At 62.0% G+C, this 57671-nt stretch carries 47 protein-coding genes (1 of these 47 cut by a window edge); 24 read left to right on the top strand and 23 right to left on the bottom strand.

The features are described 5' to 3' along the window. The first annotated feature begins 53 nt into the window (after positions 1-53). The 8 genes from ACMFWR_RS23745 (at position 54) to ACMFWR_RS23710 (ending at position 11695) form a co-directional block, all read left to right on the top strand. Positions 54-2792, top strand: coding sequence for a spermidine synthase (locus tag ACMFWR_RS23745; RefSeq protein ID WP_413197139.1), 2739 nt, complete (start codon positions 54-56; stop codon positions 2790-2792). 285 nt (positions 2793-3077) lie between these two features. Further along, a complete protein-coding gene (locus tag ACMFWR_RS23740) occupies positions 3078-3803 on the top strand; it encodes a dienelactone hydrolase family protein (protein WP_413197138.1) in 726 nt (241 codons plus the stop codon). A gap of 163 nt (positions 3804-3966) precedes the next feature. Continuing rightward, positions 3967-5445, top strand: coding sequence for an amidase (locus ACMFWR_RS23735; RefSeq protein WP_413197137.1), 1479 nt, complete (start codon positions 3967-3969; stop codon positions 5443-5445). 62 nt (positions 5446-5507) lie between these two features. Then, positions 5508-7046: an HD domain-containing phosphohydrolase gene (locus ACMFWR_RS23730; RefSeq protein WP_413197136.1), complete on the top strand. Its 1539-nt coding sequence runs from the start codon at positions 5508-5510 to the stop codon at positions 7044-7046. 214 nt (positions 7047-7260) lie between these two features. Further along, the gene (locus ACMFWR_RS23725) at positions 7261-8271 is read left to right on the top strand and encodes a DUF3348 domain-containing protein (RefSeq protein ID WP_413197135.1); all 1011 of its coding nucleotides are present in this window, start codon (positions 7261-7263) and stop codon (positions 8269-8271) included. A gap of 10 nt (positions 8272-8281) precedes the next feature. Continuing rightward, entirely contained in the window at positions 8282-10378 is a 2097-nt protein-coding gene (locus ACMFWR_RS23720) for a DUF802 domain-containing protein (protein ID WP_413197134.1), read from the top strand. After that, entirely contained in the window at positions 10375-11025 is a 651-nt protein-coding gene (locus tag ACMFWR_RS23715; protein WP_413197133.1) for an OmpA family protein, read from the top strand. The genes ACMFWR_RS23720 and ACMFWR_RS23715 overlap by 4 nt, the downstream gene beginning before the upstream one ends. Continuing rightward, a complete protein-coding gene (locus ACMFWR_RS23710) occupies positions 11018-11695 on the top strand; it encodes a DUF2894 domain-containing protein (protein ID WP_413197132.1) in 678 nt (225 codons plus the stop codon). Before ACMFWR_RS23715 ends, ACMFWR_RS23710 begins: the two co-directional genes overlap by 8 nt. Positions 11696-11745: 50 nt before the next feature. Here ACMFWR_RS23710 and ACMFWR_RS23705 read toward each other — a convergent pair whose 3' ends face one another. From ACMFWR_RS23705 to ACMFWR_RS23695, 3 genes are all read right to left on the bottom strand, one after another. Further along, the gene (locus ACMFWR_RS23705) at positions 11746-12030 is read right to left on the bottom strand and encodes a hypothetical protein (RefSeq protein ID WP_413197131.1); all 285 of its coding nucleotides are present in this window, start codon (positions 12028-12030) and stop codon (positions 11746-11748) included. A 235-nt stretch (positions 12031-12265) separates the two neighbouring features. Further along, complete coding sequence (locus ACMFWR_RS23700) at positions 12266-13036, bottom strand: SDR family oxidoreductase (protein ID WP_413197130.1); 771 nt, start codon at positions 13034-13036, stop codon at positions 12266-12268. A 185-nt stretch (positions 13037-13221) separates the two neighbouring features. Beyond that, positions 13222-14073 (bottom strand): alpha/beta fold hydrolase, encoded by an 852-nt coding sequence (locus tag ACMFWR_RS23695; protein WP_413197129.1) that lies wholly within the window; start codon positions 14071-14073, stop codon positions 13222-13224. A 254-nt stretch (positions 14074-14327) separates the two neighbouring features. On the opposite strand from ACMFWR_RS23695, the gene ACMFWR_RS23690 reads away from it, so the two are divergent. Beyond that, complete coding sequence (locus ACMFWR_RS23690) at positions 14328-14960, top strand: CGNR zinc finger domain-containing protein (protein WP_413197128.1); 633 nt, start codon at positions 14328-14330, stop codon at positions 14958-14960. Between the two features lie 110 nt (positions 14961-15070). On the opposite strand, the gene ACMFWR_RS23685 is transcribed toward ACMFWR_RS23690, so the two are convergent. The 3 genes from ACMFWR_RS23685 to ACMFWR_RS23675 all read right to left on the bottom strand — a co-directional run bounded on the left by ACMFWR_RS23685 (position 15071) and on the right by ACMFWR_RS23675 (position 17679). Beyond that, on the bottom strand, positions 15071-15496 hold the full coding sequence (locus ACMFWR_RS23685) for a VOC family protein (RefSeq protein WP_413197127.1): 426 nt from the start codon (positions 15494-15496) through the stop codon (positions 15071-15073). 123 nt (positions 15497-15619) lie between these two features. Next, positions 15620-17020, bottom strand: a complete 1401-nt coding sequence (locus tag ACMFWR_RS23680) for an ATP-binding protein (RefSeq protein WP_413197126.1) — start codon at positions 17018-17020, stop codon at positions 15620-15622. After that, positions 17017-17679, bottom strand: a complete 663-nt coding sequence (locus ACMFWR_RS23675) for a response regulator (protein WP_413197125.1) — start codon at positions 17677-17679, stop codon at positions 17017-17019. Before ACMFWR_RS23675 ends, ACMFWR_RS23680 begins: the two co-directional genes overlap by 4 nt. Before the next feature lie 145 nt (positions 17680-17824). Between ACMFWR_RS23675 and ACMFWR_RS23670 the strand changes: the two genes are divergently transcribed. Further along, a complete protein-coding gene (locus ACMFWR_RS23670) occupies positions 17825-18856 on the top strand; it encodes a cupin domain-containing protein (protein ID WP_413197124.1) in 1032 nt (343 codons plus the stop codon). A 34-nt stretch (positions 18857-18890) separates the two neighbouring features. Here ACMFWR_RS23670 and ACMFWR_RS23665 read toward each other — a convergent pair whose 3' ends face one another. Together ACMFWR_RS23665 and ACMFWR_RS23660 are read right to left on the bottom strand one after the other, a co-directional pair. Continuing rightward, positions 18891-19427: a carboxymuconolactone decarboxylase family protein gene (locus ACMFWR_RS23665; RefSeq protein ID WP_413197123.1), complete on the bottom strand. Its 537-nt coding sequence runs from the start codon at positions 19425-19427 to the stop codon at positions 18891-18893. Between the two features lie 212 nt (positions 19428-19639). Further along, complete coding sequence (locus ACMFWR_RS23660) at positions 19640-20167, bottom strand: hypothetical protein (protein WP_413197122.1); 528 nt, start codon at positions 20165-20167, stop codon at positions 19640-19642. A gap of 334 nt (positions 20168-20501) precedes the next feature. Between ACMFWR_RS23660 and ACMFWR_RS23655 the strand changes: the two genes are divergently transcribed. Continuing rightward, entirely contained in the window at positions 20502-20855 is a 354-nt protein-coding gene (locus tag ACMFWR_RS23655) for a hypothetical protein (protein ID WP_413197121.1), read from the top strand. On the opposite strand, the gene ACMFWR_RS23650 is transcribed toward ACMFWR_RS23655, so the two are convergent. The 5 genes from ACMFWR_RS23650 to ACMFWR_RS23630 form a co-directional block, all read right to left on the bottom strand. After that, complete coding sequence (locus ACMFWR_RS23650; RefSeq protein ID WP_413197120.1) at positions 20813-22363, bottom strand: GGDEF domain-containing protein; 1551 nt, start codon at positions 22361-22363, stop codon at positions 20813-20815. The genes ACMFWR_RS23655 and ACMFWR_RS23650 overlap by 43 nt on opposite strands. A gap of 169 nt (positions 22364-22532) precedes the next feature. After that, a complete protein-coding gene (locus ACMFWR_RS23645; protein ID WP_413197119.1) occupies positions 22533-23363 on the bottom strand; it encodes a MipA/OmpV family protein in 831 nt (276 codons plus the stop codon). A gap of 706 nt (positions 23364-24069) precedes the next feature. After that, entirely contained in the window at positions 24070-25590 is a 1521-nt protein-coding gene (locus tag ACMFWR_RS23640; RefSeq protein ID WP_413197118.1) for an esterase-like activity of phytase family protein, read from the bottom strand. Positions 25591-25761: 171 nt separating this feature from the next. Then, complete coding sequence (locus tag ACMFWR_RS23635; protein ID WP_413197117.1) at positions 25762-27219, bottom strand: cytochrome-c peroxidase; 1458 nt, start codon at positions 27217-27219, stop codon at positions 25762-25764. Positions 27220-27436: 217 nt separating this feature from the next. Further along, positions 27437-28804, bottom strand: coding sequence for a CoA transferase (locus ACMFWR_RS23630; RefSeq protein ID WP_413197333.1), 1368 nt, complete (start codon positions 28802-28804; stop codon positions 27437-27439). Between the two features lie 132 nt (positions 28805-28936). Between ACMFWR_RS23630 and ACMFWR_RS23625 the strand changes: the two genes are divergently transcribed. The 5 genes from ACMFWR_RS23625 (at position 28937) to ACMFWR_RS23605 (ending at position 34672) form a co-directional block, all read left to right on the top strand. Further along, positions 28937-29194, top strand: a complete 258-nt coding sequence (locus tag ACMFWR_RS23625; protein ID WP_413197116.1) for a hypothetical protein — start codon at positions 28937-28939, stop codon at positions 29192-29194. Positions 29195-29205: 11 nt separating this feature from the next. Then, positions 29206-30177, top strand: a complete 972-nt coding sequence (locus tag ACMFWR_RS23620; RefSeq protein ID WP_413197115.1) for a LysR family transcriptional regulator — start codon at positions 29206-29208, stop codon at positions 30175-30177. A gap of 44 nt (positions 30178-30221) precedes the next feature. Further along, positions 30222-31331 carry an FUSC family protein gene (locus tag ACMFWR_RS23615; protein ID WP_413197114.1) on the top strand — a complete coding sequence of 370 codons (1110 nt, stop codon included), beginning with the start codon at positions 30222-30224 and terminating at the stop codon, positions 31329-31331. Between the two features lie 275 nt (positions 31332-31606). Then, entirely contained in the window at positions 31607-33793 is a 2187-nt protein-coding gene (locus ACMFWR_RS23610; RefSeq protein ID WP_413197113.1) for a prolyl oligopeptidase family serine peptidase, read from the top strand. 174 nt (positions 33794-33967) lie between these two features. Beyond that, complete coding sequence (locus tag ACMFWR_RS23605; RefSeq protein WP_413197112.1) at positions 33968-34672, top strand: LysE family translocator; 705 nt, start codon at positions 33968-33970, stop codon at positions 34670-34672. A 3-nt stretch (positions 34673-34675) separates the two neighbouring features. Here ACMFWR_RS23605 and ACMFWR_RS23600 read toward each other — a convergent pair whose 3' ends face one another. The 6 genes from ACMFWR_RS23600 to ACMFWR_RS23575 form a co-directional block, all read right to left on the bottom strand. After that, positions 34676-36235 (bottom strand): methyl-accepting chemotaxis protein, encoded by a 1560-nt coding sequence (locus ACMFWR_RS23600; RefSeq protein WP_413197111.1) that lies wholly within the window; start codon positions 36233-36235, stop codon positions 34676-34678. Between the two features lie 132 nt (positions 36236-36367). Next, a complete protein-coding gene (locus ACMFWR_RS23595) occupies positions 36368-36673 on the bottom strand; it encodes an RNA-binding protein (protein WP_413197110.1) in 306 nt (101 codons plus the stop codon). Positions 36674-36812: 139 nt separating this feature from the next. Next, positions 36813-37592 carry an enoyl-ACP reductase FabI gene (gene fabI, locus ACMFWR_RS23590; protein ID WP_413197109.1) on the bottom strand — a complete coding sequence of 260 codons (780 nt, stop codon included), beginning with the start codon at positions 37590-37592 and terminating at the stop codon, positions 36813-36815. Between the two features lie 2 nt (positions 37593-37594). Next, complete coding sequence (locus ACMFWR_RS23585; RefSeq protein WP_413197108.1) at positions 37595-38773, bottom strand: acetate/propionate family kinase; 1179 nt, start codon at positions 38771-38773, stop codon at positions 37595-37597. Between the two features lie 98 nt (positions 38774-38871). Continuing rightward, on the bottom strand, positions 38872-39855 hold the full coding sequence (locus ACMFWR_RS23580; RefSeq protein ID WP_413197107.1) for a phosphate acetyltransferase: 984 nt from the start codon (positions 39853-39855) through the stop codon (positions 38872-38874). Next, positions 39830-42448 carry a DUF3141 domain-containing protein gene (locus ACMFWR_RS23575; protein ID WP_413197106.1) on the bottom strand — a complete coding sequence of 873 codons (2619 nt, stop codon included), beginning with the start codon at positions 42446-42448 and terminating at the stop codon, positions 39830-39832. The genes ACMFWR_RS23580 and ACMFWR_RS23575 overlap by 26 nt, the downstream gene beginning before the upstream one ends. Before the next feature lie 421 nt (positions 42449-42869). Here ACMFWR_RS23575 and ACMFWR_RS23570 point away from each other — a divergent pair, with 421 nt between their 5' ends. The 3 genes from ACMFWR_RS23570 (at position 42870) to ACMFWR_RS23560 (ending at position 46415) form a co-directional block, all read left to right on the top strand. Next, on the top strand, positions 42870-45128 hold the full coding sequence (locus tag ACMFWR_RS23570) for an NADP-dependent isocitrate dehydrogenase (protein WP_413197105.1): 2259 nt from the start codon (positions 42870-42872) through the stop codon (positions 45126-45128). Between the two features lie 158 nt (positions 45129-45286). Next, complete coding sequence (locus ACMFWR_RS23565) at positions 45287-45631, top strand: hypothetical protein (protein ID WP_413197104.1); 345 nt, start codon at positions 45287-45289, stop codon at positions 45629-45631. A 178-nt stretch (positions 45632-45809) separates the two neighbouring features. Continuing rightward, positions 45810-46415, top strand: coding sequence for a DJ-1/PfpI family protein (locus ACMFWR_RS23560; RefSeq protein ID WP_413197103.1), 606 nt, complete (start codon positions 45810-45812; stop codon positions 46413-46415). Position 46416: 1 nt separating this feature from the next. Here the strand turns inward: ACMFWR_RS23560 and ACMFWR_RS23555 are convergent, their stop codons facing one another. After that, a complete protein-coding gene (locus tag ACMFWR_RS23555) occupies positions 46417-47103 on the bottom strand; it encodes an O-methyltransferase (protein WP_413197102.1) in 687 nt (228 codons plus the stop codon). 127 nt (positions 47104-47230) lie between these two features. Between ACMFWR_RS23555 and ACMFWR_RS23550 the strand changes: the two genes are divergently transcribed. After that, positions 47231-47872: a TetR family transcriptional regulator gene (locus ACMFWR_RS23550; protein WP_413197101.1), complete on the top strand. Its 642-nt coding sequence runs from the start codon at positions 47231-47233 to the stop codon at positions 47870-47872. A gap of 225 nt (positions 47873-48097) precedes the next feature. On the opposite strand, the gene ACMFWR_RS23545 is transcribed toward ACMFWR_RS23550, so the two are convergent. Beyond that, positions 48098-49777, bottom strand: coding sequence for a purple acid phosphatase family protein (locus ACMFWR_RS23545; RefSeq protein WP_413197100.1), 1680 nt, complete (start codon positions 49775-49777; stop codon positions 48098-48100). 368 nt (positions 49778-50145) lie between these two features. On the opposite strand from ACMFWR_RS23545, the gene ACMFWR_RS23540 reads away from it, so the two are divergent. Then, positions 50146-50571, top strand: coding sequence for a hypothetical protein (locus ACMFWR_RS23540; RefSeq protein WP_413197099.1), 426 nt, complete (start codon positions 50146-50148; stop codon positions 50569-50571). A gap of 127 nt (positions 50572-50698) precedes the next feature. Here ACMFWR_RS23540 and ACMFWR_RS23535 read toward each other — a convergent pair whose 3' ends face one another. Next, on the bottom strand, positions 50699-51451 hold the full coding sequence (locus ACMFWR_RS23535) for an SDR family oxidoreductase (protein WP_413197098.1): 753 nt from the start codon (positions 51449-51451) through the stop codon (positions 50699-50701). A gap of 225 nt (positions 51452-51676) precedes the next feature. On the opposite strand from ACMFWR_RS23535, the gene ACMFWR_RS23530 reads away from it, so the two are divergent. Beyond that, positions 51677-52591 (top strand): LysR family transcriptional regulator, encoded by a 915-nt coding sequence (locus ACMFWR_RS23530; RefSeq protein ID WP_413197097.1) that lies wholly within the window; start codon positions 51677-51679, stop codon positions 52589-52591. A gap of 58 nt (positions 52592-52649) precedes the next feature. On the opposite strand, the gene fabV is transcribed toward ACMFWR_RS23530, so the two are convergent. Continuing rightward, positions 52650-53843 (bottom strand): enoyl-ACP reductase FabV, encoded by a 1194-nt coding sequence (fabV, locus tag ACMFWR_RS23525; RefSeq protein WP_413197096.1) that lies wholly within the window; start codon positions 53841-53843, stop codon positions 52650-52652. 200 nt (positions 53844-54043) lie between these two features. Between fabV and ACMFWR_RS23520 the strand changes: the two genes are divergently transcribed. Both ACMFWR_RS23520 and ACMFWR_RS23515 read left to right on the top strand, forming a co-directional pair. Then, complete coding sequence (locus tag ACMFWR_RS23520) at positions 54044-56947, top strand: ATP-binding protein (RefSeq protein WP_413197095.1); 2904 nt, start codon at positions 54044-54046, stop codon at positions 56945-56947. Positions 56948-57093: 146 nt separating this feature from the next. Then, on the top strand, positions 57094-57671 hold the 5' portion of the coding sequence (locus ACMFWR_RS23515; RefSeq protein ID WP_413197332.1) for an SDR family oxidoreductase. It continues 385 nt past the right edge of the window; only the first 578 of its 963 coding nucleotides appear in the window; its start codon is at positions 57094-57096; its stop codon lies off the right edge, out of view.

The following is a 57671-nucleotide window of genomic DNA, read 5'->3' as shown; positions in this document are numbered from 1 at the left end:
CAGGCCATGTGCGTGGTCGCTCCGCTACGCGCGACAACCTGCGGGCGCGATGGGTGCCCGCGATACTGCTATTTGTGTCGGGCGCGGCGTCGCTGATCTATCAGGTCATCTGGATCAAGCAGCTTTCGCTGGTCGTCGGCATCGATGTTCAGGCGATGACGGTCGGCGTGAGCGCGTTCTTTATCGGGCTCGCCGCGGGAAACACGCTATTCGGGCGTATCGCCGACCGGGTCGCGAGCAATGTGGCGCATCGATCGACGCATCCATCGCCTCATCAATTGACGCGACAATTGACGTGTGACCCCGACGCGGAGCCTCGCGCTGACGGCGTGCTTTCGCGCCTCTGGTTGCTCTACGGCATGCTTGAAGCGGGCATCGCCGTGATGGGTCCCGTCACAACCCATGCGTTGCCGCAATCCGCATGGCTCTTTGCCGTGCTCCAGCAACATGCTGCTGCGTTGGCGTGGTGCTTGCCGGTTGCGCTTGTTGGCATTCCCGCTTGTCTGATGGGCGGCACGCTTCCCGTGATGCTTCGGGTGACCTTGAGTTCGAGTGCGGGCACGCTCGCGAGCACGCAAGACGATAAACCGACGGAAGGCCTGGGCCGGCTTAGCGGGGTGTTGTATGCGGCGAATACGGCGGGCGCAACGATCGGCACGCTTGCTGCGGGCTTTGTATTGATCCATCAGTTCGGTGTGTCCGGCGCAGCCTGGTTTGCCGCGGCCCTCAACGTTGCGGCTGCCGCCGCCGCGTGCGGGGCTTCTCGCATCTTTCGATCACGACTCGTGCCGGGTGACCGCGTGTTGAGCGTGGGGCGGGTGAGTGTGCCTGTCGAGTTTCATGCTCCCTCCGAGCCCAACGCTCCCGCAGACCCGGACCATTCCGCCCACACGCCGAATGCCTCGCTGATCCGGGCCGCATGGCTCTATGCGATCGCCGGTGGCGTGGCGATGGGTTATGAGGTCGTATGGGCGCAAGCGATGGCGCCGTTGATCAGCACCCGCGCGTTTGCATTCACCGTCGTGCTGGCGACGTGTCTGGCCTCGATGGCGATCGGGAGCGCGCTCGCGCAGCGCTTTGTCGGACGGATTCACGATCCGTGGCGTGCGTTCGGGTTCCTGGTCGCCTTTGCCGGCTTGATCTCGATGCTCGGGCTCGCTGGCATAGGGCCTTTTTTAATGGACATTCAGGCAGGCGTCCGCGCGTGGGTCCTTGCGACGTGGGGCAGTATGTCGTTGGCAATGTGTGTCGGTTTTCTCGTGGTCGCGCTCTGGCTCGCTGCGGCACCCACGCTGCTGCTTGGCGCGGCGATGCCTTTCCTCACTGAGTCCGGGGCGAGCCATCGTCGCCCCGCCGGTGATGTGGGACTGCTGGTGGCGGCGAACACTGCGGGCGGCGTGGCCGGAACGTGCACGTCAGGCTTCGCACTGATCCCTGCGTTGGGTGTGGTGCGAACCCTCGGCTTGCTGGCATGCATGGCGGCGCTGACTGGCCTGGTGGCTGCATGGCAGGGGTGGCCAGCAGTACGGTCACAGGCGCGGTCAGAGGCATGGTCAGACACACGATCGCGGGGGCAATTCCAGGGCGCCAAACATCAATTTGCCGGCCTGTTCATCGGATTGGCTTTCGTCTTGACAGGTGCATTGGTCGTGACGACTCCTGCCGATCACCTGGCCCGTGTACTGATCGGCGTGCACGGTGGCACGCTGATCTCCTATGAAGAGAGTGCGGGCGGCTCGGTGGCCGTGGTCGAGCAGCGCAGCCAGACTCAAGATTTCCGGCGCCTGTATATCCAGGGCGTTTCGAATTCCGGCGACGCGCTGACGTCGCTGCGCTATATGCGTCTGCAAACGCTGCTGCCATTGATCGTTCACACGGGAGAGGCGCGGTCGGTGCTCGTGATCGGCGCGGGCACGGGCATTACCGCCGGGGCGACACTCGTCTGGCCCGGCCTCGAGCATCGCGTGGTGGCCGAGTTGCTGCCCGCCGTCATCCGCGGCATACCCGAGTTCCATGGCAACTTCGATATGGGGCACGACAAGCGTATCGAGGTGCGGTTGCGAGATGGTCGTCGTGAACTGCTAAGTCGTGAAGAGCAGTACGACCTGATCACGCTCGAGCCTCCGCCGCCTTCTGCCGCGGGGGTAGTCAATCTTTACTCGTCCGACTTCTACCGCATTGCGGCGTCGCGCCTGCGCGAACACGGCATCGTCGCTCAATGGTTACCGTTGTCGACACAGAACGAAGCCGACACACGCTCATTGATCGCGAGCTTTATTCAGACCTTTCCGTACGCGAGCCTCTGGACCACCGAGCTTCACGAAATGATGCTGATCGGCTCGAATGAGCCGATTGAGCTGGATTGGCCGACGATCGTCCATCGCATGTCGGATCCGCAGGTCGCGTCAGCGCTGCACGACGTCGGCGTCGCATCGCCCGAAGCGATGTTGGCAACATGGGTCACCGACCAGTCGGGGCTTGCCTACTACGTCGCCGATGCGTCACCTGTGACGGACGACGACCCGCGCATCGAATACGCGCCATGGGTGCGCCGGGATGCATTCGCGTCGACCCTCACTCATGTACTCGCACTGCGCGGCCCGCCACCGCTGTCGAACGCTTCGTCGACGCAGAGGCTGGCCGTGGATCGTGAGACAACCACGTTGCACACGTTTTACCGCGCCGCGCTCGACGCCTATCGCGGCGATCGCGACGCGTGGGCAGCCGATATGGACGAGGTCATGCAGGCGGACGGCACGAATCCGTACTACCGGTGGTTCAACGCCCGGTAATGATCTGCATTGGCCCGCGGCACACGTCGTTTCGCGGCCCAACCCACCTCGCGACGCAACCCACCTCGCGGCTCAACGCGACGCGAGGCTCAATCAGCCCCATAGCCCAGCCAGATGCGGCGCACGGGGGTTGCGTGCATATCGACAGCCAAGGTCATAGAATGCTCGGGCGGTAGTAGGCCGGACCTGGAAACCGTCACACAACACCCGCACCGATGCGACAGAATGGCGAAGTCGCACGGACGTGTTGCGCCTTCTTTTGTTCAAACGATTCTCGGAGTGTCCATGAAGAAAACGCAGGGAAGTATCGTGAGCTTCCGTCGCCCGGACGGCGGCGAATTGCAAGGCTACCTCGCTAAGCCGGAGAAGACGGCGGGTGCGCCCGCCGTGGTGGTCGTGCAGGAATGGTGGGGCTTGAATGACCAGATCCGTGGTGTGGCCGACCGTCTTGCCGAGGCCGGCTATTTCGCGCTCGTGCCCGACCTGTATCGCGGCAAGAGCACGGTCGAGGAAGAGGAAGCGAATCACCTGATGAGCGAACTCAACTTCGGCGACGCGGCCACGCAGGATATCCATGGCGCCGTGAAGTACCTGAAGCAGCAGTCGTCACGTGTCGCCGTGCTCGGGTATTGCATGGGCGGCGCGCTTGCCTTGCTGACAACCGCGAACGTGCCCGACGTGTCGGCCGCGGTCACGTTCTACGGCTTCCCGCCGCTCGAATACATTGATCCGAGTGCGATCAAGGTGCCGGTGCTCGGTCATTGGGCGACGCAGGACGCGTTCTTCCCGATCGAGACGGTCGAAACGCTCGAAAACAAACTGCGCGACGCGGGCGTGTCGGTCGAATTCCACCGTTACCTCGCTTACCACGGTTTCACGAACGAGACCGCAGTGGGCTATGGCCGCATCTCGCGTACGCAATACGATTCGAAGTGGGCGGAAATGGCATGGGATCGCACGTTCTCGTTCCTCGGCCGCACGATGTGGGACGCATTGCCCGGCAAGAAATAACCGGTTCCATGCTTCATTGACCTCGACGACCGATTCATGCACTGCATGAATGTGGCGCTTGCGTTTACAGTCACAAAGATGCAATGCCCGTACGTGATTGCGAATGCCTGACTGCACGCAAGCGCCGCGTAGCGCCGATTCACTTTGTCGAAGAGGTTTGAAGATGCCCCCCGAGCTCCCTCGCTCATCGCTGTCCGATCCGGCCGCGAACGATATCGTTTCGCTCGACGCGATTCCCCTGTCTGAAGCCATACGCAAGCGTGATGTGTCATGCCGCGAAGTCATGCAGGCGTATCTCGATCATATCGATCGGCAAAACCCGCGCTTCAATGCAATCGTCTCGCGCCGCGAACCCGAGGCGCTGCTGCTCGAAGCCGATGAGCGCGACCGGCAACTCGCGCAAGGCCAATGGCTGGGCTGGATGCACGGCATGCCTCAGGCGGTCAAGGACCTGTCGCAGTGTGCGGGTCTGCCCACGCGCAAGGGATCGTCGCTGACGAGCGTGCGTCCCGATACGGTCGACTCGATTTTCGTAAGCCGCGTGCGGGCAAGCGGCGCGGTGTTTATCGGCAAGACCAACACGCCCGAATTCGGTCTCGGTTCGCAGACCTACAACAGCGTTTTCGGCACGACGCTGAATGCTTACGACACGACCCGCAATGCGGGTGGCAGCAGCGGTGGCACGGCCGTCGCACTCGCTACGCGCATGTTGCCGGTCGCGGATGGCAGCGACATGATGGGGTCGCTGCGCAACCCCGCTGCGTACAACAACATCGTTGGCATGCGCCCGTCGCGAGGGCGCGTACCTTATGGACCGACGCCCGAGGTATTCGTCCAGCAACTGAGCACGGAAGGACCGATGGGGCGCAGCGTCGAGGATGTGGCGCGGCTCCTGTCGACTCAGGCCGGCTTTGATCCGCGATGCCCGTTGACGATTGCCGAGGACCCCTCGGTGTTTGCAGGCAGTCTTGAGCGTGATCTGAAGGGTGTGCGCGTGGGTTGGCTTGGCGACTATGGTGGTTACTTGCCGATGGAAGCCGATGTGATGCAGGTCTGCGAGGCGTCCCTCAAAGATTTCGCTGCGCTGGGGTGCGAGGTCGAAGCCTGCGTGCCCGATTTTTCGATGGATCGCGTCTGGAACAGCTGGCTCGTGCACAGGCACTGGCTCGTCGCAGGCTCGCTCGGCGAACTCTATGCCGACCCGCGCCGCAGGGCGCAGCTCAAGCCCGAAGCGCAATGGGAAGTCGAAGGCGGCCTCAAGCTGTCGGCTGCCGAGGTCTATCGCGCGTCGCTCGACCGAAGCGACTGGTACCGTGCGCTCTCGAAGCAGTTCGAGCGATACGAGTATTTGTTATTGCCGAGTGCACAGATGTTCCCGTTTGAGGCCAGCACGCACTGGCCGGATGAAGTGGCGGGCCGAAAGATGGACACCTACCATCGCTGGATGGAAATCGTGATCGGGCCGTCGCTCGCCGGTCTGCCGGCGATCAGTGTGCCCGTGGGCTTCAATGCGCAGGGCATGCCGATGGGCATGCAGATCATCGGCCGTGCGCAGGCCGATCTCGCGGTGTTGCAGCTCGCCTATGCACACGAGCAACTGACGCAGTGGGTCAAGCGCCGGCCACCTTCAGGCATGGGCTGAAACTCGCGGAGCCGGTATAGTAGGCGCCTCCTTGTGCGCGGCCCCTGGCGCGACGACCCGATATGCAGACTTCCGTTTCTGACGCAATCGCTTCACCGACTGTTCGCGTGTTCGACGCGGTCCGGGCGCTCGCCTTTATCGGCGATCTCAGCATGGGACAGCCGACTGACCACTCGCTGCGCACGGCGTGGCTGGCTGCGCAGATCGCGCAAGCCGCCGAGCTTGGCGAGGCCGCCTGTGTGGCTGTGCGCGAAGCGTCGCTCTTGCGGTGGTCAGGCTGCACGGCCAACGCCGCGGGGTTTGCCGATGCGCTCGGCGACGACGTGGCGAGCCGCGAGGCCATGCTCGCCGGTCGCCCGGGATGGGCCGACCCGCTCGAGGCGCAGGGCGGCGCGGAAACGATCATCACTCCGCTGGCCCAGATTCACTGCGAGGTGTCGGGTGAAGTCGCGCGGATGCTTGGGCTGACGATCGAAACGCAGACGACACTCCGTCACATCTTTGAGGCGTGGGACGGCAGCGGTTTTCCGGATCATCTGCCGGGCCCGGCTGTTCCCGAAACGGTGCTCGTCGTGGCGGTGGCGGGTGACCTCGAAATCCTCTCTCGCGTCTACGGTGTCGAGCAGGCGCTGATGCTGATCGCGCAACGAGCGGACAAGCGCTATCCGGCGCGCATCGTCGAACTCGCTGCGCGGCATGCGCAGCAATGGATGGCCGCGCTTGATGCACAGAGCGAGCACGACAACGATGCGACCCGTGCCGACTCATTGCGCACGCCAGCGATGGATCGGCAGACGACGATCGAGTTGATTGCCGACGTCATCGACCTGAAGTTGCCCTGGATGACCGGGTACTCACGTGCGGTCGCGAATACCGCGGCAGAATGCGCCGCGCATTGTTCGCTCGATGCACAAACGTGTCAGCGCATTTACAGTGCGGGGCTGATTCATGGCATCGGCCGTGCGGCTGTGTCGAACACGGTGTGGAATGTTCCCTCGCGGCTGTCGACGTCTGCGTGGGAGAAGGTGCGGCTCGTCCCGTACTGGACCGCGCGAGCCGGGGGCCAGACGGGCACGCTTGCCGAGGCCGCGACGCTTGCGTCGCACGCTTACGAGCGGGCCGACGGCTCTGGTTATTTCCGCGGCATGGCGGGCGCGGGTTTATCGCTCGAGGCGCGCATTCTCGGCGCGTCGGCGGCGTGGGTCGCTTTGCGGTCGGCGCGGCCCTGGCGTGAAGCCCTGAGTGACGACGAAGCGGCCGGCGTGTTGCGCGAAGAAGCGGCGAAAGGGCGATGGGATGCCGATGTCGTCGAGGCGCTGATTGCATCGGGCCCGGCGCCGAAGCGTGCGGTGCAGGCCAACACCCTGGTCAATGCGACGGGCCATGCCTTGGGCAATCCATCCGCCAATGCTCGTTTGTCCGCGCGTGAGATCGATGTACTGCGCGCGATTTCAAAGGGCGCGAGCAATAAGGAAGCCGCGCGCGAACTCGAACTGAGTCCGAGCACAGTCCGCACCCATGTGGAAAACGTCTTCCGCAAGCTCGAATGCTCGACGCGGGCGGCGGCGACGTTGAAGGCCGCTGCCATGGGTGTGCTGTAACGCGGCGTCGTCATTGGGCGGTGTCCGTCGCCTCTCCGAACCTCATCGCCGGCAGCCTGCGCCGGCCGATCTCCCGCTGCGACTGACCTCCAGATCCGTCCCCAAAGCCGATTGGAGTGGGTTGACCATCCATTTCTGCAAGGCTGCACGCTACCGCCGGCGGGACCGAACCCGGCGACGTGTACACTATCGGGTTTTTGCGTTTGATTTCATCGTGCAAGCGTCACAGCGCACCGTGTTCAGCGCGCCGGCGCTGGTCCGTTTATTGGCTCGCGTGTCGGCCGCCGAGGTCACCGAGTCCGGCCCGTCCCCGTTTGAGCGGCTCAGCGAATGGCTGAGATGGACCGATGCCATCGCCTTGTCGAATGTGCTCGACGCGGCGTTGCCTGCATCAACACCGGCATCCGCATCCGCGTTGCCATCCGCGTCCACATCGCGCGCGCCTGTCGCGGGCGATGCCGAGGCACGCCTGTGCGCCGAAGCGCGAACCGCGCTTGCACGAGCCATTTCCGAAGATAGTGTGTTCGTGTTTTCGAAGCAGAGTCCTCATTCGCATCCGAACCTGCCGCACTCGAACTTGCGTCAGGCACGCACAGGTTCGCTCGACCCGGCGGGTACTGCGGTGCGTCGATCGAGCGAAGGCAGTGCATCACGCGACGCTGCACCGGCCTCGAAAGGGGACGACACGTTCGATTACAGGGTGGTCCGTCAGCACTATCTTTCGATGCAGCAAATGATGGAAGCGCGCGTCGCCGATCTGCGCGACCGGCTGCGTCAACGGCTTGCAGCATGCTCCGTGCAGATGGCACGCCTCGCGGCGATCGACGAGATCATGGAGCGTGCGCTCGGCGAGCGGGAACACGCGCTGTTGGGCACCGTGCCGGGCTTGCTCGAAGCGCATTTCAAGCGCCTGCAAGCTGCTGGGCTTCAAGAAGCTGAGCCGCAAGAGGTTGAGCGCCAAGCAGCAGAGCCAAAAAGGGCCGAGTTGCAAGAGGCCGAGATTCAAGACACCAGGTTTCAAGACGCTGAGCCGCACAAGGCTCAGTTGAACAAGGCAGAGCGGCATGCGCCAGACGGCGCCGCTGACACGGTCAAAACCTCGAAGCCTGCGCGCGGCGCGTGGCTCGATGTGTTCCGCAAAGACATGCAAAGCGCTTTGCATGCCGAGCTCGCCATTCGTTTTCAACCGGTCGAGGCGCTACTCGTAGCGTTTCGCGTCCGCTGACTGGGGCACCATGTCCAGATTTCGTATTCACCTTATTGTGTTTGTGGCGGGCCTTGCCGCCCTGTGCTGGGTCGGCGCGAGCTACGCGACGACAAACCCGCTCGCGCTGGCCGTGAGCCTGCTGATTGGCGCGTGCTACTGCGCGGGCGCGGTCGAATTGCAACGCTATCAACGCGCGACAACCTCGCTCGCGCAGGCTGTCGATGGCCTGACCGTCACGCCGCCGGATCTCAGGTCCTGGCTCGATAGCTTGCATCCTTCGCTTCGCGGCGCCGTTCGCCTGCGCACCGAGGGCGAGCGCGCGGCGTTGCCCGGCCCCTTGCTGACTCCGTATCTCGTCGGTTTGCTCGTGTTGCTCGGCATGCTGGGTACGCTGCTCGGCATGGTCGCTGCCTTACGAGGCACCGGTCTCGCCCTCGATAGCGCGACCGACCTGCAGGCCGTGCGCGCGTCACTTGCGGCGCCGGTGAAGGGGTTGGGGTTTGCCTTCGGCACGTCGATCGCAGGCGTGGCGACGTCGGCCATGCTGGGTTTGTTGTCGGCGTTGTGCCGGCGTGACCGCGCGCTCGTGGCTCGCCGTCTCGACACGAAACTGGCGACAACGCTGCGTCCGTTTTCCCTCAGCTTCCAGCGCGAGCAGACGTTCAGCCTGCTTCAGCGACAAGCGGGCATGATGCCGGCGCTGATCGCGCAGCTGCAGGCCATGATGGAGACGATGGAGCAGCGCAACGTCGCGCTCAACGAACGCCATCTCGCGACCCAACGCGACTTCCAGGACAAGATCGAGACGTCCTATGCGCGACTGGCGCAATCGGTCGAGCAATCGCTGAAGGACAGCGTCGCGGAGAACGCGCGCGTCGTCGGCACAACGCTTGAACCGGTGCTGCAATCGACGATGGCGGGCCTCGCACACGAAGCGACCTCGCTGCGTGAGACTGTCGCGAGCGCCGTGCAACGTCAGATCGAAGCCTCGTCGTCAGATCTCGACGCCGTCACGCATCAATTGGCCGACACATGGAAACGTTCGCTCGACGCGCACCAGCACACGAGCGAGGCGTTGTCCGGTCGCCTCGGTCAATCGCTGGATCAGTTCTCTCAGGTGCTCGAGCAGCGCACATCAGGACTGCTGGACGGCGTGGCCGCACGAATCGAAACCATGACCGGCACCGTTTCGCAGACGTGGAACGAGGCATTGAGCCAGCAGGCGAGTGCGCACCAGGCCCTGGCAGATCGGAACGAACAGACGTTGACCCAGGCGGTCGCTGCGTTCGACACACGCTCGCAAGCACTGCTCGGCAGCGTGCGTGAGACACAGACGGCATGGCAGGCGGACTTCGCCGCGCGTGAAACTGAGCGCCTCGGCGAATGGCAGAAGGCACTCGGCGCCATCACAGGTGAACTCAAGTCGAGCTGGAATGAAACCGGCGAGCATACGACGCAGCGTCAACAGGCGATCTGCGACGCACTAGCACAGACCGCCCGCGACATGTCGGCACAGTCTCAAGCCCACGCACGCGAGACCATCGCCGAGATCGAACGCCTCGTGCAGACCGCGTCCGACGCGCCGCGCGCCGCCGCGGAAGTCGTCGCCGAACTTCGGCAAAAGCTGTCGGACAGCATGGTGCGCGACACCGCCATGCTTGACGAGCGCGCTCGCCTGTTGCAGACCGTCGACACGCTGCTCGACGCCGTCAACCACGCCGCATCCGAACAACGTCAGGCCGTCGATGCGCTCGTGTCGACATCGACCGATCTGCTCGATCGCGTGGGCAAGCAGTTCTCCGACACCATCGAAACCGAAGCACGCAAACTTGACGGTGCCGCAGCCGAAGTCACCGGCAGCGCAGTCGAAATGGCCAGCTTCGGCGAAGCATTCGGTGCCGCGATGCAGATGTACGGTGAATCGAACAACACGCTCGTCGCGCATCTCGAACGCATCGAGACCGCGCTCGACAAGTCGGCTGCACGCAGCGACGAGCAGCTTGCCTACTATGTCGCGCAGGCCCGGGAGGTCATCGATCTCTGCATGTTGTCGCAGAAGCAGATCATTGAAGACATGCAGGCGCTTGCAGGTGCGCAGGCATCGGCGGGAGCCACGCCGGCATGATGGAAGACATCGATGGCGGCATCGAGAACTCCACGCCGATCTGGGCCGCATTCGGCGACCTGATGTCGGTGTTGCTCGGGGCCTTCGTGCTGATTCTCGTCGCGGTAGTCGGCGTGCAGGTGCAGTTGTCGACCCGGCTCGAGCAGGAGGTCAAGCAACGGCAGCTCGAAACGCAGCGGCGCGAGGCACTCGAGCATGCGCTCGCGGGTCCGCTGGCTGCAGGTCGGGTCACGTTCGTCAACGGCAAAATCGGCATCAGCGGCAGCGTCCTGTTCGAGATCAATTCCGATCAGTTGCAGCCCGCGGGCCGCGACTTGCTCAAGACCCTCGCCAAGCCGCTCGCGGACTATCTGAAGTCGCGCGACGAGATCCTGATGGTCAGTGGTTTCTCTGACGATCAACAGGTGCGTTCGGGCAACCGGCGCTTTGCCGATAACTGGGAGTTGTCGGCGCAACGCGCATTGACGGTCACACGCGAATTGATTGATCAAGGGGTGCCCGCGTCGTCGGTCTTCGCCGCAGCGTTTGGTTCGGAGCAACCGGTCAGTTCGAATGCCGATGCCGAGGGCCGCGCAAAGAACCGTCGTGTCGAAATGTCGCCTGTGCCCCGGGCTCAGGCTTCGGCCTCCGGCGATCATCATGAGTGATTCGAGTGTGCGCGCCACGCTCGATGCCTGGCGCGAAAGCGGCGCCGATCAGCTCGATCCCGTGCGGTTTCGCGTGATCGATGCGCTTGATCGGCGCGCAGCGACGTACCAGGGCGCCTCTCGTGATGTGCTCGACCGGAAGCTCGCTGCATGGGTCGAGCGCTATCGGCAAGACCTCGAACATCATGCAGTCGAGTCCGCGCCCGCCGTCGATTCGGCACGCAGTGCGCTGTCCGATCTCATGGCGCATATCGCAACCCAGACACGATCCACTCCACAAGCGCCGTCGCCGTCGCGCACGAACACAGCGAGCGACATTCCGCGCTCAGCCATCACAACGAACGCCGTGCAGCCCGAAGTGGAAGTACTCGATTACTTCCGCGAGGTGTGGGAAAAGCTCAACTCGGAGAATCAGTGGCGTCAGTTTTCGACGCAAGTCCCCGAAAACGCGGGCCCGCTGAATACCGAGAAGCTGATGCTTCGTACGCTGTCGTTGATGCGCGACGTATCGCCCGAGTATGCGCGACAGTTTCTTGCGTATGTGAACGCACTGTCGTGGATGGATCGCGTCGCCGGCGATATCGTGCCGGTCAGAAAGGAAGCGCCGAAGCCCGCTGCGGCGCCCAGGCCGGCGGCGGCCCGCAAGAGTCCGCGGGCCAAGACGCGCTAGTCACGTCAAATCGCGCCGAGTCTGCCGGAAGCAGACTCATTCAGCTTCGCTCAGGACTTATCGGCGGCAAGACCGGCGCGCAACAGCGCATCGACCACGCCAGTCAGTCCTTCCGGGTCCGTTTCCGCGCGTTCCTTGAGCACCTTGACGAGCTCCGCATCAAGCTTGCAGGCAAACGGAACAAGGCCCTTGGCCTGATCCAGCTTGCGTTGCTCGCGGCGGTCCAGAGGCGCGGCAGTCGCTCCCTTGCCGAACCGGTCCGAATGCGATGCCTTCATCGCTTGCGTGAGTTTGAGCGCCTTGTTCTTCTCAAGGTCGGTTTTCTTCATCGGCATGGTGCAGGGTCCTGTCGTCGGCGCATCGAGCGCGTAAAGCGCGTATTGTACGCAACCGCATCCTCGACGACGGACTTTGCCTGCTGAACCCGATGACGACGTCGGTGGGGCCCCGCATGGCCCGAAAAAGGCGCTGACACATCGATTCCACCGATTTCATCGATCCGGCCCACGTCTTCGATCAAGCCAATATCTTCGCCAGGGCCGACGTCGTCGATCAGCCCAACCTTCTCGATCACACCGACTTCACTTCACCGCCGTCCATCCGCAGCGTCGATCCCGTCATCCATTTCGCGGCGGGCGATACCAGGAACGCCATGAGTTCCGCAATTTCCTCGGGCTGACCGTAACGCGAGATGCCAGCCTCCGCGGGGAAACGCGCCGTCGCTTCTTCAACGGTCATGTTATGAAGCGGCGCCCAGTGTTCGAGATATGACTGACGCCGCCCGGTCATGACCGGGCCCGGCAGAACGCTGTTCACCTGAACGCCATCGGCAATACCGCGATCGGAAAACGCCTTCGCCAGCGCGACGATCGCCGCGTTGATCGTGCCGACCGCTGCATAGGGCGCTTTCGGAAATAATGCTGAGTTACCCGACATCATCACGACGGAACCCGATGCCGCCTTCAGCGCCGGCCATGCCGCAACGGTCAGTCGACGTGCGCCATGAAGTTTCAGCGCGAGACCCTTGTCCCACTGTTCGTCTGTCATATCGAACAGATCGATTTGCGGCACCGCGCCTGCAATATTGAGCAGCGCATCAATGCGCCCGAACGCACCCAGCGCTTCGTCGACGACTTTTTGCGCGGCACCGGACTCGGCAAGGTCGAGATCGAGCACGATCGCTTTCGCACCAGCAGCCTTGACCTCTGCAGCTGTTTCATTGAGCTTCTCGCGGTTGCGTGCAACGAGCACCAAGGAGTCGAAATCTTGTGCGAGCCGCACGGCGGTCGACCGTCCGATACCCTGGCTTGCACCCGTCACAATCGCCACTTTGCTGGACATCTTGCTTCTCCTGTCTTAAGGATCGTTAAGCATGCCGGGCTGCGGGTCCGATCACGCGTCGCACCACGCGCAATATCCCGCAGCCGTTTTTGCTTCCATCACTCAATGCGCATACAAGTTTCGATTGCCATGTATGCGCGTGTGCAACATCAGCCTGGGTATTTCCACAGAAATTTGCCCAGAAATTAGCCCAGAAATTCCTTGATTGCCGTGGCGATCTCGGTCGCATGCGTCTCAAGTGCGAAGTGGCCCGTATCGAAGAACCGCACATCGGCATTCGGGATGTCGCGCTTGAACGCTTCCGCGCCCGGCGGCAGGAAGAACGGGTCGTTCTTGCCCCATACCGCGAGGAAGCGCGGCTTGTGCGTACGGAAGTACTCCTGGAACTTCGGGTAAAGCGCCACGTTGCTCCGGTAATCGCGGAACAGGTCGAGTTGAATGTCATCCGCGCCAGGCTGGCTCAGATAAAACTCGTCGAGCGTGTAACCGTCGGGAGACACGGCGCTCGTATCGGCCACGCCATGGGTGTACTGCCAGACCGTCGTGTCATGCGTGAGCATCGCGCGCAGCGCCTCACGATTCGCCGGCGATTCGTCTTGCCAGTAAGCGCGAATCGGATTCCAGCCGTCGCTCAGGCCTTCCTCGTAGGCATTGCCGTTCTGCGAAATGATTGCCGTGATCCGCTCCGGGTGTCGAACCGCGAGCCGGAAACCCGTCGGTGCGCCGTAGTCGAAAACGTAGACCGCGTAACGATCAAACCCAATTACTTCGGTGAATCGTTCGATCACGTTTGCGAGGTTGTCGAACGTGTACTCGAATTGATCATGACGCGGACGGTCCGACTGCCCGAAGCCCGGCAGGTCCGGCGCGACGATGTGATAGCGGTCTGCAAGCTGCGGAATCAGATCGCGAAACATATGGCCCGAGCTCGGGAAGCCGTGCAGCAACAGCAGCTTCGGCGCACCCGCACGGCCGGCTTCGCGATAGAACACCTTAAAACCGTCGACGTCGGTATGGCGGTAAGTCGTGGCGGACATGGTCATGCTCCTTGAGTGATGGGCGATGCGAAAGAGTCAGGAAAAACGACGCTGCTACACGCTATCGCGCTGCAACGGGAGGTTGCAGTGCGGCACTGCAGCAATTTCCTCCGCGGTGCCTTAGCGACTTCAGTCATCGTTATGTAACCGTTGTTACGTTGTTGAGAAGGTTACGAATTCAGCATGTAACTTGTCAAGTGGTTTTTTAGTGGTTACGATATCGACACTGAGATTTCGCATGTACGTGTGCTGCCATGGACTACCAACAGATGCCCGCCATCCTTGTGGCCGACGCGCCCGGGCTGGATTTTTTGAATTCGATTGCGACGCCGGTCGATCACGAGATCGACTGGATTAGCGATGGGCAAGGCTTGCTTCAGTGGTTGGCGCAGGCCGGGCTGGTGCCACAGCCGGCGCTCGAGGCGATGCGCTTGCATCATGAGGCCGCGGACTTTGACGCAGTGGCAGTCAAGGCGCGCGAGTTGCGCGAATGGTTTCGTCAGTTTGTGCGCAGCCGGAAGGGCCGGCCGCTGACCGCGGAGGATATTGGCGAGATCGATCCGGTGAACCGGCTGCTCGCGCTGGACCAGCGTTTCGAGGAAGTGGTGGCCCGAAACGGCGACGGCGGGGCGCCGTTCGAGTTGCGTTCAGGGCGGCGCTGGACAACGCCCGATACGCTGCTGATGCCGATTGCCGAGGCGCTCGCCCGGCTGGTCTGCGAAGAGGACTTCACGCACGTCAAGGCATGCGAAGGCTCGCGCTGCACGTTGATGTTCGCGGATCACACGCGAGGGCACGCGCGTCGCTGGTGCAGCATGGCGATGTGCGGCAACCGGGCGAAGGTCGCCGCACATCGCGCGCGGATCAAGCAGCGCGACAACGCGTGATCGGATGCGTGGGGGCCTGAAGTAGGCGTGCGCCCGCGCTGCGGATCCGTTTGTGGCTCGCTGCTGATACGCCACTCGTGGGTGAGTGGTGTACTGCGCGGGCGTCCGTGTCAGGCATCACTCGACGCGGCCGTCGGAAACTGGCTCATGTCCATAAAGACGGTTTCCCAGATATGACCGTCCGGGTCCTCGAAGCTGCGGCCGTACATAAAGCCCAGATCATGTTTCGCGTTCACATCGGCCTTGCCGCCGTACTCGCCGGCCGTGTCGGTCATCCGGTCGACTGAGGCGCGGTCGTCGCAGCTGAGCGCCAGCATGACTTCGCTTGCCTCATGCGCGTTGACCAGCGGCTTTTTCGTAAAGACGGCCCATTTTTCCGGCGTCATCAGCATCACGTAGATCGTGTCCGAAATGACCATGCACGCGGTCGTATCGTCGGAAAACTGCGGATTGAGCGTTGCGCCGATCGCTTGATAGAACGCCTTGGACTTCGAGAGATCGCGTACGGCGAGATTCACGTAAATCTGTTGGGCCACAGTGTGCTCCTGGCAGGTTGGGATGGATGTTGAGGTGCGGGCCGGCGTGCGGCCTCATCCGTACGACGAAGACATCCGCGTCGAATCGACATTGTTGACCAATTCGCGTCGAAAAAAGCGCGCTTATACGCTGGCGCTTGCCGCGACGAGGCCCGACACCCGGGCAGTCAGCCCGCGTCCACGCGGATTGTTTATCAGCGTCAGCGTTGACCGGTGACGAATCGCGACCTGCTGTGCGATAGCAAGGCCGAGTCCCGATCCCTGTTCCGATGTGTCGGTGCCGCGATAGAAGCGGTCGAACACGTGGCGCAATTCGTGTTCAGGAATGCCCGGTCCGTCGTCGACAACCTCGATCCAGATGCCGGACTCGTCGATGCCCAGCCGGATATCGATCTTGCCGCGCACCTGCGTATAGCGGATCGCGTTATCGAGCAGATTGCCGATCAGCAGGCGAAATGCGTCTTCGTTGCCGACGATTTTCCATGGCGCTCCGGCCGGCGTGACACTCGGCGTATCGATGCCCAGATCGATGTAACGTTCTTCGGCCAGGATCGAGGCATCCATCAGCACTCGCACGGCAAGTGCGTGCAGATCGAAGGGCGACATCTGCGTATTGGCCGCGGCGTCTTCGCGCGCGAGTGCGAGCAACTGTGCAACAAGGTGAATCGTTCGATTCAGGCGCGCCTCGAGCCTGCCGAGTGTCGGCACGTCGCCTGTGACCGTGCCCTCGCGCATCCCGACCTGAAGCTGGAGCTTGAGTGCGGTAAGCGGCGAGCGCAGTTCATGCGCGGCGTTCGCGACAAACGTGCGTTGCTGAGCGAGTGCGACGTCAAGCCGTTGCAACAGATCATTGAGCGCTTCGACAAGCGGGCGCAGTTCGACCGGAATACCCGACGACACGTCGATCGATTCGAGTGAATCCGCGGTCCGTGTGGCGAGTTGCTGCGTGAGGACCGTCACCGGGCGCAGCCCGCGGCTCACGACCAGCAGCACCAGACACATCGCGCCGGGCAACAGGATGGCAAGCGGCCACAGGGTGCGCGCGGCGAGACGCAATGCGAGCTGGTCGCGGACCTCGACAGGTTGTGCAACCTGAACAAAGCGGTCGGACTGCTCGAGTCCGAACACGCGCCAGTCGTGCTCATGAATCTCGATCGTCGAAAAGCCGGCAGATTGTTTCGGAAGGGGGCTATCCGGCGTCTCGGTCAGAATCGGCTTGCCATCCTTCGACCAGGTCTGGATGGTGATCCGGTCATCGCTGATGCCCTCGAACGCACCATCAGGGCGGGTGACGAGATCGGCGTCGGCGACGACGTGCGGCAACGACATCGCGACCGTGCGCAGTTCGTAGTCGAACAGTTCTGCCGCCTCGGAGTTGGCGGTCCGGAAGATGGCATAGCCGGCGATCGCGCACACGGCGATCACGCCGCACAGGAGCCAGCCCACAAGCCAGCGGCGGATCGAATGCATGCGCACCGGACCCGATGGCGCTCGCGAAACCCAACGACGCAGCAGCGTGCTCATTGCGGACGCGCGAGCCGATAGCCGACGCCGCGGATCGTGACGATCTGCTCCGCGCCGAGCTTGCGGCGCAAGCTGTGCACGTAGACCTCGATCGCGTTGCTGCCGATTTCCTGGCCCCATCCGTAGAGTTTGTCTTCAAGCTCCGACTTCGAAAACACGCGGGTCGGTTCTTCGATCAGGGCCTGCAGCAGCGCGAATTCGCGCGGCACGAGCGGCAGCATGGCGCCGTCGAGCTTGACCTCGTGCCGGGCCGGGTCGAGCGTCAGACGACCATGGACGTAGACAGGCATCGCCTGGCCTGTGCGCCGGCGCAGCAAGGCGCGTACGCGCGCCGCGAGTTCGTCGACGTCGAATGGTTTGACGAGGTAGTCGTCCGCGCCGGCATCGAGACCGCGAATGCGATCAGCCACGGCGTCGCGCGCCGTGACGATCAGCACGGGCGCGCGTCCGCCGCGGCGGCGGTACTGCTCGAGCACGGTGATGCCGTCCTTGTTCGGCAGGCCGAGATCGAGCAGCACGAGGTCGTAGACGTCGTTGGCGAGCGACAGCTCCGCGGCACGGCCGGTATTGGCCCAGTCGACGGTATACCCGGCATGGCGCAACGCCTGCTGGGTGTTTTCCGCGATCATCGCGTCGTCCTCGACGAGTAAGAGTCGCATCGGGTGAGCCTCCAGTTCGCGGTATTGTCCGCGCGCGCAACTTAAGGATCTCTTAAGTTGGTCCCGCTGTCTCCACCCGGTCATTCGCTCCATTGCCGTATGCTTCGCGCTGGACGCAGTTTTCAAACGGTCATAAGGACTCTTCATGCCTTCCCTCGATTGGCTGAGCCGCTTGCTCGTCATGATGCCAGTGAGCGGTCAGCTCGAAATCCGCTGTGCCTATGGCGCGCCGTGGCAGGTTGCCTACGAACGTTCGACGCCGGGCGAGATGCCGTATCACGTCGTGTTGTCCGGCAAGGCGGTGCTCGAGACTGAGGATAATCGCAAAAAGATTCATCTCGGAGCCGGCGATATCGTGTTGATGGCGCACGGATCGGCCCATGTGCTCCATGACGGCACGGGTGCGCGGCCTGCACGCGCGCGCGTGAGCGAGAGCCTGAATTTCGAACTCAGCGAGAATTCGGGCAAGGGCGAACGGCTCGACATGCTGTGTGGCCGCTTTGTGCTGTCGCCGCCGCACGACCGGCTCATGCGTGACTATTTCCCCAACACATTGGTGGTGCGAACGGCCGCGAAGCGCGGCTCGTCGTCTTCTGCATCGTCGACATCATCGGCATCTTCGTCTTCGGACGTATCCGCGTCGGCCGCGTCGCCGACGGATACACCGTACGCGACCGACACGACGACGCAGCTCACCATGCTTGTCGACATGATGCGACGGGAATCGATGGGAGCGCATCTGGGCGCCCATGCCATGCTCAACGCATTTTCCGCCGCGCTCTTTGCGCTGACCCTGCGCAAGGCAAGTGAATCGGAGACGGCGCCCATGGGGCTCCTTGCGGGGGCCGGTCACCCACGTCTTGCACCGGCCTTGACGGCGATGTTCAACGATCCAGCCCATCCGTGGACGTTGCCCGAGCTCGCGGTGCTCTGCCATATGTCGCGCGCGACGCTGGTGCGGCAATTCCAGGACCACGTGGGGCGCTCGGCGAGCGATCTGCTGACCGATATTCGAATGACGCTGGCGGCGAACGAACTGCGCAATCCGTCGGCGTCGACGGAAGCGGTTGCCGAGAAGGTGGGGTATCAGTCGCTGGCGGCGTTCCGACGCGCGTTTGCGCAGCGCGTCGGTGTTACGCCCGGTGAATGGCGCCGTGCCGGACGCGACGCGGCGTAGCCACGTCGCGCATCTGTGCGCGTGCCGATGACAGTTACTTGACCGGCGGGAAGTCGAGGTCGGTGTCGTTGATGCGATTGAACGTGTTCGTGAAGATCGTCAACGCGACGGCGAGGGAGATATCCACGAGCTGTGCTTCGGAGTAACCCACTGCGCGAATTGCCGCAAAGGCCTCGTTGCTGATCGTGCCGCTGGTCTGCTGGATCGTGCGAACAAACGCGATCAAGGCATCGCGCTTCGCATCGCCGGTCGGCTCGCCCTTGCGGATCTGACGCAGCGTTTCGGGCGAAAGGCCCGTCATCTTGCCGAGCACCGTGTGCGCGGCTTCGCAATAGTCACAGCCGGTCAGTGTGCTCACCAGCAGCTTCACGGTTTCGACGTCCTGCTTCGACAACGTGCTGGCAGCAAGCACGCCTTCGGCATTCAATACCGCCTTCAGCGATTCGGGCGCAAGCGCACCGATTGCGACGAACAGGTTCGGCACGCTGCCTGCGGCCTTCTTGATCTGCGCATAGACTTCTGCGGTGGCGCCGGTGGCTTGTGCAACGGGAGGGACGGTGATGCGGCTCATGGTGTGGCTCCTTGAGGTTCAAGTGGGTGAAGCGCGTTAAGGAGCCTCCACTTTATGTTTGCGCGATGAGTCTTATAAGTCTTTAAATTCTCCAAAATAGACTGATTAGTATCACATCGGTTTGTGCCCTGTAAGTCGCGTCCCACGGCACGCGACCTGCCGACCGACCCGGCGAAGGATGACCCATGACCTGAATGGCCGTGGTCTTTGCGCTAATGACTCGCAGGTTCGACCCGCTCGCGATGTACCGGGCCAAAAAACATGGCGAGGAACCGCTCACGCCCGACGATACGCGAGATTTCGGCCAGCACGCAGTAGTTCGCGATCAAGGTGAACAGCAGAATCTGAATCGCCCAGAAATGCGGCCAGTTCATTTCGAGCAGCAGCTTGTGATTCGCCGCGGCGAACGCGTGTGTCTCTTTCCAGTAGTCGTACAGATGCTCGAGGTAATGCACGACCAGTGCGACGAGCGTGTAGATCAGCGTCTTCCACGAGACGTTCCAGACGAGCGGCTTTTCGGGGAAGCGATTGATAAACGGAAGCATGTTCGCGAGCAAGACGGACTTGCCCAGTATCAGCGCGGCCAACGTGACGGACGCTGAGGTCGGCAGCGAGATCCCGGTATCGAGCGTCATCAACGACCGGATCAACGCAACGATATGCAGAATCACAAAGAAGAAAATGGTGGGTGGAAGCATCTCGAGAAACTCATGCTTGATCGTCGCCGTGAATTTGCTCATGGTCGCCTCCCGCGATGAATGACGCATGCCCGCACGGGACGCACTCGCCATGTGCCGGAGCGTGGCCGCACGCGTGCATCCCTGCACAACCAACATAGCATGTGCGCCAGTCAGCATGATGCGTGTGCGACGGCGTCGCGGTGACATTGCTTAGCGAACCAATGCCCTGCGCGTTAATCGTTCGACAACGAGGGGGCTTGTGCGCGGACAGTGAGCTGGGAAACAGTGGGGATTCGCAGATTCGTCGGTGACTGGCTGCGGGTGCACGCCGTCGAACTCGTCGTTGCAGGTGTTATCGAGGTATCAACGAGGTGTCAACGAAATGGGACGACACATGGATCCTCACATCGCGAACACATCGGGTGCACCATCGGATCCGTCCTTATCGGACGAGCGGAAAAGGGCGATCGTGTCGGGCGCACCGGACATTTCCAGCAAGGCGAACGATTCAGATACATCCAGCGAGGCGCAGCCGTCGCGTCGCAAGCGCCGGGTTGCCCTGCTCAGCCGCTTTCACATCGGTCTCGCTGTCGTCGGTACCTTGTCGGCTGTCGCGGGCATCGCGATTGCCATTGATGGCGGGTTTGAATTCAACCGGACCAAGGTCTTTGCGGGTATCGGCGTGATCGTCGTATCGACCGTCTTCTATATCGTCATGATCTTCGTGCCCGACGAAGACAAGGCGTGACCCTTCTTGTCGGACATGAACTCGATCTGACCGATCGACTCGATGCGATTGCGTCCATGCTCTTTGGCTCGATACAGCGCACGGTCCGCTGCATCGATCAGTTCGTGTGCTGTGCAAAGATCCGTCGAGTCGAACACGGCGATACCGATACTGACCGTGACGACGCGCGCGACCGGCGTGTCGTTGGCGATCGCGAGCCCGGCGACGGCGGTTTGCATGCCGAGTGCAATCGCATGCGCGTGTTCGATGTCCGTCGCCGGCAGCACCGCGGCAAATTCTTCGCCGCCATAACGAGCGAGCAGCGCGCTTCCCGTGGGGATCGCCGACTGCAGCGCATGTGCGATCAGCACGAGGCACCGATCGCCGGCGAGATGTCCATGCCGGTCGTTGAGGTGCTTGAAGAAGTCGATGTCGATGAGCAGCAACGCAAGGACGTGGCGATGGCGCGTTGCGCGTACCCACTCGACCATCAGCGTCTGATCGAAATAGCGGCGATTGGCGGTGCCAGTCAGCGCATCGGTGAGCGCCATGGTTTCGAGCCGGTCGCGCGCATCACGCAGTTCGCGCTGCGTGCGGAACAAGCGGCTCTGCAGTGTCGTCGTGCGCATCGCGTAGACCACGAGCGCGGTAAACACGCCAACGGTGCCCGCGGTGAAGTGTTCGCGCATCAGCGAGACGCTGAGCACGAGCAGCGCGACCGTGTAGAACACCGGGCTGCCGTTTTCGACAACGCGTGCCAATTGTTCTTTGGCGGGCGTCGTGCCGCCATCGTCATGCGCGGCCGTGACATTCGATGCGAAGCTTGCGAGCAGCAGGAAGGGCACGTCGACGACGATATCCATCACGGCGTGCCCGTCGTGGGACACCGCCCAGTCGTTGTACACATACGCGCTGAATCCGTAGACCCACAGGAATCCGCAGAGAATCTCGTAGAAGCGGCGGTCCTTGCCGCGCGGTTGCGCGATCAAACGTAACGTCGCGGCTCCCGCGAGCACGAGATTCTCGATGTTGTACGTGAGCACGAGTGTCGATTCCGGTACCGGCGCCAACGCCGTGCCGGAAAACGGATACACCGAGAAAATGGCGATATACGTGAGATACCCGGTCATCACGGCCTGGATGCCGTCCATCCAGACAAACATCGGAATGCGGTGCTCGGCCGCCACTGAGGATGCAGCAAGCAGCAGCGGCACGCCGTAGAGGAAGTACAGAAAGTCGGAAAACCACGCGACGCTGGGCGGGAGTTGTTGATACATCTCTTCCCACGCGCTCAGCACCATGCCGCAGGTCCAGAGCAACAGGCCCAGGGCCAGCAGCATCCACGGTGCACGCGAGCCCGGTGTTTCGGTGCGCGCGCGCATGGTGCACGTAGCGCACGCAAGCGCAGGGGCGAGTACGAGAAAGACGTAACTCAACGGCGTCGCCGCGTGCGGAAACGCTGACACGCAGACCGCGTGCGCGGCGATCGTCACAATCGCCACGAGCGTAACAAGAGTGAGTTTCGGCATACGACCCACGATTCGATCCTGACGACCAGTCGGCTTAATGAATGCCATCGAATGACGACAGGTATTCAAATGCTTGTTTGCACAAACGCGGTGCATACCCAGTCTTACGGCGGTATGCGCGAAAACTTGAATACCCGTCGTGGGGTGCGGGCGTGATACCCGCTATGCGCTAGAACGAATAATTGATCGAGACGTCGGTCACGCCATTGGTCTTCGATTGCGTGATCGGGCTCTCGGCCGCGCTGCCGAGCATGCGCTTGAGCGCGCCGTCGGCGGTGACGAACCAGTTTTTGGTAATAAACCAGATGAACGTCACGCCGAAACCCGCGGACACGATGCCGGCATGGGCGTCGTACCGGCGGTATTGGGAGTTGGCGGCCTGATCCGCGTTAACCCCGAACCAGCTTTGCATATAGTTCGAATCCGCAAAACTCACTGAGGGACCGGCGAACCAATAAAAGCGCTCGGAGCTGGCGGGCATCGGCATATACGCGCCGATATCCGCGATGTAGCCGTTGGCTCCGCCGAAGCTGCGCGTGACCGCGGCACGGAACACCAGCGGGAAATCCTTGGACACGACATATTCCGCGGCGACCTTCATTTCCGGCGCTGGATTGATATTGCCGAGGCCAGCGAGATTGGGCGGGTCGTCGTGAGCACGGCGCCCGAGATCGTAGACCGCCGCGATGCTCACGCGCCAGTTCTGGCCCTGGAATACGTTGACGCCGAGCCCTTCGCCGGTCGAGAAAAACGCGAGGTCCTTGTAACGGATGTCGAGACTCGGGCCAACGAGCGTGTGATACACGTCGGCGCCTGTGTAGCGCGGCTCGAACGTCGCGCCGATCCCGACACGAATCTGCCAGTCGGCTTCGCTGCCGCGATACATTTTTTCAAGGGGAATACCGGCGGAGTACTGCCATTCACCGAGCGGAGAGGGCGTTTGCGCGTGCGCAGTGCTCAGGCCAAATGCGGCCAGGACGCAGGCAAGCGTGATCGGCACGCGACCAGAACCGTGCAGCGTGGACTTGCGGTGAAGGCGAGACGGTGACACTGATAATCCCCCGTTTCGATCACGACACAGGCCCGGAGTGCGGGTCAGCGATGCAACCCCCGGACCGCTCGCGATCGCGATTGGACAAGCAAGTAACGCCGATTGCTCAAATCCACCCACGCGCGAGCCTTATCGATGGGCCCGCTGAAACGGCAGTGCGTGACAACGATGCCCTGAACCACCCGACTCATAGTGCGCAAGCAATTGGATTGTCTACGATCGACGCTATCTGCGCTGACCGCCAGTCGTTTGTTTCCGGTCGGTGATGTGTGCGGATCGCCGATACCGGTCGTTTGTCGACTTGCGAATTGTCAGGTTCGTTAGCAATCCCCGTTCCCGGGCAGCTGCTTGCTACGTCATCGGCAGCGCGGCAAATAAAAATCCGCGCGCGCGTTCAGTCAGGGTGTACGCCCGAATCGGGCGGGTGATCCGTTCGCCATACCACCGTCGTGACGTCATCATTACTGAATTTGCGGCGACGTGCACACGACGGGGTGCGCGAACACAGTGTGGGAGCGCGGAGTTCCGTGGGCCAGTGCGGGTGTCCGAAACGACACTGGCGCCCGAAGAGGGCGCCAGTGTCAGGCAACGATAAAGCTCAGCGGTTAATCAGACCCGGGCCGGGTATAGCCTTGGCGTAGCCGCGTAGCCGTACTCAGTCGTTGCGGCCGTGGTCGTGATCATGTCCGTGGTCGCCGTCATGGCCGTTGTCATGATCGTCGTCATCCCAGCCGCGGCCGCACACCGCATTGCCGTGGTCGTCATGCTCGCGGCCGTCGTTCGCGCGCAGTTGCTGCGGAACGAAGCCCGGCAGATCCGAAGCGTCGAATGCAAACACAAAGAACTGGTTCGGATTGGCCGTGCCGCTCGGATGGTGCGTGTCGGTGATCGTGCCCAGGAAGTCGTTATCGTTCGCGATAAACAGCGTGTGCTTCTTCTTGCCGTCGATCTTGACGTCATAACCGAACGCCAGGCTCTCGAGCTTCGCCGGGATATTGTCGGTCGTGAAGCCGTGCGCGGTCAGCACCGCGACGATGTCGAGGAACAGCGTCTTCTGCACTGCGTACGGTGCGAGCCCGGCCTGGCCGACTGCCTGACTCACGTCCTGCGCGTTCGCGAGGTCGATATGGAACACCTTCTTGAACGACGCCGTCGAGTCGTCGCCAAGGCCGTTGCCGTCGCGCTCGTCCACAAGCAGTTCGTGATCGTTGACGGCGGTGATTTCGCTGATCGTCGGGTACTTCGGCTTCGCCGTCGTGCCGATGTTCGTCAGCGGGTAGGCGAACTGCTGCGTCTTGCCGGTGCGCAGGTCCACACGCAGGATGCGCGTATAGCCGCCGTTCGTGCCGCCGTCCTGAAGCAGCGGGCTTTGCATGCCGCCGTACAGCGTCTTGCCATCCGGCGTGATCGCGAGGCCTTCCATGCCCTTGTTCGCGACGCGTCCCGACGTGTTCTGTGCAATTTCCGTATTGCCGACGGGGCTCAGCAGCGAGACGGCAAACGAATCGGGCACCTTGATCACCTGAATGCGGCGACCCGTGTCACGGTCGAAGCGATAGATATAGGGGCCGTACTCGTCCGAGATGTAGACGCTGTCGCCATCGTTCGCGACGCGAATGCTTTCCGGATCGAGACGCGCGTCAAGCGGGTTCGTCGAGAGCTTGGCCGGGTCGAAATTGTCCGAGCGGCCCGTGAAATAGTGCGTGTGGTTCTTACGGTTCAGCGCAGGCTCGCCGCTCGGCACGCCAAACGCGGCGCCCGAACCGTAGACGAGCGGGTCGGACGTGTGGAGCAGCGTCGTGGCGCGCAGTTCCGGCGTCAGCGTAAAGGGCAGTGCAGCGTGCTTGGGGGCCGTGCTCAGGTGCAGACGCAGCGTCTGGAATCGATTGATATAGGAGGCCGTATCGTCGATTGCCGAATTGAACGGCACGGCGTTCGGGCCGCGGTCCGGGACCGCGAGGAAGGTTTCGCAGCCGGCGTAAGTCATGCCGGAACCGATGCCGCCGAACAGATTGCCTGCGACGCCGTTTTCGAGCGTGCCGGCGGTTTCGCGCGAGCGATCAGCGATGGTGCCGCTGAGTTGTCCCGTGGCGATCAGGTCGACACCGGCGTGTGCGGATGAAGCAAGGACGAGCATTGCGATGGCGCTCAGGCCAACGCGACGAAATTGCAGCATGGTCAATCTCCTGTGCTTGTTCAGACTTATGGACCGGCTCTGCGCATCTGCCTCTGTTTCAACTTTGGCATCTGCTTTCAATTGCCCGGCAATCGTCTGTCATTGGTATTTCATGCACATGACAGATTGCTTTCCAGTCCTGATGTGGCACAGCGCACAGACTTTCCGATGCTAGTTCGCTTCGACCTTGTACCCGTCGTTGAGCGTTTTCAAGAACGCGATGATGTCGTCGATCTCCGCGTCGGTCATCGCAGGCTTCTCGCCGAACTTGCGATCGAACGGCGCATCGGCGACATCGATATTGGCTTGATATTGCGCGGGCAGATCGTCGTATTTCTCGACCTTGCCGTTCGCATCGCGCGGATAGATCTTTTCGGGCGACGTATTGCGCAGGTTGTAGAAGTCCATGACCTGCCTGAGCGTGTGATACACGCCGTTGTGGAAATAGACCCCGCGGTCGGCCGTGTTGCGCAGCGTCGGCGTCAGGAACATGCCGCAAAACTGCGTCTGCTTGGCGACGTCCGTGCGGAACGGTCCGCACACGCCCATATCGAAGAACTTCGGATCCTTGTTCTGCGCGAGATGCGCATTGCGCGGCACGCCGAGCGCTTCGTATTGCGTATCGGTGAAGACCGGCGGTAAACCGTCAGGCGTGACCTGGCTCAAATGGCAGCCTGCGCAATTCGCCTTGTCGGGATCGTTGAACAGTTTCATGCCGTGGAGTTCGGCCTGCGTCATCCGCGCGCGGCCTTCGAGCCAGTAGTCGTACTTGCTCGTGAACGCATGAAACGACGGGTCTTCGATCTGATACCGGCTTACGGCCGACATGGCCTCGGCGATCAGCAGCTTGGGCCGGTCGAACACGTTGTCGCCAAAGAGCTGTTTGAACGTGTCGGCGTATTTCGAATGAGCGAGCTTGTTCGCGACGTCTTCCTCGCTCGTATTGGCCATTTCGACGGGGCTCAGCATCGGGCCGAAGGCCTGCGCCTGGAGCGTGTCCGCGCGACCGTCCCAGAACAATCCGCCTTGCGGCACGATATTGGGTGCGGCGGTCGCCGAACCGGCTGTCTTCTGCTGGCGCGGCACGCCCTGCGCGGCCGCGGCTTCCTGGTCGAGGTTAGGTGCGGCGTCGTTGTCGTTGAGATCCGGGCCGATGCTGAACGCGGTCTGCCGATACAGATAGGTCAGCGAGGGCGGCGGCCGATAGCCCTCGTCCTTCATGTGCGGCCCGCCGAGCTGGACCGACAGGTTATTCGGGGGACCATACGAATGCGCCGGGCTGTGGCACGTGGCGCACGATTGCTGACCGGACGCGGAGAGCGATGTGTCGAAGAACACTTGCTTGCCGAGTTCGGCCAGCGCGCTAAGCGGCGCGACCGGTGGCCGATCGAAGTGGACCGGGCGGGGATTCGCGCCCGTGAGGTCTTCGACGAGCAGGCCGATGCTGATGGGCATCCGCTCCGGGTATCGCAATGCGTACGCGGCGAGCACCAGCAGCACGAACAGGATGCCCGCTGCACCCCAGACGAGCATCTGTCGCAACGCGCGACGCCGGCGCTCGGGGTCGAGATCGTTATCGTTCTTGGTCGGGCGATGCGGAGGCAGAGCAGCGTTCGGTGAGAGGCTCATGTTCGCGGTCGAATTGTTGGCATGCCGTGAACGCGAATTGCAGCAGCGAAGTGTGAACGTTCCGAGTCAATGATTTACCAGAAGCTTTCAAAATTGGCATTCCTTAGCGTGCTATCCGTTGCACGGGATAGCACGATCGAGGTCCGGCGCGGCAGAGCACGGAAATCGCCTGATTTTCTGGCGTCAGGCATTGTGTAAGGAAATGTAAATGGCACGTCTAGCGCCACTCCGGCGCGTCGGAGCCGAGCTTGCGCGCCGGAAGCGGCCAATGCATCGGCGTGGCGTCGATTGACACCGCGGGCCGCAATCGCAGGGCAGGCCCCCAGGAGGTGTGCTCGACGTCGGGATCTAAGTCGGTGGCGTCGGCCGACCGAATCACCGCGTGATCCGTGTTGGCCGATGCGGATCCGTCGAGGCTGGCTTGTGCGCCGTTGGCCGCCGCATCGAAGTTCGGCGGGTAGTCGACAAGCAGACGCGCGGTCCGCGCGAGTGACGCGCGCGCGGTCGTCGGCCGGCCCGCGGTAAGACGCTCGGTCAGGCCGCGGATGGCTGCCGCCGCCATCAGATATCCGGTCGCATGATCGATCGCCTGCAACGGAAGCGGCACGGGTTTGTCGACGCGCGTCGCCCGCATGCCCGCATCGGCAATGCCGGTACTCATCTGGATCAGGCTGTCGAAGCCGCGGCGTGCATGCCATGGCCCGCTCCATCCATACGCGTCGAGCGAGACATCCACGATCGACGGATTCAATTCACGGCGGCGCGCTTCGCCGAAGCCGAGGCGTTCGAGCGCATCGGGCCGGTACCCGTGAACGAACACGTCGGCGCTACGGAGCAACTGCTCGAGCCTGCCGAGACCGTCGGCCGACTTGAGGTCGAGTCGTGCACAGCGCTTGCCGAGCACGACGTCAGGGATCGTGCTGGCCTCGTCCCAGCCGGGCGGATCGATGCGCAGCACATCGGCGCCAAAGCCGGCGAGAAAGCGGGTGGCGACCGGCCCCGCGAGAATCCGCGTGAGATCGAGCACGCGCACGCCCGCAAGCGGCCGCGCGCGGGTTGCATGGGGCAGAAGCACGGGGTCGACGTGCGGGCGATGCTCGCGCGCGAGTACGGGCTCAAGCGCGACCGCTTCACCTTGAGGGTGCGCATGCCACTGCTCGATCGAACGCATCGCGGCCGCACAGCCTCCGCGTGCGACGACCGCCGCTTCGAGTTCGTTCGCTTTCCACTGCGCCACTGCGTGTGCAACGGCATCGCGCTCGGCGGTCACACCCAGCACGGCGAGGGCGGCCGCGCGGTGATGTGGGGCATTCGTATGCAGGCGTATCCACCCGTCAGCCGCCCGATAGTCGCCTGCGACCGTGTCCCACAGCGGCGGCACGGACCAGCCTTGTGCCTGCAACGAGACGCCGAACCAGAGCGAGGCAAGCCTGCGGTCGACTTCAACGGCCGGCACTCGCCCCGTCTCGACTGAGACCAGTTCGGCAATGGCCAGACTGGCCGCCCCCATCGCTGCGACAGCAAAGTCTGTTACCGGAAAGACTGAAGGAAGTGCGCCTTCTCCGGTTACAGATAAGCGATTCATATGCGAAGCGTCACCGCCGGTCGCGCGCCAGAACGCATCGAGGTAATGTTCAAAAGGGGCTTCGTTGCCCTTGGAAGCCTGTACGGGCTTGCCTTGGAGCAGGGTTTCGTCGTGCGGCATGATCGACCTCGGATGACTTGGGGCGACCACAAGAATAGGCTCACGACCTGGCGTGTCAATGTTGATTCTTTGAATCAATATGTCATCGATGCGATCGGAGCGTATCGTATCGACAAAACGGTGTCCTCTGGAGCTCACAAGAACATGAACGAATACGAACTCAGCGGCATGGTCTTCGCCATCGCAGGAGGCTCTGGAAGCGCATGGGTGTCGCGGTCGTTTGCTCAGGCCCTGACCGGGGCGACGATCCCGGCCGAACGGCGCGTCTGAGCGAGGCGGACATGGACACTCTGCACAATATGCGGATCTTCGCGCGCGTCGTCGAAGCGGGCGGTTTCACGGCTGCGGCGATCCAGATGGACGTGACGACCGCACATGCGTCGCGCGCGATCTCCGAGCTTGAAGCGCATCTGCGCACGCGCTTGCTGAACCGAACGACGCGTCGTATTGCACTGACCGACGCGGGCGAACGCTACCTTGCACGCTGCATCCAGATCCTCAATGACGTCGATTCCGCAGAGTCGGAAGCGAGTGATGCGCACGCGACACCGACCGGACGCCTGCGCGTGCATTCGATGGCGGGTTTCGGCATTCACTACGTCGTGCCGATGATCGAGCGATATCAGGCGCGCTATCCCTCCGTGCAGGTCGATCTGACGCTGGCGCAGCGCATCCCGGATCTGCTCGAAGAGGGCTTCGACGTATCGATCGTGGCATCGATTGCGCTCGAGGACTCGGGCTTTGTCGCTCAGCGTCTCGGCAGTCTCTACAGCATTGCGTGCGCAGCGCCTTCGTACCTGAAGAAACACGGCTTGCCGCAGCGGCTGAGCGATCTCGAGCATCACACCTGTCTGCAGATCGTGACGCCGGTCTGGCCACCCGATCGCTGGGTCTTTACCGATGGCGACAAGATCGAAGAGACCGTGCATCTCGGTGCGTCGCGATTCACGGTCAACGTCGCCGAGGCGATGGCCAATGCGATCCGCGCCGGCATGGGGATCGGCGTGCTGCCGATTTCATCGGCGTTGCCGTTTCTGCAGACGGGCGAGATCGTGCGCCTGTTCGCGCCATACCGGTCGCAGGAGCTGACTGTCCACGCGCTCTATGCGTCCAAACAGTATCTCGACGCGAAGATCCGCACCTGGATCGATTTTCTCAAGGACACCTTGCCTGATGTGTTCGCCGAAACCGAGGCGGCCCTTGCGGCGGCCTCGGCGAAGAGCGACTACGGCAACTCGCATCCGGGCGCGTGACCAACGGGGGCCGCATGTTCGCAGCGAGGGCAGTCGATTCACTGATGCGTATCCGTGTGGCGATCGGCGCAGCGATTGCCGCGCTCGATCGCGCACAGTTCGCACATACGTTCTGGATGGCCGCCGGCATTGCGTGTTCGGTGTGGATCGCCGACCTGTCGGGGCTCGACGGTCCGTATTGGGCGGGTATCACCGCGATGGTCGTTGCCTTGCCCGATCGCCGGAGCATGCTGCTCAAATGCGGCCATCGACTCGCAGGGACGTACGTTGGCGCAGCGATCGGGCTTGCGCTGGTGAAGCTCGTCGGGGGCTCGCTGGTTCTGTTTTGCGCTGCCACGTTCGTGGTCGTGTTCGTCGGCTTGTGGATGACGCAGGTCGCGTCGTGGCCCTATGCGTGGCGCATCGGCTCGATCACGAGCGCGATGGTGCTGACAGGCGGCGCCGTTGCGCCCGAGCACGCGCACGTGATTGCGGTGTTTCGTCCGGCCGAAGTGACGATTGGCGTCGTCACGATGGCCTTGTTTCAGCTGGCTGCCGTGTCGGTGCTGGGCGCTCCGACGGTGGCCGCGGCAGCAGCACCTGCCGCTTCAGCAGGATCTGCAGCATCGGGATCGCCCGCGACGATCACGAACATCGAGCGATTTCGCAATGCGTGCTCGCCCGCGTTTGCTGCGTGCGTGACGTTCCTGCTGTGCCGGGTGTTCGAGTTACCGGGCGGGGCGCAAAGTGTGATCTCCGTGTGTGCACTTGCGCTGACCGGGCCCCTCGAGAAGGTCGAGCGCAAGGCCGCACAGCGTTTGCTCGGCGCGGCTCTCGGCGCCGTGGCTGGCCTCGCGGTCGCACTGGGCCTCGGATTCGAACATGCGGGCGTGGCCGCAACGGTCACGTATTGGGCGGTCATGGTCGCGGTTGCGTGGTGCCTTTCCGTGCTCAATCGCGGGCCGGCCGATTGCGCTTATCTCGGCTTGCAGGCCGAGATTACGTTTCTCGTCGTCTGTGCGCAGACATCGAAGCCTTCAGCAAGCTTTGAATCAGGTTTCACGCGGCTTGAAGGCGTGTTGATCGGCGTCGCGGTGTTCTATGCGATTGAGGCGTTGCTCAACATCATCGTCGCACGGCTGCACAAATCGCCGACGGCCGGTGGACGCGTGTGATCGACCCACGTGATCGGGCCTGAGATCGCTCCATCAGATCGATCCATGCGACCGACCCATGCAATCACCCCATGCAATCACCCCATGCAATGACCTTTGCAATCGACCAATCCGATTGACCAATCTTTGTGTCGATTCAATAATCCGGGATCGCCTGACCGGCGAAGCCGAATGATCGCGCAATACGGTGAGGCGATCACGAAACCCGCATAAATCCAGTACGGAATATGCATTTTGTAGCGCCTCACAACAGCCTCACGACAATAAGCGATCCCATGAAACAGACTAAGGCGGTGCTGGCCGTCGCGCTTGCGACGACACTCCTGTGCGCAGCTCAAACGACATGGTCGGCGGAGGGGCCGCCTGTCGCTCCGGTCCGTCCCGTGACCGATACGTATTTCGGCGTCAAGGTCGTCGATAACTATCGCTACATGGAGAACCTGACGGATCCGGGCGTGCAGACCTGGATGAAGGGGCAGGCTTCGTATTCGCGCAAGGTGCTCGATGCCATACCGGGCCGCGCTGCGCTCGCGCAGCGCATCCAGGCACTCTCGAGCAGCGACGATCGCCGCTTTGAATTCGCGCGTCGCGGTGATCGTGTGTTTTACGAAGTTCTGACTTCAGGCGCCAACCTGCCGAAGCTCGCGTATCGCGACGGCCTTCAAGGCGAGGAACATATCCTTGTCGACCCGGCCAAGCTGGCCAAGGACAGCGCACACCACTTCGCTCTCGACTGGTTCTCGCCGTCGTGGGACGGGCGCTATGTCGCCTATGGCGTGTCGGAAGGCGGTTCCGAAAAGAGCGTGCTGCATGTGGTCGATCTGAAGACCGGGAGCGAACTGGCCGAGTCGATCGACCGCGCGAGCGACAGCATCGTGTCGTGGCGCAAGGACAATCAGTCGTTCTTCTATCTGCGCTACCCGAAGACGGGGCCCGATACGCCGCCGAGTCAGACCGAATACAACGCGGTGACGCTGCTCCACGTGCTGGGGCAACACACGGATGGTGAAGGCGACGAAGCCGTCTTTGGTCGCGGCGTGTCGGCCAATCTCGATGTGCCTGAAGGCCAGGGCACGTATGTGCTGTTGTCGCCCGACTCGCCGTATGCGATCGCGGTGGCGAACCGCAATATGGATGAGTCGCCGAACAGCTTCTACGTCGTGCCGGTCGATCAGATACACGGCGCCTCGACGCCGTGGCAGAAGCTGGCCGATCCCGAAGACGGCATCACGGACGTGCAGGCACATGGCGATCGACTCTACATTCAGTCGGAGAAGGGCGCGTCGCGATTCAAGGTCGTTGCCACGTCGGCCGTGCATCCGGATCTTGCGCATGCCAATGTCATCGTGCCCGAAGGCAAGAACGTGATCGATACGTTCTCGATCGCGAGCGATGCACTTTATGTGAGCGAGCGCGCAGGTGCACGCTTCGAATTGCACCGTGTGTCGTTCGACGGCAAGACCGATACGAATGTCGAATTGCCGTTTGACGGTGCGATTTCGCACGTGACAACGGATCGGCAACTGCCGGGCGCACTGTTCGGTCTGCAAAGCTGGGTCAAGTCGCCGCGTGAAATCGCATTCGACCCGGCGAGTGGCAAGGCCGTCGATACGGGGATGAATCCGCCGGCGAAGACCGAGTCGAGCGATATCGAATCGCATGAGGAATTTGCGACGAGCTATGACGGCACACTCGTTCCGGTGTCGATCATCGCTAAGAAGGGCATCAAGCGCGACGGCTCGCACCCGACGATCGTGTTCGGCTACGGTAGCTATGGCTTGTCGATGGATGCGTTCTATCGTCCGGCGTGGCAAGCGTGGATCGATCAGGGCGGTATCGTCGCCGTGTCGCATATGCGCGGCGGCGGTGAATACGGCGATGCGTGGCATCGTGCGGGTCAGAAGCTTACGAAGACCAATACGATTCTCGACTTCATGGCGTCGGCGCAATACCTGATCGACGAGCACTACACGCAGTCGAAATTGCTCGCAGCCAATAGCGCGAGCGCGGGCGGCATCGTAATGGGCGGGGCCATCACCTTGAATCCGGGCCTGTTCCGTGTGGTGCTCGACGATGTCGGCATGTCGGATACGCTGCGCGCGGAAACGGAACCCAACGGTCCGCCGAACGTGCCGGAGTTCGGCTCGACGTCGACCGAGGATGGTTTTCATGGCCTCTATGCGATGAGCGGGTATGACCACGTGCACGATGCCACGCCGTATCCGGCCATCATGTTCACGACCGGCGCGAACGACCCGCGTGTGGCGCCCTGGCACATGATGAAGATGGCCGCGCGCGTGCAAGCCGCGTCGGACAGCGGACGTCCGGTGCTGCTGCGTATCGATTACGACGCAGGGCACGGCATGGGTTCGAGCGTCTCGCAACGCTCGAATCAGCTCGCGGACGAGTGGGCGTTTGCGCTCTGGCAGATGGGTGAGCCGGCGTTCCAGCCGAAACACTAGGCGCCAGGGTCCCGGATCTCGGCCATTGGCCGGGGTCCAGGCATTGCGCGGCAGCGTCGCCAAGAAACTTCAAATTCCCTGTTGACGGTTGTGCTCCGTTCGTGGATTCATTGCGAACGGAGCACGTGTGCCGACATGTCGTCGCACCGTCATACCGGGATTGGAGCGGCTGCCATGGTGGAATTCTCGACGTTGGGTACGTTTGTTGTCGTCGTGCTGGGGTTGTTTCTGATTCCCGGCCCGGCCGTGTTGCTCGTGTTAACGCGTACCGTTCAGGGCGGTCGAAAGACCGGGATCATGACGGGACTGGGGGTGGCGACCGGCGATTTCGTCCACACGATGTGCGCGGCGATCGGCCTGTCCGCGGTGCTGATGACCTCCGCGTTCGCCTTCTCGATTGTCAAATACGTCGGCGCGGCCTATCTCGTGTATCTCGGCGTTCGGGCGATTCTCGAGAAGCCGGCCAAGCCTGCAACGACGTCATCGCCGGCAACGTCTGCCATGTCGGGCACCCCGGCATCGGCCGAAGTCTTGTCGCAAGGCGTGGCACTCAATGGCAAGCCGGCGGGTGTGTCGCCGCTCAAAGCCTACCTGCAGGCGATTCCCGCCGAAGTCCTCAATCCGAAGACCGCGCTCTTCTTCCTGGCCTTCTTGCCGCAGTTCGTGCGGCCGGAGCAGGGCTCGACGCTCTCGCAGTTTCTGACGCTGGGTCTGGTGTTCGTCGCGATGAGCGCCGCTTATACGACGTTGCTTGTGCTGTCGATCCGCCCGCTAGGACGCATCGTCAAGCGGCTGTCGTGGCTCAGCCGCTGGCAAGGCAAGATCATCGGAACGATCTTTATTTCACTCGGACTCAAGGTCGCGGCTCAACACCGCTGATTGTCAGGCGGCGACCCGGAACACGGAAACGGCTTCGCTCAATCGCGTGGCCTGCTCTTCAAGCGAATGAGTAGCTGCAGCCGCCTGTTCAACGAGCGCCGCGTTTTGCTGGGTCACCGCATCCATCTGCTGAACGCTGTGACCGACTTGCTCGATGCCGCTGCGTTGCTGTGCGCTTGCGGCAGCGATCTCGCCCATGATGTCGGTGACCTGTTTGACCGCGCGTACGATCTCGGACATCGTTTCGCCGGCCCTCTGCGCGCCTGAGCTACCCGCGTCCACATTCGTTGCCGCACCGTCGATCAGCGCCTTGATTTCCTTCGCGGCCGTCGCGCTGCGTTGCGCGAGCGTGCGCACTTCCGAAGCAACGACCGCGAAGCCGCGGCCGCTTTCACCGGCGCGTGCAGCTTCGACTGCCGCGTTCAGCGCAAGAATATTCGTCTGAAAGGCGATGCCTTCGATGACCGCGATGATGTCGACCATTTGCGACGAGCTTGTCGCGATCTGCTTCATCGTGGCGACGACGGCGCTCACCGCATCGCCACCGCGTCCCGCCGTTTCCGAGGCTTCCACGGCGAGGCGGCTCGCCAGCACGGCGTTATCCGTATTGTGTTTGACCGCTGCGGTGAGCTCTTCCATGCTCGAGGCCGTGGTTTGCAGCGATGCGGCTTGCTCTTCGGTGCGTGACGACAAATCCGTGTGACCGCCGGCGAGTTCGTGAACGCCCGTTTCGATCGAGTTCGTCCCCGAACGCACGACGGCAACGATATCCGCAAGGCTCGTACGCATCGCACGAATCGCGTTGAACAGGTCGCCGATTTCGTTGGTCGATTCGTAAGCGATCCGGCTTGTCAGATCACCGCGTGCAACCAGCGTGAGTTCCGAAATCGCGTTGTCGAGCGGCTGCACGACCGCGCTGCTGACGATGCGGTACGACACGCCGACAATCACGATCGCGATGACCAGCGCGCCGACCACCACGCCGAGGAGCATCGAATATTGCGTGCTGCGTTGCGCTTCGATGTCGGCCTTATCCTTGTTCATCGCCTTGAAGAACGCTTCAGCCGCCTTGCCGAAGGCCTGGCTGGTGTCGGTCATCTGATGCTCGTTCGTGTCGGCATAGCGTTGTGCGTCGCCGGCCTTCATGGCATCGAACAGTGCCGTCAGTGCGTCGCTGTGGGCATGGAATGTCGATGCGACGTCTTCGCCGGCATGCTTGCCGAAGCCATCGCGCTTCGGTACTGCATCAAAGTCAGCAAATGATTTTTGGGCTTGAGCGTAAAAACCTTGAGCCGACGCGTAGGCGGCATCGCGATCCTTCGCTTTGCCGTCGTTGCCCATTGCGATATAGGCACGCGCGAGCGCGCTGCGTGCCTTCAGGTTGTTGATATAGACATCCTTGAGGTAGACGACCGACTGGTTGTCAACCTGAAGCTGGCTGGCGAGATCGTTGTTCGAACGCAGCGACACGATGCCAAGCAGTCCGACAATCAGCGTCACCAGGGCAGACAAGCCCAGCACCGCCGCGATACCCACGCGGACGGGGAAATTCCTCACCTTCATGTTTGTCCTCAGATACTCGGTCTACAGCCCGCAGGGAGCGCGCATGGCTCCCGATCTGACGAGATATCGGCACAAACTGTCATGAACTTGAAAAAACTTCTGGATTTTTCTGATTGCTTTTTCAGAAATTCTTCAAACCGGTGCGGGCCCACGTCGCTCCGCTTCCCTGCGTTCATCGGCCTCATTACTTTCATCCGTGAAGCTCAACACCTGCACATTCAGACTGTGTTCCATCCAGAACATGCCATTGAGCCGCTGCTGCATGATTTCGAGTGTCAGCAGGCTGGCGTCCTTGATCTCGACGAGTGCGGCAGGGTGCGGCTCGCCTTCGTCAAGAATATGGACGCTTTCTGTGGGCGCGCCCGTATATTTTTGAATGAGTTCCGAAATGGATTGCTTTGTGACGCCGTGTGTCAGATTGCCGATCCAGAGTTTCATGATGTTTGATTCCCTGTGTAGTGACACCGGTCGCAACCACGCGCGGCGATGTCGGGTGAGCTGAATACCGGACGCTCAGGCGTCTTCGAGTGTGATGATGATCCCTTGCGTATTTGACTCGTTCGTGATGCGCCAGCAATTACTCGTTCATGATGCTCAGGCCGCCGTCGACATAGATGGTATTGCCGGTCATGCGCCGCGCGTAGGGCGTGGCGAGGTAAGCGCACGCAAATCCGACATCCATGATGTCGACCATCTCGCCAATCGGTGCACGCGCGGCGGCTTCGTTCAGCAACAGGTCGAAATCCTTGAGCCCCGATGCAGCACGCGTCTTGAGCGGCCCTGGTGAAATCGGATGTACGCGGATGCCTTTCGGGCCGAGTTCGTGAGCGAGATACCGGCACGTCGCTTCGAGCGCAGCCTTGACCGGGCCCATCAGATCGTAGTTCGGCACGACGCGCGTCGCGCCGAGATAGCTCATCGCAAACATCGACCCGCCTTCGTCCATCAAGGGCGCCGCGAGGCGCGCCATGCGAATGAACGAATGACATGAGATGTCCATCGCCATCGAAAACCCTGCCGCCGAGCTGTTGAGCAATCCACCCTGCAGATCTTCCTTGGGGGCGAACGCGATGGAGTGGATCACCGTATCGAGCCGTCCCCAGTGGGACCGAACCACGTCGAACACCGCCTCGAGTTCGCCGGGCTTTGACACATCCAACGGTACGAGTATCGGTGCGTCGAGCGCCTGCGCGAGCGGTTCGACGTAGGCCTTGGCCTTATCGTTGAGATACGTGATGGCGAGTTCCGCGCCAAGCTCGCGAAACGCGCATGCGCATCCGTAGGCGATCGAATGCTCGTTGGCAATGCCGACGATCAGGGCCTTGCGTCCCGCGAGCGGGGGCGTTGGCGTATCCATATTCAGCGCTCCAGTCGATCCAGGGTGTGCTGCGCAATCATCAACTCTTCATTGGTCGGGATCACCCACACGTCGATGCTGCTATCGGGGCCGCTGATCCGCGGTCCATTGCTCCGGTTGGCGTCGGCGTCGATGCGTACCCCGAGCCACCGTGACAGCTCGCACACACGTGCGCGCACAGGCGGCGCATTTTCTCCAATGCCCGCGGTAAATACGATCGCGTCGAGACCGCCGAGTGCGGCGGCCAGCGACCCCAGCTCTCGCGATATCCGATAGCAAAACAATTCGACGGCCTCCCTCGCGGAAGCCGCGTCGCTGTCGAGCAAAGTCCGCATATCGCTCGCAATGCCAGATACGCCAAGCAACCCCGAGCGCTTATAGAGCAGATCGGCAATCGCGCGGCTGTCCATCTTCGCTTCATCGAGCATCCACAGCACGACGCCCGGATCGAGACTGCCAGAACGTGTGCCCATCGGAATGCCTTCGACGGCGGTGAACCCCATGGTGCTCGCGACGCTCTTGCCGTTCAACATCGCCGTCATGCTCGCGCCGTTACCCAGATGCAGCGCTACCGTTCTGCCCGTTGCTGCTTTGTGGTCGTAGTCGGGCAATACGCGTGCAATGTATTCGTAGGAGAGGCCATGGAAGCCATAGCGCCGCACGCCTTGCTGTGTGATGTCGGGCGGCAGCGCGTATTGCGTGACGACCGGAAGCTGCGAGCTGTGGAATGCCGTATCGAAACAGGCGATCTGCGGCAGATCGGCGTTTTGCGCCGCGATGGCCTTGATCGCCGCGATATTGTGCGGCTGATGCAACGGCGCCAGCGGAATCAGTGCTTCGAGTTGTTCGATGACATGCGCATCGACACGTACGGGTGCGACATACGCCTCACCACCGTGCACGATCCGATGTCCGACGGCGAGCAGCGTTGATCCCTCACCGTGGCTGCGCAGCCAGTCGAGCAGAAATGCGATGGCCTTGTCGTGACCGAGCTTTTCGCCGGAGGGCCAATGCTTGTCGGCAATGACTTCGCCGTTGTGACGCTTGACGACGAAATGCGGGTTCTCGTAGATCTCTTCGAGCTTGCCGCTCGCGATCGGTTCGAGCTTGTGCGAGGCCACTGAAAAGGCCGAAAACTTGATGCTCGACGAACCAGCGTTGATGACAAGTATGGCGTCCATGTGTGCATATCGCGCTTATCGGAAGTTGGCGTTGTGCGATCGGGTTCGGTTTTCCGGTTGTTTGCGACGCACCATCGTATCGGGCTCACTCGATCGCTTCAGATCGGCGCAGGCTGAGCGACTGCCTCGGTGGCCATTGCCGGTTTGACGATGGCGGCTGAAGGTGTGCGTTTTGCCAGTGCGACCAACGCTGCCACTGCGCAAGAAGCGAGCCGCGTGATGATCGAGTCGGCGCGACTCGTCAAAATGATCGGCACGCGTGCGCCGAGCACGATGCCCGCAGCATCGGCACCCGCGAGAAACGACAGGCTTTTGGCAAGCACGTTACCTGCCTCGAGATCGGGCACGACGAGCACGTTCGCACGGCCTGCGACGTCGGAAACAATGTGTTTGATTCGCGCGGCGTCTTCGCTGATCGCGTTGTCGAGCGCGAGGGGGCCATCCAGCGTGGCACCGACGATCTGACCGCGATCGGCCATCTTGCAGAGCGCTGCCGCGTCGAGCGTTGATGGCACCTTGGCGTTGATGGTCTCCATCGCCGACAGGATGGCGACACGCACGGAAGGAAAATCGAGCGCATGGGCGAGATCGATCGCGTTTTGCACGATGTCGCGCTTGTCGTCGAGTGTCGGCGCGATATTGATCGCCGCGTCGGTGATGATCAACGCCTCGGCGCGCCCGGGCACATCCATGATGAAGCAGTGGCTGATACGTCGCTCGGTGCGCAGGCCGGCTTCGCGTGCGACGACCTCGCCCATCAGCTCGTCGGTGTGCAGCGAGCCTTTCATCAGGGCCTCGGCCTTGCCTTCGTGCACGAGGCGCACGGCAAGTGCTGCGGCTGCATGACTGTGCGGGGCGTCGACGATCGGCAAGTCTCCGAGCTCGATGCCCCCGTCTTGCGCGGCCTTGAGGATCTTGTCACGCGGCCCGACGAGGATCGGCTCGATCAACTTCAGTTTGGCCGCTTCGACCGCGGCCTCGAGAGACTCGTAGTCACACGGGTGCGCGACGGCGACCGGCGTAGCAGGGAGCGTCGCGGCATAGGCCACGAGCCGTTCATATTTTTCGCGTGCGTGCGCCATGGTCCGGTCGCCTTCGTTGAGAGGATGTGGCTCGGGATGATTGCGTCTCGGACGCCTCGCCCTTCGATCCGGCCTTGCCGGCCGACTCGAAGAACTCGAGCACGCGTGCGAGGTCGGCTCGTTCCTGATCATCCGGTTCGAGTGTGGTCCCGAGCCGGTCAATATCGCGAGCCATCGTGCGTATGTCCTTGTGCACGGCGTTCGCGAGCAGGCTCGGCAACGCAGTGATCGCGGCCTCCGAATCGAAGCGGAGTAACGCGGCCTGCTCGCGCACCATCGATTTGTACGCGAGGATGCCGTGGTCCGAAACGTTGCCTAGTAACTCGCGCGCCAGATTGAAGCGCCGCTCGTCGGCCTCGCCATGCGCGCGACGGATGTAGAGGATCGCGCGCACGCTGGCTTCGGCAAGCCCGCCCTTCGTCATGCCGGCCCGCAAGGCCTCGTGAATCGCGTCATGCGCCTCATGAGTCCGATGCGCGGCGTCGGGCGAGTCATGCAGTCCGGGAATGCCATCGGCGCCCGCACTCGCATCGGCGAAATAACCCACGCCTGCCAGTGCTTGCAGCCATGGCTGGCTATATATCGACTCGAACGCGGCTTCGAAGCCGGCATCGCGCACATCGCGGTAATAGTCGAACGTGCTGGCGATCGCGTCCGACACGATCGTCTGCATCGCGAGAAACGGGTTGCCAGGTTCGGCAGGCATACGCCGTTCACGCACGGCACTGGCCTGCAGCGCGACGCTGCGCGCGAGGGGATTCAGATCCGACCACGACTCGAACGGAAGTCTGAGCGGATGCAGCACGCTCGAGACCTGCGCAAACCACGGCGAAGCTGCGGAGCGGACCCATGGCTGTACGAACGCCTGATACAGACCCAGATTGCGCTCGGACACAAAGGCCGCCGTGGCGAAGCGCTTGTCGCTCTCGGCATCGTGGGCCACGATCGCGCGGACGTCGTCGAGATGACGCCGCGAAATCGACAGCACGTGATCGCCTTCGACGAGTTCGACATGCGACGTCGATTCGGTTTTCGCGCCCATATGCGCTTCGTACAACCCCGCCGGCAACAGGTCGATCAGATCGATATTGCTGACGAATTCGCGATGTTCCTTGCGTCCCGTGCTGCTCGACACAAAGATGCCGAGGTGGCCGATGTTCTCGTGTGTCGCGTAGACGATCGTGCGGTCGTGATCGAAGATCGCGTCGTCGTCTTCATAGAGGTCGGTGATCCATCCGAGCGCCTGCGGCGGGGGCGTGATGTTGTCGCCATACGAGCAGAACACGACGATCGGAGAGCGGATATCGCGCAGGTCCAGGCGCGTGCCATCGGATAGAACGATCTGGTTTCGCGTCAGCTTGTTGCCGACGAACAGATTGTCGGCAATGTATTGCATCTCGACGGCGTTCAGGTAGACGTGGCCGCCCCAATATTTTTCGAAGCCCAGATACCGGGGTGCTTCGGTGTCGATGTCCGCGTAAAGGTTGTACTGCTTCTCCCAGAGCGTGTTCGCGGGGTTCAGGTTCTCGAAGTTCTGAACGAGCCATGCGCCATCGAAACGACCATTGCCCAGGTCGCCGGTCAGTGCCGTCATCCATGTGCCGCCGAGCAGACCACCGGTATAGCGCATCGGATTCTTGCCGCGCCAGCCTGCCCAGTACGACAGCGGGGCGCCCGCAATGATGATCGGCCCGAAGAGGTCCGGGCGCATCGCGGCGGTCATCATGACTTGCCAGCCGGCCTGGCAATTGCCGATCACGGCGGGTCGGGCCGGACTGTCGGGATGCAGCTCGATGACCTTTTCCATAAAGGTCGCCTCGGCACGCATGACATCTTCGACCGTCTGGCCCGGCACGGGGTCGGGAAGAAAGCCGACGAAATAGCATGGGTGCCCGGCGCGCAGCGCGGCGCCGATTTCACTATCGCGCTTGAAGCCGCCGATACCGGGTCCGTGGCCGGCGCGCGGATCGAACACGACGAAAGGACGCTTGCGGCCCGGGTCGTTTTCAAGCGGGGGATCGGGCATCAGGTCGGTCGGCGCAACGATGCGCACCAGCCCGTAGTTGACGGGCCGAGGCAGCGTGCGGCCGTCCAGGACCAGTTCCGCGTTGAAATCGAGCACATTCGGCGCGCGTTCAGCGAGGTGCGTGCGGTACTGATTGCCGCGCTCGCGCATCACGTCGGCGTACAACACGGCGCGCTGCCATGTGTCGATGCCATAGGCCACGGCTGCCGACCACGGCGTTTGCACCCAGGTGGCCGGCGAGGGCGTCGCGGGCTCGCCGTCTGCTTCCGCGAAGGAGACCGGAAACCAGGGCTGCAACGTGGTTTGCAGCGTCGCGCGGAGTGTCGGAGCGAGGCTCGGCGAAAGCGCGGCCCCAAGAGTCGATCGCAGCGACTCTTGCAACGGGGCAGCGAACGCCGCGGCGAGCGTCGACTGCAACGGGAAATCGAAGAAGGGTGCAAGCGGGAAGGCGGGCAACATCGACGCGGGCGGCGAGTCGACGGCCGCGGGCGAATCGATCGATTCAATATGACCCGGCGTCAGCGTCGTGGTGGTGTCGACATCGCCGGATTGGGCAGAGGCGTTCATAGGCGGGTACGCTCCATGAAGTTTTTGCTGCGTTGCGACATATTCGAGACTAAGTGTACGAGCGCGATGTGTCAGGCGCAAATTCAAAACTCGCAGACGATTTGAGCGATATCAAACAAATCCGGAATAATCCGCGTCGTGTTTCGCTCTCGATTTGCGAAACATCGATTCGTGGTTAAAAATCGTGATCTTGTGTGCAAAAAACTGCGTTCTGTTGTGAGTTTCGCCAAATAGGGCGCGAGCGCGGTTCGAGCGTCGATGTCAAAAATCCGGAATCGAGGCTTCAACACGCCGATGCGGCGGGGGAATCGGGCGTCTGCCGCCCGTTCCCGCGCCGAATAAGGCAAAATTGCGGTTTCGTACTGCAGCTTCAGATGCCGCAGTCGATTTCCCCTTGCGTTTTCCGATCTTGAGAGAAGCAATGAGCACCCAGCAGCCGACGATCATCTACACCCTTACGGACGAAGCACCGCTTCTGGCGACCCGCTCGTTCCTGCCCATCATCCAGGCGTTCATGGCGCCCGCGGGAATCAGCGTCGAGACGAGCGACATCTCGGTGTCCGGCCGGATCCTGGGTGAATTCCCCGAATTCCTGACCGAAGAACAGCGCGTGCCGGACAATCTGGCCGTGCTCGGCGATCTCACGCAAAGCCCCGACGCGAACATCATCAAGCTGCCGAACATCAGCGCTTCGGTGCCGCAGCTCGTGGCCGCGATCAAGGAACTGCAAGGCAAGGGCTACAAGATCCCCGACTATCCGGAAGATCCGAAGTCGGACGAAGAAAAGGCGATTCGCCAGCGTTACTCGAAGTGCCTGGGTTCGGCAGTGAACCCGGTGCTGCGTGAAGGCAATTCGGATCGCCGCGCGCCGGCAGCCGTCAAGAACTACGCGAAGAAGCACCCGCACAGCATGGGCGAGTGGAGCATGGCTTCGCGCACGCACGTCGCGCATATGAAGCATGGCGACTTCTATCACGGCGAAAAGTCGATGACGCTCGACCACGCACGTGACGTCAAGATGGAACTCGTGACGACGAGCGGCGAGACGGTTGTGCTGAAGCCGAAGGTCGCGCTGCAAGCCGGCGAAATCATCGACAGCATGTTCATGAGCAAGAAGGCGCTGTGCGACTTCTACGAAGAGCAAATGGAAGACGCGCGCAAGACGGGCGTCATGCTGTCGCTGCACGTCAAGGCAACGATGATGAAGGTCTCGCACCCGATCGTGTTCGGTCACGCGGTCAAGATCTTCTACAAGGACGCATTTGCGAAGCACAGCAAGACGTTCGACGAACTTGGCGTGAACGTGAACAACGGTCTGGTCGATCTGTACTCGAAGATCGACACGCTGCCGAGCTCGAAGAAAGAGGAAATCATTCGCGACCTGCACGCATGCCACGAGCATCGCCCGGAACTCGCGATGGTCGATTCGGCCAAGGGTATTTCGAACCTGCACGCACCGAACGACGTGATCGTCGACGCATCGATGCCGGCCATGATCCGTATCGGCGGCAAGATGTGGGGTGCCGATGGTCGTCCGAAGGACACGAAGTGCCTGATTCCGGAAAGCACGTTCGCGCGGATTTACCAGGAAATCATCAACTTCTGCAAGACCAACGGCGCTTTCGATCCGCGCACGATGGGCACGGTGCCGAACGTTGGCCTGATGGCGCAAAAGGCTGAAGAGTACGGTTCGCACGACAAGACGTTCGAAATCAAGCAAGACGGCGAAGCACGCATCGTCGACCTGAAGACGGGCGAAGTGCTGCTGACGCAGAACGTCGAGCAAGGCGATATCTGGCGTATGTGCCAGGTCAAGGACGCACCGATTCAGGACTGGGTCAAGCTCGCGGTTACGCGTGCACGTAACTCGGGCATGCCGGCCGTGTTCTGGCTCGACCCGTATCGTCCGCACGAAGCCGAGCTGATCAAGAAGGTCGAAAAGTACCTGAAGGATCACGACACCAAGGGCCTCGACATCCAGATCATGTCGCAAGTGCGTGCAATGCGTTACTCGCTCGAGCGCGTGATTCGCGGCCTCGACACGATCTCGGTCACGGGCAACATCCTGCGCGACTACCTGACCGACCTGTTCCCGATCATGGAACTCGGCACGAGCGCGAAGATGTTGTCGATCGTTCCGCTGATGGCCGGTGGTGGCATGTATGAAACGGGTGCGGGCGGTTCGGCTCCGAAGCACGTCAAGCAGCTCGTCGAAGAGAATCACCTGCGTTGGGACTCGCTCGGCGAATTCCTGGCGCTGGCTGTGTCGCTTGAAGACCTCGGTCTGAAGTCGAACAACGCGAAGGCCAAGGTGCTGTCGAAGACGCTCGACGCGGCAACCGGCAAGCTGCTCGAGAACAACAAGAACCCGTCGCCGAAGGTTGGTGAGCTCGACAACCGCGGCAGCCAGTTCTATCTCGCCCTGTACTGGGCGCAGGAACTTGCAGCGCAGACGGATGATGCTGAACTCGCGAAGATCGCAACGCCGCTGGCGAAGCAGCTGTCGGATAACGAGAAGACCATTCTCGGCGAACTCGGCGACGTGCAAGGCAAGTCGGTCGATATCGGCGGTTACTACAAGCCGGACTTCGACAAGCTCGACCAGATCATGCGTCCGAGCAAAACGTTCAACGCAGCCATCGCCAGCGTGACGGCGAACGCGAACGCAGTCAGCGCGTAAGCATAGGTTGAGCGTTCGAGCCGCTTAGGCGGCTTGTGACAGACAAACGCGGTACGTGGTGCTCCGGCATCGCGTACCGCGTTTTTGTTTGCGTGAGCGAAACGTGCAAGTCACCGTGCGGGCATACTTTTATGTTCACGCCTCGTCATTGAGATGGGGTGAACAAATTGATCATTATCGTCATCGCAGAAGTCGAGGACGCTCACGACGACATCGAAACGGAAGAATTCGTGCAGGCGGACATGGCAGAAACTTCGACCCCGATTGATTTGTGGTCTGAAGAGGAAGTGATTTCAGCGTACGAGAAGCTCAAAGCTGATCCGGCACGGGCGATTTCTGGTCGCGAACTCGACTGCCGCATGGCGGCCCGGCGAGAAGCCCGGAGAACGGCCGACCGTATCTTGAGCGAGAAGCGAGATGGGTCAGAGAGGCAAAGGTTTATTGAGGTGCTGATGGCAATCCCGGACGTAGGTGAAGGTTCGGACTTTGAACGCATCCAGTAGCGCGTCGCCCGGGCTTATTTCCACAACTCACTTGTTTCCCTAGGGGTGTGCGCTGCCATCGTCTAAGCTTCATCGGAACTCGGCGATTTATGTGCGCGACAAGTCGTACAACGTCGCGTTTCACCGGGGCCATTCGAGCATTCCGGCCTCGGAATTCGATCTTTCTCAGGAGAACACGATGGCAGGCAAAAGGATTTTGTTTCTGACCGGCGACTTCGCGGAAGACTACGAGACGATGGTGCCGTTCCAGGCACTACAAATGGTCGGGCACACGGTCGATGCGGTATGCCCGAACAAGAAGAAAGGCGAGCGGATCAAGACGGCGATCCATGACTTCGAAGGCGATCAGACGTATACAGAAAAGCCTGGTCATCAGTTCGCACTCAACGCGAGCTTCGATGAAGTGAATCCCGCGCACTACGATGCGCTGGCGATTGCCGGCGGTCGCGCACCTGAATACCTGCGTTTGAACCCGAAGGTCATCGAAGTGGTCCGGCATTTCGCTTCGGCGGACAAGCCGATTGCCGCGATTTGCCATGCCGCCCAACTCCTCGCAGCAGCGGATGTGATTCGCGGCAAACGCATTTCTGCCTATCCGGCGTGTGCGCCTGAAGTGAAGCTCGCTGGCGGTCAGTACGCGGATATTGCCGTCGATGACGCGGTCACCGACGGCAACTTCGTGACCGCCCCCGCATGGCCCGCGCATCCGAAGTGGCTCGCTCAATTTCTGACCGTGCTCGGCACCGAGATTTCGCACGGTGCCGCCGTAGCCAGTGCCCACTGACTTAATGCGCAGCCGCGTACGGGCCGAGCTTGATCGAGAACTCGACATCGCTCGCGAACGGCACCGATAGGTAACGGCCGGACGTACGGACATAGTCGAGATACTCGGGGCACCAGTCGGCGTTGTCAGCAATGACGGCGCCGCCTGCACGCAGCTTCGGTTCAAGCAGGCGCAGTACTTCGGGGTAGAGCGCCTTGGCGCCGTCGAGCAGCACGAGATCGATCGTATCGGGCAGCGCGCTCGCCAATGTGACGAGCGCGTCGCCTTCACGGAACTCGACGAGATCGACAAGGCCAGCTGCCGTGAGATTGCGCTGGGCGGCAGCCACTTTTGACGGTTCGAATTCGGTCGTGATCAAACGTCCGCCACCGTTATCGCGCAGCGCGGCCGCAATATGCACGGTCGAGACGCCGAACGACGTGCCGAACTCGACGACCGTCCGTGCGTTCGACGATCGGGCCAACATATACAGCAGATGGGCAGTGTCCTTCGACACGGCGAGGTGGAAGTCTTTCGCCCGTCCATAGAACGTCTTGAAGTTCGTGCTCTTCGCGTCCTGCATGAAGGCATCGCGCTCTTCCTTCGACAAGGCGGACAGCTGTTGGCGCAGCAGTGCATCCGTCGCATCGGCGTCGGCAAACAAGGTAGCAAGCACGGTCGAAACAGGTTGCTGAGTCAGGGTGTTCATCTTTCGTATCCAGAGAATCGAGCGCCGGAATCTTCGTCGCTCGGGAATCAATTAGCCGGTGTGTGCGCACATCGATAGAATACGAATAGTTCGTCACATTTTCTATTCGCATTCGGATTCCGCTTCGATGAAAAGCCCGCAAAGCCCCGTGGTATCAGCGCGCAAGGCGCCCAAACAGGAACGCTCGGCACGCCTCGTTTCTGACGTTCTTGAAGCCGCTGTTCGCGTTTTAATCAAGGAAGGTGCGCGACGATTCACTGCCGCCCGTGTTGCGGAGGCGGCCGGCGTCAGCGTTGGCTCGCTCTATCAGTACTTTCCGAATAAAGAAGCGATCCTGTTTCGTCTGCAGACCGACGAATGGGATCGCACGCGAGCGATGCTTGAAGCCATCCTCGGCGATGCCTCGCGGCACCCGATGGAGCGGGTGCGCTCGATGGTCGAAGCGTTCTTCCGCACTGAATACGACGAAGCCGCACTACGCAAGGCACTCGACGACGCCGCACCGCTTTATCGGACTTCGCCCGAAGCGCTCGAACGCAAAGCCGCGACCATGACGTTCGCGTTGTCGTTCATTCAGGAAGCCCTGCCGGGCGTCAGTGACGCTGATCAGGCGCTCGCTGCGCGCATGCTGCTGACGACGATGTCGACGCTTGGCGAATCCGTATCAGAGCGAGCGCAGTCGATCGATGAGGTCGATGCATGGGGCAGGGAAGTTGCCGAGATGCTCTGTGCGTATCTTGAACGTATTGCGCAACGGAATGGGCAATAGCGATTGCGGCAATTGATCGGTGCAAAAAAACTGAATGAGCGCATCGATGCGGATCGGCGCATGGCCGGTTCGCCGACTGAACCCAATCCATGCGTGTGAAGTGTTCGATCCTCTTTCTTAGTGCGTAAAAAAACCGCCCGGCCATTCAGCGGCCGGGCGGTCGGTTACATCTTCAGCAGTCGTCGCATCAAACTATCCATCTACCGACGACCAGCCGCGCAATACTTATCCATGCCGGCGCTTTTCAAGCGTGACGGTTTCGAACAACACGTATTCCGGGTTCGGCGTCGTATCCGCGCCCGGTGCGTGGTAGTAGTTCATCGTGATCTTCGTCGTGCCGCCGCCATGACCCGGATCGACGTCGAACACCGCAATGCCGTAGCCCGTGCCCGTGTCGCGCTGTGCCGACCAGATCGCGTCTTCGAGCGCGTCTGCGCCGTTGCGAACAAAGGTGCCCGGTGTTGCGCCCGGGATCGGACGGTTCGGCTTCGTGAAGACCTTCGCCTGTGGCAGGCCATCACCCGCATCCACGCCATAGACATCAAGCGGCGCACTCGTGCCGCCACCGCCGAGGATCAGATGGATCGTGCCGTGGCTCGTGTCGTACGTGTTGTTTGACGGATGTGACGTCGTGACCGGACGCGGTTGCAGCGTGTCGACCGGTTGTCCCGTCGTGGCATCGACGCCTGCGTGGTGATTGCAACCACGCACCGGATAGCTGCGTTCGTAGTCGTGGTCGTGACCGCAGACAACGAGGTCGACGCCGTAGCGATCGAACAGCGGCAGCCACGCTTCGCGAATGCCCTTGTCTGAGCCGTTACCCGTCTTCGACGACGTCAACGCGTCCTGGTGCATCTGCACGATGATCCAGTCGATGCCGTCGTCGTCTTGCGCGCGACGCAGCGTATGCTCGAGCCAGCGCGTTTGCTCGCCATTGCTATAGCCACGTACGTAGAGCGACGTACCCGGCTCGATCGGACCGTTGCCCGTCGAAGCCGCCGGCACGAAGGCCGCCGGGCCGGCGACGAAGGCCGCGCCATCCTGGTAGATCACGTCATCGGCATCGAGCGAGACAAACAGCACCGAGCTGACCCGGAAGCTGTACCAGCGACCCGGGAAACGCGTGCCATTGTCGGGCAGCGAATAGCGCGTGAGGTACGAGTCGAGCCCTTGCGGACCATTGTGGAATTCGAGTTCGTGGTTGCCAGGGCACGGCATCCATGCGCGCTTCGAAGCCGAGGTTTGCGCGTTGTTGCCGAAGTCGCGCCAGACTTCGGGCTGTGACGTCGGGTTCAGGTTGGCGTAGCAAAGGTCGCCGTTCAGCAAGTGAAACAGCGGCTCGAACTGTTCGACGGCGGCCACTGCGAACTTGCTTTGCGGCGACGACAGCACCCAGTTCGTGTTCGGCGTCGCGAGGTCGCCGTAGCTCGTGAAGCGGAACGGAGCATGACCGCTCGGCGCCGTCGTGAACGTAGCCGAGAAGGGCTGGCCCGCGTTGCTGTCGTTGTCGGCCGTGACTTCGTACGTGTACGTCGTGCCCGGGTGCAGATCGCGCAGGCGCGCGTGATACGTAAAGACGGTTTCGCCGTTGAGGCCGTCGGTGTACGTGCGTTGCACGGCGTGGAGCTGCGTCTTGCGCTCGTGGCTGCTCGAGATCAGCACGCGCGGGTTCGCGGCTTGCGCGAGCGAGGCCCACGAGATGACCATTTCCGTGCGCGGGTCTTCGCCGAAGGTCAGGTGGATCTGCTCGGGCGTGCCGTCCGGCGTGGCGGCGACGGCGCGGCTGGCCGTGAAGGTACCGGCCGCTGAGGCCAGGCCGGACGCGCCGGCGAGCTTCAGGAAGTTGCGTCGTGAAGCGAGGTTGGCCTCGACTTGCGGTGCATCGGGGGTGTGCTTGTTCGACATATCGTGTGTTCTCGTTCTGGGGGAAACGGGCGTGCGCATGACATGTGCAGCGGGCGCCGGGGAGAGCGCGGAAAACGGCCCAGACCCGGCCCGGACCCGCGTGCGCGGTGGTGGTCCGGCACACCCGATTATTCGCACCCGTATGACCCGGCTGTGACACGCGAAAGTTTGTTTCAGGTTTGTGAGGCGGCGCGGCCGAATGAAGTCCAGGCGTGATGGAGATCGCTAGAATAGGTGCGGCTTGGCCGGTCAACATCAGGCAATCTGCTTTCGACCTTCGACCTTCGACCTTCGACGTTCCTCGGTTAGCACGCGATGGTCAACGGCCGACGCACGGCACAACCACAACACTGACCCAAGAGACAGCGATGCAAAGCGAGTGGAAATATCAGGTTCGATTCACCGCATCGGAAACGCTGGCGGCCGCACTTCGTGAGCACGATATCGAGCAGGCGTACCCGGCACTCGATGCGGTCATGCGTCCGCATCGCGCATCGGTGCAATGTCAATACGATGCATTCGCCGGTTACGTCGAAGAGGCCGAACGTCTCGGAACAGAGAACTACCCGCTCTACGCATGGACGCGCGCGACCATCGAAAACCCCGAGAAGAAGCGCAAGTACTTGCGTGCCTTTACGGTCTATGTCGACGGCGCCGAAGTCTATGACAAAGCCGTGGCGGATGCGTTACATGCGTCACTCAGCGATCTTGTGCAGGAGGGGGCTGTGTCAAATGTCGCCATGTATGACACAAATCCCGAGAACAACCCACAGCCCCCTTCGACTACACGCTGAAGGTTGCGTCGCCCCTGGACATTGCGTAGCCCTCAGCCCCGCTGTCCACACGCTGAGCGTCAGGTCGTCATTCGGGAAGGCGTAACTCACAGCCCGCTTCGACCATGTACCTGGCCGCAGCCCCGCCTCAAACGAGGCTCAGCCCGCCGTCGCATACCAGCGTCTGGCCCGTCATAAACGTGTTGCCGGTCAGAAACTCGACCGCCTTGGCGATATCGTCCGGTGCGCCGACTCGCCCGACCGGCGCTTTCTCGGCATAACTCGCGAGTGCGGCCGATCGCTGGTCGGCGGGCAGCGCATCCCACCACGGCGTGTCGATCACGCCGGGCGATACGGCGTTGACACGCAACGGTCGCAATTCCACCGCGAGCGCCGGCACCGCACACGACAGCGCACCGTTGATCGCAGCCAGGCCTGCGGTGCCGGGCGATGCCATCTGGGCGCTGACGGCTGTGATGAACGTGATCGATCCGCCTTTGCGGATCGTGCCGAGCGCGGCCTGCGCGCTGACCAGATGCGGCAACGCTTTGCTGGTGAATCCGCCGAGCACATCGTCGAGCGCGAGTTCACGGAACATGCCGAAGCCTTTACCCCCGCCGAGTGCCAGCACCAGGTGATCGAGCGGGCCGAGCTTCGCAAAGAACGCTGCGACCGCTTGAGCATCGCTTGCATCCAGCGCGACCGCGTCGACGCGCGCGCCGTTTTGATCAATGGCGCGCTTTGCCGCATCGGCACGCGCGGCGTCACGGCCGGTCACGGTCACGCGCATGCCGCTCGCGTGCAGACGTTGTGCGGTCGCGAGACCGATCCCCGAGGTGCCGCCCATGATGACGGCGTGTGCCGGGTTCGTCGGGGTCGTCGAGTTCGTTTCGGTGTTCATGGTGTTGCTCCATTCAACAAGGCTTAAAGGGGCGGTGACTGTGTGACTAACGCATCGGAACGCATCGGAACGCGTCGGCCCAGAGGCGAACCAGAGGCGAACCAGAGGCGAATCAAGTTCCTGCGCCTGAGTCAGATCCCCGCCGAAAGGGTGTGCTGCCTGCCTTGAACAATAAGGAGTGACCACCTATATTTGAAATTAATTAATAAGATTCGACGTATCAATATGATTGATCTACGCGGTATCGACCTGAATCTACTGGTCTCGCTTGACGCGCTGCTCGAATACCGCAACGTCACCAAGGCGGCCGAGCGGCTGCATCTGACGCAGCCTGCCGTGTCGACTCAGCTATCGCGCTTGCGCAGAGTTTTCGACGACCCGTTGCTGATCCCGGCCGAAACGGGGCGCGGCATGGTGATGACTGCGCGTGCGATGGCGTTGATCGAACCGCTCAGGGCTGCCCTGCAAGAAATCGAATCCGTGGTGCGCTTTCGGCCGCGTTTCGACCCGATGGCCGACGAGCGGGATTTCCGGGTCGCGGCGAACGACAACTTCGCGGCGATATTCGGCCTCGATCTGATGGAGCGCATGCCCGCGATGGCGGGGCCGGGCGTGCGACTCGCGTTTCGCAATGTCGACGCCAAGACCGTCGCCACGGAACTCGAGCGCGGGGAAATCGATATCGCGCTCGGGTCGGAGCGCATGGTGCCCGAATCGATGAAGGCGCGTCGTCTGCTCGACGAGCGATTCATGTTCGTTCAGCGCAAAGGACACCCGCGCGGCACAGGCCCGCTCGACCTCGATACCTATTGCAGCTTGCAGCACGTGCTCGTATCGACGAGCGGCGGCAGCTTTCACGGCTTCATGGACGAGCATCTCGAGCCGCTGGGTCGCGCCCGACGTGTGATGCTATCGGTGCAGACTTTTACGATCGTGCCCGAAGTGCTGGCGAAGACAGATTATGTGTCGACCTTGCCGAGCCGGCTGGTACGCCGCTACGGCGATCGGCTCGATGCGTTCGAGCTGCCATTCGAGGCGCGTGGGTTTTCGTTGTTCGCGGTGTGGCATCCGCGTGACCACGCCGATCCCGCGCATACGTGGCTGCGCGAGGCGTTCACGGAGATAGGCGGGAGAAGTTAATGAAAGTGTTCGCGGAGGGCGAACACTTTCAAGCTCTGACAAAGACGGACTGCGAACCTTACTGCACGATGCCCGGCATCGCGACGACCGGATTCACATCCGCTTCGTAGTCGACGCCTTCGACGCCAAAGCCGAACAGGCGCAGGAATTCCGACTTGTAGCCCGCGAAGTCGGTCAGCGTGTTGATATTGTCGTTGGTGACCTGGCCCCAGAGTTCCGTGACCGCCGACTGCACAGCGGGCGCAAGCTCCTTATAGTCCGCGCGCAGACGGCCTTCCTCGTCGAGATGGGGCTTCGCGCCGTAGAGGCTGTCCTTGTACAGGCCATAGACCTGTTCGATGCAACCCTCGTGCACGCCCTGTTGCTTCATGACCTTGAAGAGCAGCGACAGATACAGCGGCATCATCGGAATCGCCGAGCTTGCCTGCGTCACCACGGCCTTGAGCACCGACACGCGCGCATCGCCACCCTTGACCGCGAGCTTTTCGCGAATCGACAGGACCTTCGTGTCGAGATCCTTCTTCGCGGCGCCGATCGTGCCGTTCCAGTAGATGTCGTGCGTGATCGTTTCGCCGAGGTACGTGTACGCCGTCGTCTTCGCGCCATCGGCGAGCACGCTGGCTTCGCTGAGCGCGTCGATCCACATCTGCCAGTCTTCACCGCCCATCACGGCAACGGTGTTGTCGATCTCTTCCTGCGTCGCGGGCTCGATCGCCGTCTCTTTGATGACTTCCTTGTCGGTGTCGAGACTGCGCACGCTGATGGCCTTGCCGATCGGCTTGAGCACCGAATTGAAGACCTGACCCGTCTTCGGATGCGTACGACGTGGTGCGGCGAGGCTATAGATGACCTCGTCGACCTGACCCAGATCCTGCTTGATCAGCTCGATGACCTTGCGCTTGATCTCGTCGGAGAACCCGTCGCCGTTGACGCTCTTCGCGTAGAGGCCATCGGCCTGTGCGAATTTCTCGAATGCCGCCGAGTTGTACCAGCCGGCCGTGCCCGGCTTGCCTTCTTCGCCCGCGCGTTCGAAGTAGACGCCGATTGTTGCGGCGCCGCAGCCATAGGCCGCCGAGATGCGCGAAGCGAGGCCATAGCCGGTCGAAGCGCCGATGATCAGCGATTTTTTGGGACCGTTCGGGATCGGGCCCTGCGCCTTGACGTAGTCGATTTGCTGCCGGACGTTGGCTTCGCAGCCCGTCGGGTGGGTCGTCACGCAGATAAAGCCGCGAACGCGGGGTTTGATGATCATGAGGGCCTCGCTGGAATAACGCCGCAATGGCACAGAAGTGGCGACAAACCGCGCATTGTAGTGGAGTCGGGGCGAGGGGGCGAGTTTTGGGCTGTGGGTCGCCGATTTGGGATGCCTCCGGCAGGGATGACGTTACGACCCCCGGACGCCAAAATACGCGCGTGAAATAATGTGCAAAACAAACGAGGGTTTTCTCCGGCTTGGGGTCATTTGAGCCTGCTATAAGCTCGGTACGCACGGCTTCCAAAGCACGGCGATTCCGCAAACATAAAAACGAACTACCGTTCACTCAGCGAAATCTCGAGGAATTTCTCATGAACGCGAGCGTGCTGATACACGATGACTTCGCTTTTGGCGCGACGGTCGTCGTGCCTCGTCGACGCGAGGTACTGCATCGGGGTGTCAAAGTCGACCTCGGCGCCCGCGCCTTCGATCTTCTTTTGCTACTCGTCGAGTCCCGGGGAATCGTCGTCAGCAAAGACGAAATCGTTCAACGCGTCTGGAATAATCGCGTCGTCGAGGACAACACCGTCGAGGTGCAGATATCCGCGTTGCGACGTGCGCTCGGCGAAGACCGGTTGGCCATCAGGACAATCAGCGGTCGAGGCTATCAATTCGTCGGGGACGTGGAGAGCACGGGCCCCCGTTCGGACAAAGCGACCGCGGCCCGAACAGAACCCGCACCGCATGCCGGGATTCCGCTTCCGACGGATATTTGCCCGATCATCGGTCGCGAAGCCGCGCTGACCGACATCCGCACATCGGTACAGCGGCACCGTCTCGTCACGCTCGTCGGAACGGGTGGGGTGGGCAAGACGAAGCTGGCCTTCGAAGCAGCCCGGCAACTGCATGGGGAGTTTAAAGACGGGGTGTGCGTCGCGGAGCTGGCCGCGACGACCGCCGCCGAGCACATCCCGACAACATTGGCGCTGTCGCTCGGCTATCCGCCGGGAGATGGCACACCGTCGCTGGACCGGCTTGCGCCTGCTCTGGCGTCGCGGCACGTGCTGCTTGTGCTGGACAACTGCGAACATCTCGTCGATGGCGCGGCCGCCATGGTCGAACGTCTTCTGCAAGCCGCGCCTCGGATCACCGTGCTCGCGACGAGTCGAGAGCCGTTGCGCGTGCCTGGCGAGACCGTCTATCGCGTACCGTCGTTGGAGGTCCCGCCGAACGATGACTGCGAGACAGCCGGGGAGTACGGCGCAGTCAGGTTGTTCCAGGACCGCGCGGGCGCCTATATTCATGCGGCGGAAGATCCGTCCGAGCGGTTGCGGCTGGAATCACGTATTTGCCGCCGGCTTGATGGAATCCCGCTCGCGTTGCAACTGGCTGCGGCATGCGTGCCGATTTTCGGGCTTCAAGGCACCGCGGACCGTCTCGAGAACCGGTTTCAGATCCTCACGCGAGGCGCTCGAACAGTGCTCCCGAGACAACAGACGCTTCAGGCGACGCTCGACTGGAGCTACAGCCTGCTGTCGGAGACGCAACAGACGGTCTTTCGTCGTCTGAGTCTCTTCGCGGGTGCCTTCTCGTTCGAATCGGCTCAAGCGATGGCCAGTTGCGAGAACGTGGACTCGGAGCGCGTGTTTGCCACGCTCATCGAGCTGGTCGACAAATCGCTCGTCGCAGTCGTATCGGGCGCGGGCGCTCCGCGTTATCGGCTCCTGGAATCGGCGCGCGCATACGGGCGAGACAAATTGCGCAATGCAGGCGAGCTGCATGCGTGGTCACGGCGCCATGCTGCGTTCTACGTGGCGACGTTCGCGGTCGCTGAACGTCAGGCCGTTGCCCGAGAGGACGTCGACTGGCGCGGACTCTACGAGCCGCACCTCGATGACCTCCGCGCCGCAATACTGTGGAGCCTGAGTGCCGACGGCGATATGAACGTTGCCGTTGAACTCGTCGTCGCGAGTATTCCGTTTTTCATGCATCTCGCGTTGCTGACTGAATGTCTGGCGAACGTTGACAGAGCCGTGGCATGGCTCGTGGAAACAGGGGCCCAGGCCGACGAGCGGCACATGAAACTCTACGCCGCTCGCGGTATGTGCCTTCTGTGTCACACGGTGGCACCCATCACGAGCGATGCATTTGATTCGACGGTCGAGACTGCGCGGAATGTCGGCAATCTGGGTTTCCAGCTGTTGGGCATGTGGGGCCGATGGATGTGCCACTACCTGAACGGCGAATTCGCACCGGCGGTCGAGCTTGCGAAGCGATTCAATCAAGATTCGGCACAGTCTCCGAACGCGTTCGATCGGCTCGCTGCACATCGGCTGAATGGCATGTCGCATCTGTTCAGCGGCGACGTGGCCTCGGGCGTCAAGGAATTGACGCTGGCATCCGACGCACGCGTGCGGCTGACCCAGGCACAGCGGATGCGTTTTCTTTACGACGAGCGAATGTTGTCGAACACGTCGCTCGCGCTGGCGCTCTGGTTCGAGGGCAAGACGGACGACGCCAGGACGGCGGCAAGACAGGCCGTCATGGACGCTCGGGAGCTCGACCACCCCGTTTCGATCTGTTATGCGCTCAGCGAAGGTGTGTGCACCCTCGCGTTGTTGTGCGGCGACGAGGCAGAACTGAAGGCGAGTGTCGACGCGTTGATGGTGGAGACGCAGCGTCACAGCATCTCCACATGGCGAGCCCGCACCCGAATGTGGGCGGGACTTCTCGAATTGCGCGCAGGAAATCCTGCCGCCTATGACCAGATCATCGCCCCTGCAATGACGGAAATCGGCTCCAAGCGCTTTTACGTCTCGTTGACGCCGTTCGTCTCCGAGACCGTGGAGTCGTTGATTCGCCATGGAAAGCTGGAGCAGGCGACAGCGCTGATCGATGCATCGCTGGATCGTGCCATGCGGACCGACGACACATGCGCTATACCCGAACTCCTTCGCGTGAAAGCAGAGGTCCTTCTCGCTGGCGCGAGCCACGACGGATTGCACGCGGCGGAAGCGGTGTTGCACGAGGCGATGGCGCGGGCTGAGGCGCACTCGTTCGCATCGTGGACGCAGCGTTGCGCGCAAACTTTGGAGAAGGTCAGGCTCTGTAATAGCCAGAACGACGCGATGCCCGAAAGCGTACGAGCCGTTGCCCACTAGGTCGCTCGGCTCCGAAGTGTCGCGCGTCAGCGACCACGCTCCGCCAGGCATTGTTCAAGTTCGCTTACCGGTGTTGATAGGGAAGGCAGCTATATCCACGACCGTCGTTGACTCAGAATGACGCTCAACGCGTATCTGTCTCGGACATGCCTCAACGCCAGCCTGCATCGTTATGCGTGAGCGTCACTGAGAGCACGAGACTTCGAAGGGTCATGGGAGTCGGCGTGAGTGAAGTCGCAAGCAAACCTCGGGTTTTGATAACGGGCGCCACCGGGAAGGTCGGAGGCGCCGTCGTGCGTCATCTGGCAAACAACCCTGCTGTCGAAGTCATCGCCGGTGCCCGAACACCCGAGAAGGCCGCGCACCTCGGTGTTGCCGTGCGAGAACTCGACTTTGACCAACCTTCAACGCTGGAATCCGCGCTGAACGGGATTGATCGCGTGTTCATGTTGACGGGCTATACCGTCGATATGTTCCGCCAGAGCAAGTCATTCGTGAACGCCGCCAGACGAGCCGGCGTTCAACACATCGTGCATCTCGGCGCATGCGGCGACGACGATACCGAGGTCGCGCACTGGGGCTGGCAGCAATTCGTCGAGCGGTACATCGAATGGGCCGGGTTCGACTTTACGCACCTTCGGCCGGACATCTTCATGCAAAACGTGCTCGGCTATGGCGGCGCTCGCGCTGCGGGTGATGGCGTGATCCGGCACTACGTTGGCGA

Source organism: Pararobbsia alpina (assembly GCF_965118125.1).
In the GTDB taxonomy this organism is placed as follows: domain Bacteria; phylum Pseudomonadota; class Gammaproteobacteria; order Burkholderiales; family Burkholderiaceae; genus Pararobbsia; species Pararobbsia alpina_A.
The sequence above is the reverse complement of the archived record's forward strand: the minus strand, read 5'-3'. Positions and strand labels throughout refer to the sequence as shown.

Excerpts from the sequence above, each read along its gene's own strand:
- ACMFWR_RS23615 (WP_413197114.1), top strand. The coding sequence starts at position 30,222 with ATGCGTATCCGTGTGGCGATCGGCGCAGCGATTGCCGCGCTCGATCGC.
- ACMFWR_RS23675 (WP_413197125.1), bottom strand. The coding sequence starts at position 17,679 with ATGCGACTCTTACTCGTCGAGGACGACGCGATGATCGCGGAAAACACC.
- ACMFWR_RS23610 (WP_413197113.1), top strand. The coding sequence starts at position 31,607 with ATGAAACAGACTAAGGCGGTGCTGGCCGTCGCGCTTGCGACGACACTC.
- ACMFWR_RS23570 (WP_413197105.1), top strand. The coding sequence starts at position 42,870 with ATGAGCACCCAGCAGCCGACGATCATCTACACCCTTACGGACGAAGCA.
- ACMFWR_RS23715 (WP_413197133.1), top strand. The coding sequence starts at position 10,375 with ATGATGGAAGACATCGATGGCGGCATCGAGAACTCCACGCCGATCTGG.
- ACMFWR_RS23540 (WP_413197099.1), top strand. The coding sequence starts at position 50,146 with ATGCAAAGCGAGTGGAAATATCAGGTTCGATTCACCGCATCGGAAACG.
- ACMFWR_RS23650 (WP_413197120.1), bottom strand. The coding sequence starts at position 22,363 with ATGCCGAAACTCACTCTTGTTACGCTCGTGGCGATTGTGACGATCGCC.
- ACMFWR_RS23605 (WP_413197112.1), top strand. The coding sequence starts at position 33,968 with ATGGTGGAATTCTCGACGTTGGGTACGTTTGTTGTCGTCGTGCTGGGG.
- ACMFWR_RS23550 (WP_413197101.1), top strand. The coding sequence starts at position 47,231 with ATGAAAAGCCCGCAAAGCCCCGTGGTATCAGCGCGCAAGGCGCCCAAA.
- ACMFWR_RS23655 (WP_413197121.1), top strand. The coding sequence starts at position 20,502 with ATGGATCCTCACATCGCGAACACATCGGGTGCACCATCGGATCCGTCC.
- ACMFWR_RS23660 (WP_413197122.1), bottom strand. The coding sequence starts at position 20,167 with ATGAGCAAATTCACGGCGACGATCAAGCATGAGTTTCTCGAGATGCTT.
- ACMFWR_RS23600 (WP_413197111.1), bottom strand. The coding sequence starts at position 36,235 with ATGAAGGTGAGGAATTTCCCCGTCCGCGTGGGTATCGCGGCGGTGCTG.
- fabI (WP_413197109.1), bottom strand. The coding sequence starts at position 37,592 with ATGGATACGCCAACGCCCCCGCTCGCGGGACGCAAGGCCCTGATCGTC.
- ACMFWR_RS23585 (WP_413197108.1), bottom strand. The coding sequence starts at position 38,773 with ATGGACGCCATACTTGTCATCAACGCTGGTTCGTCGAGCATCAAGTTT.
- ACMFWR_RS23695 (WP_413197129.1), bottom strand. The coding sequence starts at position 14,073 with ATGTCCGCCACGACTTACCGCCATACCGACGTCGACGGTTTTAAGGTG.
- ACMFWR_RS23620 (WP_413197115.1), top strand. The coding sequence starts at position 29,206 with ATGGACACTCTGCACAATATGCGGATCTTCGCGCGCGTCGTCGAAGCG.
- ACMFWR_RS23640 (WP_413197118.1), bottom strand. The coding sequence starts at position 25,590 with ATGCTGCAATTTCGTCGCGTTGGCCTGAGCGCCATCGCAATGCTCGTC.
- ACMFWR_RS23735 (WP_413197137.1), top strand. The coding sequence starts at position 3,967 with ATGCCCCCCGAGCTCCCTCGCTCATCGCTGTCCGATCCGGCCGCGAAC.
- ACMFWR_RS23575 (WP_413197106.1), bottom strand. The coding sequence starts at position 42,448 with ATGAACGCCTCTGCCCAATCCGGCGATGTCGACACCACCACGACGCTG.
- ACMFWR_RS23730 (WP_413197136.1), top strand. The coding sequence starts at position 5,508 with ATGCAGACTTCCGTTTCTGACGCAATCGCTTCACCGACTGTTCGCGTG.
- ACMFWR_RS23595 (WP_413197110.1), bottom strand. The coding sequence starts at position 36,673 with ATGAAACTCTGGATCGGCAATCTGACACACGGCGTCACAAAGCAATCC.
- ACMFWR_RS23710 (WP_413197132.1), top strand. The coding sequence starts at position 11,018 with ATGAGTGATTCGAGTGTGCGCGCCACGCTCGATGCCTGGCGCGAAAGC.
- ACMFWR_RS23560 (WP_413197103.1), top strand. The coding sequence starts at position 45,810 with ATGGCAGGCAAAAGGATTTTGTTTCTGACCGGCGACTTCGCGGAAGAC.
- ACMFWR_RS23545 (WP_413197100.1), bottom strand. The coding sequence starts at position 49,777 with ATGTCGAACAAGCACACCCCCGATGCACCGCAAGTCGAGGCCAACCTC.
- ACMFWR_RS23535 (WP_413197098.1), bottom strand. The coding sequence starts at position 51,451 with ATGAACACCGAAACGAACTCGACGACCCCGACGAACCCGGCACACGCC.
- ACMFWR_RS23625 (WP_413197116.1), top strand. The coding sequence starts at position 28,937 with ATGACTTGGGGCGACCACAAGAATAGGCTCACGACCTGGCGTGTCAAT.
- ACMFWR_RS23635 (WP_413197117.1), bottom strand. The coding sequence starts at position 27,219 with ATGAGCCTCTCACCGAACGCTGCTCTGCCTCCGCATCGCCCGACCAAG.
- ACMFWR_RS23555 (WP_413197102.1), bottom strand. The coding sequence starts at position 47,103 with ATGAACACCCTGACTCAGCAACCTGTTTCGACCGTGCTTGCTACCTTG.
- ACMFWR_RS23670 (WP_413197124.1), top strand. The coding sequence starts at position 17,825 with ATGCCTTCCCTCGATTGGCTGAGCCGCTTGCTCGTCATGATGCCAGTG.
- ACMFWR_RS23705 (WP_413197131.1), bottom strand. The coding sequence starts at position 12,030 with ATGCCGATGAAGAAAACCGACCTTGAGAAGAACAAGGCGCTCAAACTC.
- ACMFWR_RS23580 (WP_413197107.1), bottom strand. The coding sequence starts at position 39,855 with ATGGCGCACGCACGCGAAAAATATGAACGGCTCGTGGCCTATGCCGCG.
- ACMFWR_RS23680 (WP_413197126.1), bottom strand. The coding sequence starts at position 17,020 with ATGAGCACGCTGCTGCGTCGTTGGGTTTCGCGAGCGCCATCGGGTCCG.
- fabV (WP_413197096.1), bottom strand. The coding sequence starts at position 53,843 with ATGATCATCAAACCCCGCGTTCGCGGCTTTATCTGCGTGACGACCCAC.
- ACMFWR_RS23530 (WP_413197097.1), top strand. The coding sequence starts at position 51,677 with ATGATTGATCTACGCGGTATCGACCTGAATCTACTGGTCTCGCTTGAC.
- ACMFWR_RS23740 (WP_413197138.1), top strand. The coding sequence starts at position 3,078 with ATGAAGAAAACGCAGGGAAGTATCGTGAGCTTCCGTCGCCCGGACGGC.
- ACMFWR_RS23630 (WP_413197333.1), bottom strand. The coding sequence starts at position 28,804 with ATGAATCGCTTATCTGTAACCGGAGAAGGCGCACTTCCTTCAGTCTTT.
- ACMFWR_RS23700 (WP_413197130.1), bottom strand. The coding sequence starts at position 13,036 with ATGTCCAGCAAAGTGGCGATTGTGACGGGTGCAAGCCAGGGTATCGGA.
- ACMFWR_RS23720 (WP_413197134.1), top strand. The coding sequence starts at position 8,282 with ATGTCCAGATTTCGTATTCACCTTATTGTGTTTGTGGCGGGCCTTGCC.
- ACMFWR_RS23690 (WP_413197128.1), top strand. The coding sequence starts at position 14,328 with ATGGACTACCAACAGATGCCCGCCATCCTTGTGGCCGACGCGCCCGGG.
- ACMFWR_RS23665 (WP_413197123.1), bottom strand. The coding sequence starts at position 19,427 with ATGAGCCGCATCACCGTCCCTCCCGTTGCACAAGCCACCGGCGCCACC.